Source organism: Pedobacter rhizosphaerae (assembly GCF_900111155.1).
Classification (GTDB): Bacteria; Bacteroidota; Bacteroidia; order Sphingobacteriales; family Sphingobacteriaceae; genus Pedobacter; species Pedobacter rhizosphaerae.
Genome location: NZ_FOGG01000002.1, coordinates 89,697 through 147,367 on the forward strand (window position 1 = coordinate 89,697; position 57,671 = coordinate 147,367).

The 57,671-nt window shown below is 37.5% G+C and carries 60 protein-coding genes and 1 tRNA gene (2 of these 61 cut by a window edge); 30 read left to right on the forward strand and 31 right to left on the reverse strand.

Going from position 1 to position 57,671, the window contains the following annotated elements:
* Together BMX11_RS01945 and BMX11_RS01950 are read left to right on the forward strand one after the other, a co-directional pair.
* Positions 1-888, forward strand: the end of a protein-coding gene (locus BMX11_RS01945; RefSeq protein ID WP_090880582.1) for a hypothetical protein. The gene continues 1,908 nt to the left of window position 1, outside the view; 888 of the gene's 2,796 nt are visible here — the last part of the coding sequence; the start codon falls outside the window, past its left edge; it ends in the stop codon at positions 886-888.
* Between the two features lie 3 nt (positions 889-891).
* Positions 892-1,170, forward strand: coding sequence for a lipopolysaccharide assembly protein LapA domain-containing protein (locus BMX11_RS01950; RefSeq protein ID WP_090880585.1), 279 nt, complete (start codon positions 892-894; stop codon positions 1,168-1,170).
* 169 nt (positions 1,171-1,339) lie between these two features.
* Here the strand turns inward: BMX11_RS01950 and BMX11_RS01955 are convergent, their stop codons facing one another.
* From BMX11_RS01955 to ispE, 6 genes are all read right to left on the reverse strand, one after another.
* On the reverse strand, positions 1,340-1,645 hold the full coding sequence (locus BMX11_RS01955) for a hypothetical protein (protein ID WP_090880588.1): 306 nt from the start codon (positions 1,643-1,645) through the stop codon (positions 1,340-1,342).
* Between the two features lie 82 nt (positions 1,646-1,727).
* Positions 1,728-2,450 (reverse strand): pirin family protein, encoded by a 723-nt coding sequence (locus BMX11_RS01960; RefSeq protein ID WP_090880591.1) that lies wholly within the window; start codon positions 2,448-2,450, stop codon positions 1,728-1,730.
* A 75-nt stretch (positions 2,451-2,525) separates the two neighbouring features.
* Positions 2,526-3,206: a DNA alkylation repair protein gene (locus tag BMX11_RS01965; protein ID WP_090880594.1), complete on the reverse strand. Its 681-nt coding sequence runs from the start codon at positions 3,204-3,206 to the stop codon at positions 2,526-2,528.
* Positions 3,207-3,587: 381 nt separating this feature from the next.
* Positions 3,588-4,754, reverse strand: a complete 1,167-nt coding sequence (locus tag BMX11_RS01970) for a trans-sulfuration enzyme family protein (RefSeq protein ID WP_090880598.1) — start codon at positions 4,752-4,754, stop codon at positions 3,588-3,590.
* Between the two features lie 117 nt (positions 4,755-4,871).
* Complete coding sequence (locus BMX11_RS01975) at positions 4,872-5,288, reverse strand: OsmC family protein (protein WP_090880602.1); 417 nt, start codon at positions 5,286-5,288, stop codon at positions 4,872-4,874.
* 54 nt (positions 5,289-5,342) lie between these two features.
* On the reverse strand, positions 5,343-6,146 hold the full coding sequence (ispE, locus tag BMX11_RS01980; RefSeq protein ID WP_090880605.1) for a 4-(cytidine 5'-diphospho)-2-C-methyl-D-erythritol kinase: 804 nt from the start codon (positions 6,144-6,146) through the stop codon (positions 5,343-5,345).
* Between the two features lie 164 nt (positions 6,147-6,310).
* On the opposite strand from ispE, the gene BMX11_RS01985 reads away from it, so the two are divergent.
* From BMX11_RS01985 to BMX11_RS02015, 7 genes are all read left to right on the forward strand, one after another.
* A complete protein-coding gene (locus BMX11_RS01985; protein WP_090880608.1) occupies positions 6,311-7,105 on the forward strand; it encodes a thymidylate synthase in 795 nt (264 codons plus the stop codon).
* A gap of 109 nt (positions 7,106-7,214) precedes the next feature.
* A complete protein-coding gene (locus tag BMX11_RS01990; protein WP_090880611.1) occupies positions 7,215-7,418 on the forward strand; it encodes a hypothetical protein in 204 nt (67 codons plus the stop codon).
* Between the two features lies 1 nt (position 7,419).
* The gene (locus BMX11_RS24785) at positions 7,420-7,692 is read left to right on the forward strand and encodes a type II toxin-antitoxin system YafQ family toxin (RefSeq protein ID WP_090880615.1); all 273 of its coding nucleotides are present in this window, start codon (positions 7,420-7,422) and stop codon (positions 7,690-7,692) included.
* 12 nt (positions 7,693-7,704) lie between these two features.
* On the forward strand, positions 7,705-8,193 hold the full coding sequence (locus tag BMX11_RS02000) for a dihydrofolate reductase (RefSeq protein ID WP_090880618.1): 489 nt from the start codon (positions 7,705-7,707) through the stop codon (positions 8,191-8,193).
* Between the two features lie 192 nt (positions 8,194-8,385).
* A complete protein-coding gene (secDF, locus tag BMX11_RS02005) occupies positions 8,386-11,370 on the forward strand; it encodes a protein translocase subunit SecDF (protein WP_090881193.1) in 2,985 nt (994 codons plus the stop codon).
* Between the two features lie 441 nt (positions 11,371-11,811).
* Positions 11,812-13,143: an NAD(P)/FAD-dependent oxidoreductase gene (locus BMX11_RS02010; protein WP_090880621.1), complete on the forward strand. Its 1,332-nt coding sequence runs from the start codon at positions 11,812-11,814 to the stop codon at positions 13,141-13,143.
* A gap of 60 nt (positions 13,144-13,203) precedes the next feature.
* The gene (locus BMX11_RS02015) at positions 13,204-14,064 is read left to right on the forward strand and encodes a hydroxymethylglutaryl-CoA lyase (protein ID WP_090880624.1); all 861 of its coding nucleotides are present in this window, start codon (positions 13,204-13,206) and stop codon (positions 14,062-14,064) included.
* 18 nt (positions 14,065-14,082) lie between these two features.
* Here BMX11_RS02015 and BMX11_RS02020 read toward each other — a convergent pair whose 3' ends face one another.
* From BMX11_RS02020 to fbaA, 3 genes are all read right to left on the reverse strand, one after another.
* Positions 14,083-14,505, reverse strand: a complete 423-nt coding sequence (locus tag BMX11_RS02020; RefSeq protein ID WP_090880626.1) for a GNAT family N-acetyltransferase — start codon at positions 14,503-14,505, stop codon at positions 14,083-14,085.
* Positions 14,505-14,984, reverse strand: coding sequence for a low affinity iron permease family protein (locus BMX11_RS02025; RefSeq protein ID WP_090880628.1), 480 nt, complete (start codon positions 14,982-14,984; stop codon positions 14,505-14,507). The genes BMX11_RS02020 and BMX11_RS02025 overlap by 1 nt, the downstream gene beginning before the upstream one ends.
* A gap of 100 nt (positions 14,985-15,084) precedes the next feature.
* Positions 15,085-16,164: a class II fructose-bisphosphate aldolase gene (gene fbaA, locus BMX11_RS02030; RefSeq protein WP_090880632.1), complete on the reverse strand. Its 1,080-nt coding sequence runs from the start codon at positions 16,162-16,164 to the stop codon at positions 15,085-15,087.
* Positions 16,165-16,370: 206 nt separating this feature from the next.
* Here fbaA and accD point away from each other — a divergent pair, with 206 nt between their 5' ends.
* The 3 genes from accD to BMX11_RS02045 all read left to right on the forward strand — a co-directional run bounded on the left by accD (position 16,371) and on the right by BMX11_RS02045 (position 18,870).
* The gene (accD, locus tag BMX11_RS02035; RefSeq protein ID WP_090880636.1) at positions 16,371-17,216 is read left to right on the forward strand and encodes an acetyl-CoA carboxylase, carboxyltransferase subunit beta; all 846 of its coding nucleotides are present in this window, start codon (positions 16,371-16,373) and stop codon (positions 17,214-17,216) included.
* Positions 17,217-17,761: 545 nt separating this feature from the next.
* Complete coding sequence (locus BMX11_RS02040; protein WP_090880639.1) at positions 17,762-18,226, forward strand: YciI family protein; 465 nt, start codon at positions 17,762-17,764, stop codon at positions 18,224-18,226.
* A gap of 62 nt (positions 18,227-18,288) precedes the next feature.
* Complete coding sequence (locus BMX11_RS02045) at positions 18,289-18,870, forward strand: LOG family protein (protein ID WP_090880642.1); 582 nt, start codon at positions 18,289-18,291, stop codon at positions 18,868-18,870.
* Between the two features lie 206 nt (positions 18,871-19,076).
* On the opposite strand, the gene BMX11_RS02050 is transcribed toward BMX11_RS02045, so the two are convergent.
* From BMX11_RS02050 to glmM, 7 genes are all read right to left on the reverse strand, one after another.
* Complete coding sequence (locus BMX11_RS02050) at positions 19,077-20,081, reverse strand: cytochrome d ubiquinol oxidase subunit II (RefSeq protein WP_090880645.1); 1,005 nt, start codon at positions 20,079-20,081, stop codon at positions 19,077-19,079.
* Positions 20,082-20,083: 2 nt separating this feature from the next.
* On the reverse strand, positions 20,084-21,409 hold the full coding sequence (locus BMX11_RS02055) for a cytochrome ubiquinol oxidase subunit I (protein WP_090880648.1): 1,326 nt from the start codon (positions 21,407-21,409) through the stop codon (positions 20,084-20,086).
* Positions 21,410-21,603: 194 nt separating this feature from the next.
* On the reverse strand, positions 21,604-22,503 hold the full coding sequence (locus BMX11_RS02060) for an MBL fold metallo-hydrolase (RefSeq protein ID WP_090880651.1): 900 nt from the start codon (positions 22,501-22,503) through the stop codon (positions 21,604-21,606).
* A gap of 47 nt (positions 22,504-22,550) precedes the next feature.
* Positions 22,551-22,784: a hypothetical protein gene (locus tag BMX11_RS02065; RefSeq protein WP_090880654.1), complete on the reverse strand. Its 234-nt coding sequence runs from the start codon at positions 22,782-22,784 to the stop codon at positions 22,551-22,553.
* Between the two features lie 131 nt (positions 22,785-22,915).
* Positions 22,916-23,125 carry a hypothetical protein gene (locus BMX11_RS24060; protein WP_139180110.1) on the reverse strand — a complete coding sequence of 70 codons (210 nt, stop codon included), beginning with the start codon at positions 23,123-23,125 and terminating at the stop codon, positions 22,916-22,918.
* 240 nt (positions 23,126-23,365) lie between these two features.
* A complete protein-coding gene (locus BMX11_RS02070; protein ID WP_090880657.1) occupies positions 23,366-24,514 on the reverse strand; it encodes a cysteine desulfurase family protein in 1,149 nt (382 codons plus the stop codon).
* A gap of 99 nt (positions 24,515-24,613) precedes the next feature.
* Complete coding sequence (gene glmM, locus BMX11_RS02075) at positions 24,614-25,999, reverse strand: phosphoglucosamine mutase (RefSeq protein ID WP_090880660.1); 1,386 nt, start codon at positions 25,997-25,999, stop codon at positions 24,614-24,616.
* Between the two features lie 353 nt (positions 26,000-26,352).
* On the opposite strand from glmM, the gene BMX11_RS02080 reads away from it, so the two are divergent.
* From BMX11_RS02080 to BMX11_RS02095, 4 genes are read left to right on the forward strand one after another with little or no spacing between them, the layout of a single operon-like run.
* Positions 26,353-27,084 carry a class I SAM-dependent methyltransferase gene (locus BMX11_RS02080; protein ID WP_090880663.1) on the forward strand — a complete coding sequence of 244 codons (732 nt, stop codon included), beginning with the start codon at positions 26,353-26,355 and terminating at the stop codon, positions 27,082-27,084.
* Entirely contained in the window at positions 27,081-27,644 is a 564-nt protein-coding gene (locus BMX11_RS02085; RefSeq protein WP_090880666.1) for a phosphatase PAP2 family protein, read from the forward strand. The genes BMX11_RS02080 and BMX11_RS02085 overlap by 4 nt, the downstream gene beginning before the upstream one ends.
* The gene (locus BMX11_RS02090; RefSeq protein WP_090880669.1) at positions 27,644-28,366 is read left to right on the forward strand and encodes a ZIP family metal transporter; all 723 of its coding nucleotides are present in this window, start codon (positions 27,644-27,646) and stop codon (positions 28,364-28,366) included. Before BMX11_RS02085 ends, BMX11_RS02090 begins: the two co-directional genes overlap by 1 nt.
* Positions 28,367-28,391: 25 nt before the next feature.
* Complete coding sequence (locus tag BMX11_RS02095) at positions 28,392-29,012, forward strand: Uma2 family endonuclease (RefSeq protein WP_175474447.1); 621 nt, start codon at positions 28,392-28,394, stop codon at positions 29,010-29,012.
* Positions 29,013-29,024: 12 nt separating this feature from the next.
* Here BMX11_RS02095 and BMX11_RS24205 read toward each other — a convergent pair whose 3' ends face one another.
* From BMX11_RS24205 to BMX11_RS02110, 4 genes are all read right to left on the reverse strand, one after another.
* Entirely contained in the window at positions 29,025-29,168 is a 144-nt protein-coding gene (locus tag BMX11_RS24205; RefSeq protein WP_175474448.1) for a C1orf53 family protein, read from the reverse strand.
* 117 nt (positions 29,169-29,285) lie between these two features.
* A complete protein-coding gene (locus tag BMX11_RS02100; RefSeq protein ID WP_090880676.1) occupies positions 29,286-30,227 on the reverse strand; it encodes an exonuclease in 942 nt (313 codons plus the stop codon).
* A gap of 26 nt (positions 30,228-30,253) precedes the next feature.
* Entirely contained in the window at positions 30,254-30,856 is a 603-nt protein-coding gene (coaE, locus tag BMX11_RS02105; protein ID WP_175474449.1) for a dephospho-CoA kinase, read from the reverse strand.
* Positions 30,856-31,803: a CdaR family protein gene (locus BMX11_RS02110; protein WP_090880682.1), complete on the reverse strand. Its 948-nt coding sequence runs from the start codon at positions 31,801-31,803 to the stop codon at positions 30,856-30,858. The genes coaE and BMX11_RS02110 overlap by 1 nt, the downstream gene beginning before the upstream one ends.
* 161 nt (positions 31,804-31,964) lie before the next feature.
* On the opposite strand from BMX11_RS02110, the gene BMX11_RS02115 reads away from it, so the two are divergent.
* Positions 31,965-32,915 carry an energy transducer TonB gene (locus tag BMX11_RS02115; protein WP_090880685.1) on the forward strand — a complete coding sequence of 317 codons (951 nt, stop codon included), beginning with the start codon at positions 31,965-31,967 and terminating at the stop codon, positions 32,913-32,915.
* A gap of 54 nt (positions 32,916-32,969) precedes the next feature.
* On the opposite strand, the gene yajC is transcribed toward BMX11_RS02115, so the two are convergent.
* From yajC to BMX11_RS02135, 4 genes are read right to left on the reverse strand one after another with little or no spacing between them, the layout of a single operon-like run.
* On the reverse strand, positions 32,970-33,281 hold the full coding sequence (yajC, locus tag BMX11_RS02120; protein ID WP_090880688.1) for a preprotein translocase subunit YajC: 312 nt from the start codon (positions 33,279-33,281) through the stop codon (positions 32,970-32,972).
* Between the two features lie 23 nt (positions 33,282-33,304).
* Positions 33,305-33,745: a DUF1573 domain-containing protein gene (locus BMX11_RS02125; protein ID WP_090880690.1), complete on the reverse strand. Its 441-nt coding sequence runs from the start codon at positions 33,743-33,745 to the stop codon at positions 33,305-33,307.
* Positions 33,746-33,787: 42 nt separating this feature from the next.
* Entirely contained in the window at positions 33,788-34,738 is a 951-nt protein-coding gene (gene nusB, locus BMX11_RS02130) for a transcription antitermination factor NusB (protein ID WP_090880693.1), read from the reverse strand.
* Positions 34,739-34,784: 46 nt separating this feature from the next.
* Positions 34,785-35,873 (reverse strand): Glu/Leu/Phe/Val family dehydrogenase, encoded by a 1,089-nt coding sequence (locus BMX11_RS02135; RefSeq protein ID WP_090880696.1) that lies wholly within the window; start codon positions 35,871-35,873, stop codon positions 34,785-34,787.
* A 131-nt stretch (positions 35,874-36,004) separates the two neighbouring features.
* Here BMX11_RS02135 and BMX11_RS02140 point away from each other — a divergent pair, with 131 nt between their 5' ends.
* Positions 36,005-37,795, forward strand: a complete 1,791-nt coding sequence (locus BMX11_RS02140) for an ABC transporter ATP-binding protein (RefSeq protein ID WP_090880699.1) — start codon at positions 36,005-36,007, stop codon at positions 37,793-37,795.
* Between the two features lie 79 nt (positions 37,796-37,874).
* The gene (locus tag BMX11_RS02145) at positions 37,875-38,198 is read left to right on the forward strand and encodes a DUF3276 family protein (protein ID WP_090880702.1); all 324 of its coding nucleotides are present in this window, start codon (positions 37,875-37,877) and stop codon (positions 38,196-38,198) included.
* 79 nt (positions 38,199-38,277) lie between these two features.
* On the opposite strand, the gene BMX11_RS02150 is transcribed toward BMX11_RS02145, so the two are convergent.
* Positions 38,278-38,736: a hypothetical protein gene (locus BMX11_RS02150; protein WP_090880705.1), complete on the reverse strand. Its 459-nt coding sequence runs from the start codon at positions 38,734-38,736 to the stop codon at positions 38,278-38,280.
* A 255-nt stretch (positions 38,737-38,991) separates the two neighbouring features.
* Here BMX11_RS02150 and ychF point away from each other — a divergent pair, with 255 nt between their 5' ends.
* The 3 genes from ychF (at position 38,992) to BMX11_RS02165 (ending at position 41,267) form a co-directional block, all read left to right on the forward strand.
* Positions 38,992-40,092 (forward strand): redox-regulated ATPase YchF, encoded by a 1,101-nt coding sequence (gene ychF / locus BMX11_RS02155; RefSeq protein ID WP_090880707.1) that lies wholly within the window; start codon positions 38,992-38,994, stop codon positions 40,090-40,092.
* A 193-nt stretch (positions 40,093-40,285) separates the two neighbouring features.
* Complete coding sequence (locus tag BMX11_RS02160; RefSeq protein WP_090880710.1) at positions 40,286-40,777, forward strand: GNAT family N-acetyltransferase; 492 nt, start codon at positions 40,286-40,288, stop codon at positions 40,775-40,777.
* A gap of 4 nt (positions 40,778-40,781) precedes the next feature.
* Positions 40,782-41,267: a MarR family winged helix-turn-helix transcriptional regulator gene (locus BMX11_RS02165; RefSeq protein WP_090880713.1), complete on the forward strand. Its 486-nt coding sequence runs from the start codon at positions 40,782-40,784 to the stop codon at positions 41,265-41,267.
* Here the strand turns inward: BMX11_RS02165 and BMX11_RS02170 are convergent.
* On the reverse strand, positions 41,264-41,878 hold the full coding sequence (locus tag BMX11_RS02170) for an HAD hydrolase-like protein (protein ID WP_090880715.1): 615 nt from the start codon (positions 41,876-41,878) through the stop codon (positions 41,264-41,266). The two genes, BMX11_RS02165 and BMX11_RS02170, sit on opposite strands and share 4 nt — an antisense overlap.
* A gap of 10 nt (positions 41,879-41,888) precedes the next feature.
* The gene (gene mgtE, locus BMX11_RS02175) at positions 41,889-43,262 is read right to left on the reverse strand and encodes a magnesium transporter (RefSeq protein WP_090880717.1); all 1,374 of its coding nucleotides are present in this window, start codon (positions 43,260-43,262) and stop codon (positions 41,889-41,891) included.
* 585 nt (positions 43,263-43,847) lie between these two features.
* Between mgtE and BMX11_RS02180 the strand changes: the two genes are divergently transcribed.
* Entirely contained in the window at positions 43,848-44,540 is a 693-nt protein-coding gene (locus BMX11_RS02180) for a DUF4397 domain-containing protein (RefSeq protein WP_139180111.1), read from the forward strand.
* Between the two features lie 232 nt (positions 44,541-44,772).
* Here BMX11_RS02180 and BMX11_RS02185 read toward each other — a convergent pair whose 3' ends face one another.
* Both BMX11_RS02185 and BMX11_RS02190 read right to left on the reverse strand, forming a co-directional pair.
* Positions 44,773-46,596 carry a M60 family metallopeptidase gene (locus BMX11_RS02185; protein WP_090880723.1) on the reverse strand — a complete coding sequence of 608 codons (1,824 nt, stop codon included), beginning with the start codon at positions 46,594-46,596 and terminating at the stop codon, positions 44,773-44,775.
* Between the two features lie 394 nt (positions 46,597-46,990).
* Positions 46,991-47,065: transfer RNA gene (locus BMX11_RS02190), tRNA-Arg, on the reverse strand.
* 236 nt (positions 47,066-47,301) lie between these two features.
* Here BMX11_RS02190 and BMX11_RS02195 point away from each other — a divergent pair.
* The 7 genes from BMX11_RS02195 to BMX11_RS02225 all read left to right on the forward strand — a co-directional run bounded on the left by BMX11_RS02195 (position 47,302) and on the right by BMX11_RS02225 (position 55,815).
* Complete coding sequence (locus BMX11_RS02195; protein ID WP_090880726.1) at positions 47,302-48,747, forward strand: fibronectin type III domain-containing protein; 1,446 nt, start codon at positions 47,302-47,304, stop codon at positions 48,745-48,747.
* Positions 48,734-50,317: a hypothetical protein gene (locus BMX11_RS02200; protein ID WP_090880729.1), complete on the forward strand. Its 1,584-nt coding sequence runs from the start codon at positions 48,734-48,736 to the stop codon at positions 50,315-50,317. The genes BMX11_RS02195 and BMX11_RS02200 overlap by 14 nt, the downstream gene beginning before the upstream one ends.
* Positions 50,271-50,699: a hypothetical protein gene (locus tag BMX11_RS02205; protein ID WP_139180112.1), complete on the forward strand. Its 429-nt coding sequence runs from the start codon at positions 50,271-50,273 to the stop codon at positions 50,697-50,699. The genes BMX11_RS02200 and BMX11_RS02205 overlap by 47 nt, the downstream gene beginning before the upstream one ends.
* Positions 50,700-50,706: 7 nt before the next feature.
* Complete coding sequence (locus BMX11_RS02210; RefSeq protein ID WP_090880735.1) at positions 50,707-52,671, forward strand: leucine-rich repeat domain-containing protein; 1,965 nt, start codon at positions 50,707-50,709, stop codon at positions 52,669-52,671.
* 247 nt (positions 52,672-52,918) lie between these two features.
* Complete coding sequence (locus BMX11_RS02215) at positions 52,919-54,547, forward strand: sulfatase family protein (protein WP_090880738.1); 1,629 nt, start codon at positions 52,919-52,921, stop codon at positions 54,545-54,547.
* 268 nt (positions 54,548-54,815) lie between these two features.
* On the forward strand, positions 54,816-55,100 hold the full coding sequence (locus tag BMX11_RS02220) for a hypothetical protein (RefSeq protein WP_139180113.1): 285 nt from the start codon (positions 54,816-54,818) through the stop codon (positions 55,098-55,100).
* Between the two features lie 97 nt (positions 55,101-55,197).
* Complete coding sequence (locus BMX11_RS02225) at positions 55,198-55,815, forward strand: Crp/Fnr family transcriptional regulator (RefSeq protein ID WP_090880744.1); 618 nt, start codon at positions 55,198-55,200, stop codon at positions 55,813-55,815.
* Between the two features lie 390 nt (positions 55,816-56,205).
* Here BMX11_RS02225 and BMX11_RS02230 read toward each other — a convergent pair whose 3' ends face one another.
* Entirely contained in the window at positions 56,206-57,021 is an 816-nt protein-coding gene (locus BMX11_RS02230; protein ID WP_090880747.1) for an endonuclease/exonuclease/phosphatase family protein, read from the reverse strand.
* A 238-nt stretch (positions 57,022-57,259) separates the two neighbouring features.
* Positions 57,260-57,671 carry the 3' portion of a metallophosphoesterase gene (locus BMX11_RS02235; protein WP_090880750.1) on the reverse strand. It continues 590 nt past the right edge of the window, so 412 of the gene's 1,002 nt are visible here — the last part of the coding sequence; its start codon lies off the right edge, out of view — the gene reads right to left on this strand; its stop codon occupies positions 57,260-57,262.

Consider the following 57,671-nt stretch of genomic DNA (forward strand, 5'->3'; position numbering starts at 1 on the left):
TTTTACACCGGGGCAAAATACCACCGTGACCTTAAACGCTTCGAGTATACCGCAGACATCAGCTATAAGGCACTCTATCCGGTTCTGAGCGTTGTTTACCGCAACAGACCTAAAAGAACGTTCTATCGCGCTAATAATGCCGTTAAACAAGGCGACTGGAGAGAGCACTACATCAAGCTGAATGCATCACTCCCATTATCCTTTAATTCCAGAAATGAAAACTTTGCTTTCAGCCTGAATGCTGCCACCAGTTACACGCAGAGATACCTGCCAGAGAATATGCCTAATGGCTTTATCAGGGAACTGAAATTCCCGATGGAATATAGCTTTGCTTTCAACCACAGTGTGCGTACAACGGAACGAGATATTGCACCTAGATGGGCACAGGTTTTTAGAGCAAGTTACAACCACCAACCTTTTGATCCCAACCTAAAGGGAGAAATTTTAGCGCTTGGAAGTTTCCTTTATTTTCCCGGATTTCTCCACAACCACTCTTTCCTGGCGAGCTTCAATTATCAAAAAGCCACAGGGGTGAATCAGTATGCAACAGACATCTCTACCGTTTATGGTTACAATAATATTTTAGCCAAAAGCAAACTGGAAAACACCTTGCTTTTTAATTACCGTTTTCCGTTTGCCTTCCCCGACTGGGAGATTGGTCCGCTGGCTTATGTTAGAAATTTTAGGGCAGGTTTATTTTGCCATTATGAGAACATTGGAAAAGACACCAATTTTGGAGAACCCAAAACTTTTGGCGTAGAATTGAATAGTAGTTTAAACATTTTGCGCTATCAACCTGTTGTTGATGTTGGAACAAGATTGGTATTCGTTAACAAAATTTACAATCAAAATCCGATATTAGAGTTTTCATTTAATTATAGCTTTTAACCCATGAGCGGAAAAACCATTTTCATTATTATCCTCACAGCAATGTTAACTGTTTTTTTAATGGTAAATACAGAACCTGTTGATTTTGATTTCCTCGTTGCTACCGTTCCAGTCTCTAAACTTCTGGTTATTGGAATTTGTATAGTGATCGGTTTTATAATCGGATTCATTGTTGGCCGCCCAAGAAAAACGGTGAGCAGCTATGATGATGAGATTGCAAGAAACCAGACCAACGGAAATAAAAAAGAGTTGAGCGAGGAGGATAGAGATTATATTAGTTAGGATCAGGATTTTTAGAAGATTTACAGGATTTGCAAGATCAAGCTGCAAAATAAAAGCTGACACCATCTTGCACCGAACATGTTCTAGTTAGCAAGATTTCATAAAGCGAACTACAAAATAATTGAAGGGATCAGTATGAGAATTGATCCCTTTAATCGTAGAAATCAATTTAATTCTGTTCCCGTAGGGCAGACATAATCTCTCCGTAAAGTAACCCACTCCCACCTCCATAATGCTGAACAATTTTAAGTTCTGGTCTCAAGGCCAATAGTTTTTCGCGAAGTTTTTGTTCTGCCTCCTGATTGATTCCATTACCCAGCAACACTAAATCCAGTTGCTTTTCCAGACATATCGAGATCGCTTCTTCATCTGAACACACACAAATGCCAATCCATTCTACTCTGGCGTTTAGCAATCGGTTCATGACTGCTGTAATATCGGCATCTCTTCCGATGTAAAGTATAGTTACCGGCATATTCTCTAATTTAAACTAAAATCATGTGAGCCTGCCAAAATTATTTTCAGCAAGCTCAGTATGAACATTATAATTATCCAATTTAATTCAATTCCATGGGCACATCCATTAACAACACTTCTGCACCTTCACAATCTGCCTGAAAGTTGATGGTATCAGTATCCCAAACACCAATAGCATCTCTTGTTCCTAATTTTTGACCATTAATGGTTACCTCTCCACTGATTACGAAAGCATAAACACCATTTCCTGTTTTCTTGATTTTATAATCGGTTTTAAAGCCATTATCAAATTTACCTAAAGAAAACCAGGCATCCTGATGAATCCAAACACCCTCATCATCCGCGTTGGGCGATAAAATCTGTTGAAAGTTATTATGGCGTGCCTCAACATTTAGAGTTTGTTGATCATAACGCGGTGTAACATTTTTCTGTTTGGGGAACAACCAGATTTGCAACAGATTCAATTGTTCATCGGCATTAGCATTAAATTCACTGTGGCTTACTCCTGTACCGGCGCTCATCACCTGAATTTCACCGCTTTTGATTACTGCCGAGTTACCCATACTGTCTTTATGTGCAATTGCTCCGGCTAATGGAATCGTAATGATTTCCATATTATCGTGTGGATGTGCTCCGAAACCCATTCCACCATCAATTAAGTCATCATTTAAAACCCTTAGCACCCCAAAATGCATACGATCTGGGTTATAGTAGTTAGCAAAACTGAATGAGTGGTGTGCATTTAACCAACCATGATTAGCGTGACCTCGGGTATTTGCTGGATGCAAAATAAACTGTGACATAAATTTCCTTTCTTGTTTATGATACAAATTTACCTCAGTCTGTACGCCAAAACATTGATGTAGGATAAGTAATCATCACAGCTTAAGTTTTTCTAACACTTTTTCACTCTGTAACTCCCTGAGCGCATCTAATGCCACCCAATTTGCATTTTTATTGTTTTGCGCAAGGATATTATTGGCAGTTTGTACTGCATGGGCATGCAGGGCTGCATTTCGCTTACCCATTTGTCTTAAAGCCCAGTTAATGGCCTTCTTCACAAAATTTCGGTTATCGTAGGCTTCTCTTTCTATAATGGGCAGAAAAGACAAAAAAGTTTCGTTGGGTTCCTTTTTAAGGTGTACTGCAGCTTCGGCCATCAGTACAAAACCTGTCCGTTTTACAAAAACGGCTTCAGCCTGGCTAAACTCAAAAACCTTCGACTTAAAATAAGGCGTTTTAACAAACAGATTTCCGCAAGCCTGATCACATATATCCCAGGAGTTAAAATCATTCGTCCAGGCGTTTATTTGAGTCTCATTTACTTGTTTGTAATCACCTATGAAGGAGGCTAAAAGTCGGGCCTCATGGATTCCGGTTTCCCAAAGCATTAATGAGAGCTCCTGATTTTTGCCAACCTGCCTGGCTAATGCTCGAATATTTGGAACCCGAATGCCCAATGCTTTAGATACATCTATTCCAAAATGAGCCATTTTCTCCAGATAAGCCGGCTCGCTAATGGATTTGAGTTCGCTGAGGATAAAATCTACATCATTCATGAAAGCTAATTTAGGGTTTTATTGGGGAGGTGGTTAGCTGGTTAATTGTTTAACTGTTGAATTGCTTAACTGAAAACTGGTGAGGTGGCTAGTTGGTGAGGTGGTTAGTTGGCTAACTGACTAATTGTTTAACTGTTGAATTGTTTAATTGCTTAACTGAAAACTGGTGAGGCGGCTAGTTGGTGAGGTGGTTAGTTGGCTAATTGATTAATTGTTTAACTGATTGACTGTTGAATTGCTTAACTGAAAACTGCCAACTGAAAACTGTTAACTGGTGAGATGTTGCACCTTCCGCTTTGATCTTAGAGATTCTAACTAAAAAAAACGGGGCTATCGTACCCGACGCCCCGCTTAATTTGCTTTTCCTAAATTATGGAAGGATTATGCCAAAGCCTGATCAATATCTGCAAGAATATCATTAATATGCTCTAATCCGATAGATAAACGGATCGATCCCTGCTCAATACCCACCTCGTTGCGCTGCTCTTCGGTTAGTTTACTGTGCGTGCTGGTGGCCGGATGTGTTGCAATCGAACGGGTATCAGCCAAATTCGCAGAAATAGAGAACATTTTTAAACTGTCCATAAATTTACTTGCACCTTCCACTCCCCCTTCTACCACAATGGTTACAATTCCACCGCCTTGCTTCATTTGCTTTTTAGCAATTTTATACTGTGGATGCGAAGGCAGGAAAGGATATTTTACCAATTTAATTTTAGGGTGTTTTTCTAAATACTCGGCCACTTTCAATGCATTACCACAATGACGATCCATACGGATAGCCAATGTTTCCAGGCTTTTAGATAAGATCCAGGCACTAAAAGGTGACAGTGCTGGTCCGCTGTGACGGGCGAAACCTACTACCTCGGCAATCAGTTCTTTGGTACCTAAAATAATCCCTCCCAAAACACGACCTTGCCCATCGATATATTTAGTAGCCGAATGGATAGAAATATGTGCACCAAATTTGATGGGCTGTTGCAAATATGGTGTAGCGAAACAATTATCAACCACTAAAAGAAGATTATGCTTTTTAGCCAGGTCACCCAAAAATTCCAGATCAATAATATCGATACCAGGGTTAGATGGCGTTTCTACAAAGATCATTTTGGTATTAGGCTTAATTAGGCCTTCCCAATCCTGTGGCTTATCCAAATCAGCGTAATCAAATGTGATTCCCCATTTAGAAAAAACATTGGTTAACAACTGATGTGTAGAACCGAAAACAGAACGACTGGAAACTATATGATCGCCATTCTTTAAGAAAGCTCCAAAGGTGGTAAAAATGGCTGCCATTCCTGTTGCAGTAGCAAAACCATCTTCTGCGCCCTCCAACAGGCACATTTTATCTATAAATTCAGAGGTATTAGGATTTGAATAACGGCTATATACGTTGCCTTCCTTCTCATTGGCAAACAAGGCACGCATTTCTTCGGCATCGTCAAACTTATAACTGGAAGTAAGATAAATGGGTGAAGAATGCTCTTTGTGAAGACTACGCTCGGTTTGGGTGCGTATCGCTATGGTTTCAAAATTTTCTGATTTCATTGTATTCTATTAGTATCAAGATTGGGGTATCAAGTATCAAGATATTAGTATCAAGATTAGATAGAAAATCACGCTTGCTACTTCATACTCACTACTTTATACTTGTTATTCTCTATATTATTTATTGATTTTATATGTAAAGTTGATGGTTGCTGAACGGCCCAAAATATTGGATACAGAGCAATATTTATCGAAAGTCATGGCCAAGGCGCGTTCTACCTTTGGCACACTCAAATCACCCGATAAATCAAAGTGAATATCAATTACATCAAAAATTGGCGGCATTTCTTCATCCTTTCTGCTGGCATTAATTGAAATTTTGATATCCTCCAGTGGTTCTTTCTGCTTTGTTAACACGTTTACCATATCAATTCCACTACACCCCCCTAAGCCTACTAAAAGCATTTCCATGGGCCTAAACCCCTTGCCTTCACCACCAATGGCAGCCTTTGCATCCAATTCTACAGTAAAACCGCTTTCATTTTCGGCTTCAAAATTAAATTTACCGCTTTTGCGGATGAGATTTATATTCATTTTGTTAGTATAAAGTAGCCAGATCAAGTATTAATACATTGAATCCAGCTTATATTAAATATCGTAATAAACTAAGTTAGGTTGTTCCAGTTCTGGTAATTTTACCGCTTGATTAAAAAGGGCAAAAACAGATGAACCGCTACCACTCATAAGAGCGAATATTGCGCCTGCATCATATAGACTGGTTTTTATTTGACGAATTTGGGGATATTTAACGAAAACAGAATCTTCGAAATCGTTTATTACCTTATTTTTCCATGTTGTTGGATGCAAATGTATGATTTCTTTTAGGGATTGCAAAGGCCTTTGGGGTTTTATATGCGCATAAGCATCGGCTGTACTTACATGTACGGGTGGTTTTACTAAAACCTTATAATAGGCTGACAAATCGATTTCACAAGTTTCAAACTCATCTCCCTTGTTAAAAGCATAAACGGGTTTGTTTTCTATAAAGAAAGCACAATCAGCTCCTAACTTACGGGCATAATCTTGCATGGCCGCTATCGAAAGGCCCAGATTGAATTTTTCATTCAGCAATTTAATAACAAAAGCACAGTCGGCAGAACCACCCCCTAAACCTGCACCCACGGGAATATGTTTTAACAAATTAATCTGTTGGGACGGCAATCCGAAATCAGCATTCAATAACTGATAGGCTTTCAAACACAGATTGTCCTGTGCATCTCCTGGAATATTAATACCCTGAATTTTACAGGAGGTAACTTCAGCATCTATAATCTCTACAGCATCCTTTATTCCTATCGGATAAAAAATGGTCTCCAGATTATGATAGCCATCGGCACGTTTCTCCGTTATATTTAAGCCCAGGTTTATTTTCGCGTTTGGGAAAGATAGCATTTTAGTTGAGTCTGAAATTGTAATGACGAGTCTACGCAGAAGCAAGCGAACCACTCAGGCTGCAAACATACAAAAGTCAAGCTTGTTTAAAAATTACATTTTGTCGAAAACTAAAAAGCCCAACACCTGATAAATTTTAGATATTTGTAAATTATCAGATTTGTATGAAACAATATTTAGATTTAATGCAGCATGTGCTGGATAACGGCACTCAAAAACATGATCGGACAGGTACGGGAACGATTAGTGTTTTTGGACATCAAATGCGTTTCAACCTACAGGAAGGCTTTCCGATGGTGACGACAAAGAAACTCCACCTTAAATCTATCATTCATGAATTAATCTGGTTCTTATCTGGCGACACCAATATTAAATACCTAAAAGATAATGGGGTTAGGATTTGGGATGAATGGGCAGATGAAAATGGCAATCTGGGACCTGTTTATGGCTCTCAATGGAGAAGCTGGCCAACGCCTGATGGGCAACATATTGATCAGATTACGAACATCATCAATACCATTAAAAACAATCCGGATTCTCGCAGAATTATTGTTTCGGCCTGGAATGTGGCAGAAATAGAAAATATGGCCCTACCTCCATGCCATGCTTTCTTTCAGTTTTATGTAGCCGATGGAAAACTCAGTTGCCAATTGTATCAGCGCAGTGCAGACATATTTCTAGGGGTACCTTTTAATATTGCATCTTATGCCCTGCTTACCATGATGGTTGCTCAGGTTTGCGGTTTGGAGGCTGGCGACTTTATTCATACACTAGGTGATGCTCATTTATACAACAACCACATTGAGCAGGCACAACTTCAGTTGAGCAGAGATCCGAAGCCACTGCCACAAATGAAGATCAACCCTGATGTGAAAAGCATATTTGATTTCAAATTTGAAGATTTTACTTTAGAGAACTATGAAGCACACCCGCACATTAAAGGGATTGTTGCAGTATAACCCTCACCCCTAAAGGTGAGCTAAAACAGACGAAAAAATATTTTTTATTAATCCGACACCCACAACTAGCGGGGCAATTAACTAAATAGTAATTTGTATATTTGTATTTATGGAAACATTTATAATTAGTGTACCTGAGCAAAAAACGAATTTGGTAAAGCAATTGCTTAAAGAATTGGGGGTCGTTATTAATCCAAGTATTGATAAACAGCCGAATAAAAAGACGCTTGATTCCATGACTAAAACAGCTAAGGGTAAAGATTTAACCAAAACCTCAAGTCACGAGGATTTAATGAATAAATTAAACGCTTAAAATGTACAGTATATCTTTTTCTACTCAGTTTAAAAAAGATTACAAACGCTGTTTAAAACGAAAGTATGATATCTCACTTCTGGAATCTATACTTCAAACTCTTCGAGAAGCCGGAACATTACCTCCCAAATATAAACCGCACCTATTGAGCGGAAATTATGCTGGATTCTGGGAATGCCATATCAAAAGCGACTGGTTAATGATTTGGTTTCAGAACCATGAAACTAGAGAAATCTATCTCGATAGATTGGGAACACACTCAGATTTATTTTAAAAACATTATTACATGTCTATTAGTATCGCAGTCGCCGTAGGCGAAAACTATGCCATTGGCAAAAACAATCAGCTTTTGTGGCATATGCCGGCTGACCTCAAATTTTTCAAGCAGACTACCACTGGTCACACAGTTATTATGGGACGTAAAACTTTCGACTCTGTTGGCAGGCCGCTACCGAATCGCAGGAATATTGTGATTACACGCGATACTCAACTTAAGATTGATGGTGTTGAGGTAGTTAATAGCCTGGAAGCAGCCTTAGAAATTACTAAGGAAGAAGAAAAACCCGTATTTATAGTTGGCGGAGCAGAAATCTATAAACAAGCGCTCCCCCTTACACATACATTATATTTAACTACTATCCATCATCATTTTGATGCAGATACATTTTTCCCTGCTATCAACAAATCGGAATGGAAAGTTATCAAATCCGAAAGGCATTCTGCCGATGAAAAAAACCCATATGATTATACTTTCGAGGTTTTAGAGAGAATTTAATCTGCTTTGTGTCCTTTTGCCTTTATAATTAGGAATACATTATTGAGTTTAAGGGGGCAAACACGACAATTATTAAGGATTAAAAATTAATCTTAATAAATTATCAATAAGGAGGTTCTATAATTTAAAAATTTAATTAGATTTGCCGACTTGTTAAAAAACAGCGAAAGACAAAATTATTTTAAACAAAAAATGCAAGGAAAAGGTTTTATTAAGTTTATAGCGATAGTTTTAGCTATCGTTTGTGCGTACGGCCTCTCTTTTACCCTGGTTTCTTCTAAGGTAGAAAAAGACGCAAAAAACTATGCGAAAGGTGATTTAGCTAAAGAAAAGGCTTACTTAGACTCGATGAGTGGTGAGAAAGTTTACCCTTTATTGGGTTTTACTTATCAGAACGTAAAATCGAAAGAGATTAATTTAGGTCTGGACTTAAAAGGCGGGATGAACGTAACGATGGAAATATCGTTAGCAGAATTGGTAAAATCATTAGCAGGCAATCCTACTGATGCTAATTTCAACCAAGCTGTACAAAATGCGCAAACCCAATTAAATGCTGGCGGTAAAGATTACATCAAATTATTTGTGAATGAATTTGAGAAATTAAGCCCTGGTGTAAAACTTGCAGATTTCTTTTCTAACCAAGACAATGCCTCTCAATTAAAAGCTAACGCTAGCAACTCAGAAGTTCAATCTTTTTTATCTAAAGAAGCTTCAAGTGCAATTGATCGCTCATTTATCATCTTACGTTCACGTATTGATGGTTTTGGTGTGGTAAGTCCTAACATGCAAAAGCAAGAAGGCAGTAACCGGATCTTAATCGAGATGCCGGGTGTTCAAGACAAAGAGCGTATTTCTAAACTTTTACAAGGTTCTGCCGAATTACAATTCTGGCAAGTATACCAGGTTCAAGAGGTTTATCCTTTGTTAGAAAACATCAACAAAACTTTAGCTGCTACTTTAAAAACAACTGCTCCTACTGCAGATACCACAGCGAAAAAAGCTGAAGGTGGTAAATTAGCAGGTTTAGAAAAAGCTGCTACCAAAGATAGCACTGATGCTAAAGGTGGTAAACTTGCTGGCCTAGGTAAAAAAGACTCGACAGCATTAAAAGCTGAGTTCACTAAAACTAACCCTTTGTATACTGTTTTAAGCTTACCTATTTACCAAGGTGAAAACGGTCAGCAACAGCTAATGCCTGGTGCAGTTGTTGGTTTAGCTTTACAAAAAGATACTGCTAAAGTTAACTCGTATTTTAAAATCCCTGAGGTTGCTGCAGCTATCCCTTCAACTATGAAGTTTATGTGGAGCGTTAAACCTAGAGAAGGTTCTAAAGTGTTCGAACTTTATGCAATCAAAGCAACAAATGCAGATGGCAAGCCAGATTTAGGTGGCGAAGCAATCAGCGATTCCCGTAATGACTTTGATCAAAAAGGAAAACCAGAAGTGACCATGTACATGACCAGCGAAGGTGCTGCAAAATGGAAGAAAATCACTGCTGAAGCTTCTGCTGATCCTCAGAATAAAAAAGCTATCGCAATTGTACTTGATAACCAGGTATACTCAGCTCCTACAGTACAAAATGAAATTCCTAATGGTATTTCTTCTATCACAGGAAGCTTTACACAAGATGATACTAAAGATTTAGCCAACATCTTAAAAGCTGGTAAATTACCTGCTCCTGCACGTATTGCAGGAAGCTTCGTAGTTGGTCCAACTTTAGGTGCACAAGCTATCCACGATGGTTTAATCTCATTTGTAATTGCATTTATTGTGATCTTAATCTTCATGGCGTTATATTATCACCGTGCAGGCTGGATTGCTAACCTTGCGTTGTTAATTAACTTATTCTTCATCATCGGTATCTTGGTATCTTTTGGTGCAGTATTAACCCTTCCTGGTATTGCAGGTATCGTATTAACCATCGGTTTATCGGTAGATGCGAATATTCTAATTTTCGAACGTGTACGTGAAGAATTAGCGCACGGAAAAAGTACGCCACAAGCAATTAAAGAAGGATTTAAGCATGCGATGCCGTCAATCATTGACTCAAACGTTACTGTTTTTATTTTAGGTGCTATTCTTTATGCCTTCGGTAGTGGTCCGGTAAGAGGTTTTGCTACTACTTTATGTATTGGTATTCTTTCTTCTCTATTTGCTGCAGTTGCAATCTCTAGAGTAGTATTTGAATCTTTACTCAATCGTAAAGTTGAAATTAGCTTTGATAACAGTGTAACCAGAAATGCATTTAAAAATATTTCATTCAACTTTGTTGGACGTCGTAAAATTTATTATGCCATTTCATCAATTATCATTGTTTTAGGTATCGTTTTCTACTTCAAAAATGGTGGTTTAAACTTAGGTGTTGATTTTAAAGGTGGTAGAACTTACTTAGTACATTTCGATCAACCTGTAAATACTGAAGATTTAAAATCTAAATTAAGTCCTGTATTTGGTAACGAAACTCCAGAGGTTAAAACTGCCGGAGAGGATAGTCAGGTTAAAATTACAACGACTTTCCATATCGAAGACCAAGATGTTAAAACTGACAAGGTTGTAGAGGATGCTTTAAATAAAGGATTAGCAGGTTCAAAATATGAAATTGTAAGTTCACAGAAAGTAACTCCAATTATCGCCAGTGATATCGTAAATGGTGCTTTATATGCAGTATTGATTTCATGCTTGTTCATGTTTATCTATATCGTTATCCAGTTTAAAAAATGGCAGTATGGTTTAGGTGCGGTAATCGCATTATTCCATGACGTGTTAATGGTTCTTTCTTTCTACACTATTTTAGATGGTATTTTACCATTCTCATTAGAAATTGGTCAGGATTTCATTGCAGCAATCTTAACGGTTATGGGTTACACCATGACAGAAACAGTTGTCGTATTCGACCGTATCCGTGAGCGCCTAAAAGAAGCTGGAAAAGCAGATTTACATGGTGAAGAGCGTAACAACTTAATCAACTTTGCATTAAACAGTACCTTAAGCCGTACCATTTTAACTTCATTAACCGTATTCTTCGTGTTATTGGTTATCTTCATTTTCGGTGGTGATAGTATCCGTGGATTTATCTTCGCCTTATTGATTGGTCGTATCATCGGTACTTACTCATCTCTATGTATCTCTACTCCTATTGTAATCGATTTGGGTAGCTCAGAAGAGAAGAAAAAATAGATTACTAAAAATCTTAAATATTGAAAGCGTCTTGGTCTAGTATCAAGACGCTTTTTTTTAAGGAGTATCAAGTATCGAGTATCAAGAATCGAGATGTATGCTACGTTGCTTAATTGTCTAACTGTTTAATTGCTTAACTGAAACTGCAAACTGCTAACTGGAAACAGTTTAATCTCTTAACTGGAAACTGAAAACTGTCAATTGAAAACTGCCTGCTGCTAAGCAGCTTAATTGTCTAACTGTTTAATTGCTTAACTGAAACTGCAAATTGCTAACTGAAAACTGTTTAATCTCTTAACTGGAAACTGAAAACTGCCAATTGAAAACTGCAAACCGCAAACTGAAACGGTCATCATTAAGTGAATTTATGGAGGAGCTGGTGCGAATTAAACCTTTTGGCCATCTTTTTGTTAGATTCGTGTAGATAAAAACCGGTAAAACATGGATTTACAACTTCCTAAAAGTGAATACCCTAGAGTAGTAATTGTTGGTGGTGGCTTTGGTGGTATTGAATTAGCCAAAAGATTAAAAAACAAGCCTTTCCAGGTGGTTATGCTCGATAAACATAATTATCATACTTTCCAACCTCTCCTTTATCAGGTAGCTACCGGAGGTTTAGAGCCTGATTCTATAGCCTTTCCACTGAGAAAGATATTTAAAGGACAGCAAAATTTTATTTTTAGGGTAACCAAAGTCACAGAAGTGGTTTCAGCAGAGAATTATGTGATAACCGATATTGGTAAAGTTAGTTATGACTATCTGGTTATTGCCACAGGATCTACGAGCAATTTCTTTGGCAACACCGAAATAGAAACCAATGCCATGCCCATGAAATCTATTCCTGAGGCACTGGATCTAAGGAGCTTGATTTTACAGAACTTCGAGAAATCGCTCATTGAAAAAGACCTGAACAAAAAAGCTGCCCTGCTCAATTTCGTAGTTGTTGGTGGCGGACCAACAGGTGTAGAAACTGCAGGGGCTATTGCTGAGCTTAAAAAGCATGTAATTCCAAATGATTATTCAGAATTGGATATCAGCAAAGTTAATATTTACCTGATCGAAAATTCACCCGAACTTTTAGGCGTTATGTCGCCACAGGCACAACAGAAAGCAAAAGATTTCCTAACCAAAATGGGTGTGGAAGTGATGAATACCACACGGGTATTGGGGTATGATGGCCACACTTTAACCTTGCAGGATAAGGCACCTATCCTCACCTCTTCCGTAATCTGGAGTGCAGGTGTAAAAGGAGAATTGATCCCAGGATTGGATAAAGCAGAAGTAGTGCGAGGCGGAAGGCTAAAAACTGATACTCAAAATCTAATTGCTGGCTATCCAAATATCTATGCTATTGGAGATGTAGCTGCAATTATCGACGAAGAAACGCCTAATGGCCATCCTGGTGTAGCTCCGGCAGCTATCCAACAGGGACATCAACTGGCTAAAAATTTAATTAATATCAGTCAGAATAGACCTTTAGAAAAATTCAAATACTTTGATAAAGGTTCTATGGCCACCGTAGGAAGAAACAAAGCAGTTGTAGATATTGGCAAAATACGTTTTCAAGGTGTTTTCGCCTGGTTTACCTGGATGTTTGTACATTTGATGACGCTGGTTGGTTTTAGAAACAAGATTATCGTCTTTGTAAACTGGGTTTGGAGCTATTTTAGTTATGACCGTGGTACAAGGCTAATTATCAGAACCTTTGCAAAAGACAGGAGTATCGATTATCGTTCTGAAGTAAGCAGTGTAAAAGAAGTAAAAATACCTTAGTCGTTAGTTGAATTTGGAATAGCTGCATAATGTTCTAAACATCTTTATCATGAAATCAAAATGAGTAAAAATCCTTTCAAATTAGTAGAATGCCCGCGTGATGCCATGCAGGGATTGCATGATTTTGTGCCAACAGCACTCAAATCTGCGTATCTCAATCTATTACTTCAGGTTGGATTTGACACTTTAGATTTCGGGAGCTTTGTATCTCCAAAGGCTATCCCTCAAATGGCCGATACCGAAGCAGTTTTAGACAATTTAGATTTGAGTAATACAGACACTAAGCTATTGGCCATTGTAGCCAATTTAAGGGGGGTAGAAGAAGCGATTAAACATGATCAGATCCACTACCTGGGTTTTCCGTTTTCTATCTCAGAAACCTTTCAACAGCGAAATACCAATTCGAGCATTAAAGAATCACTAAACACAGTAGAAGAAATGCTTTCACTATGTGAAAAGAGTGGTAAAACTGCCGTAGTTTATTTATCTATGGGTTTTGGTAACCCTTACGGGGATGAGTGGAATTATGAGATTGTAGAACGCTGGGCAGATACCTTAGTGGAGAAAGGTGTAAGAATTCTTTCCCTGGCGGATACTGTTGGGATATCTACACCAGAAAAGATCAAAACTATTCTCCCCCAGCTCATTTCCCATTTTAGCGAGATAGAAATTGGCGTTCATTTGCATTCCACACCCAAGGAGCGATTAGAAAAGATCGAAGCCGCTTATCAGGCCGGTGTAATGCGAATTGATTCTGCCTTAAAAGGCTTTGGAGGCTGTCCAATGGCAGCCGATGATCTAACCGGGAATATTGCTACCGAAGATGTAATTCAGTTTTTAAATGCTAAGGGAGCTGACTTAAATTTGAATATGAAGAAATGGAATGAGGCAATGGAGCTATCTACCCAAATATTTAGCTGATTGCCCTTTCCTGCAAAATTATACTTTTTTAACCATCTTAAAATGCTCAATACCCGCCTCTTCAAACTGATCTCCTTCCGCTACAAAACCAAATTTGGCGTATAAACTCATTGCATCCAGTTGCGAATTAAGATAAATATAATGTGCATCTTCTGGCAAATCAGATAAAGCTTCGGCAATTAATGCCCGTCCAACACCTTGTCCTCTAAACTCTTTTAACACAGCAAAGCGTTCTAATTTATATCCCGCATCAGTTTTACGCCATCTACACGCACCACATGGCTGTCCGTTGTTGCTCGCTAAAAAATGAACAGATTCATTCTCATGCTCCCACTCCAGCTCTGGCGGGCAATTCTGTTCTTCCACAAATACGATTTTACGGATAGCAAAAACCTTATCTAAGTCTTCGGTATGATTAACTTTTTGAACAAGTAAGCTCATTATTTATCGGTTTTAAAATGTTTATTCTTTTGTAATTTTATTTCATTTAACTGTTTAGCCACATCTATAGAGTGTGAGCAATGAATATCGGCCTCTTTTTTGGCAAGTGAGGCAATCGTAACGTAAAATTTATGCAGTTGATCCAATTCCTTCTCACTCAGATCTTCAATATCTACCATTCTGTTGCTGGCTCCTTGTTGTGCGGCAATGAGTTCATTTAATTTTAACTGAATGGCCTTACCATCCTTATTTTGTGCTTTCTGGATCAGGAAGACCATCAAAAAGGTAATAATGGTAGTACCGGTATTAATAACCAACTGCCAGGTTTCCGAATAGTTAAATATGGGCCCGGTAACTGCCCAAGCAATTACAATAGCCGTAGCAGCTATAAAGGCAACTGAACTTCCTGTAAACTTTGTTGCTGCATTGGCAAACCGCTCAAAAAAGTTATTTTCACTAGTCTTTTTAGATTTTCTCATCACCTATTGTTTTGCTTAAATATAGCCATAAAACAAACAAAAACGCCATAGGTTTGCTACCCATGGCGTTTTCTTATCATTGTAATGTTAAATAAAAACCTTACAGTTTATCATTTACATTAATACAGTTTAAATCTTCGAAAGCCACTGTTAAACGCTTAACGAAAGCCTCTTCAGCCTTGCGTAACCAAACACGTGGATCATAGTATTTTTTATTTGGCTTATCATCCCCTTCAGGGTTACCAATCTGACCTTGTAAATAAGCCTCGTTCTTTTTGTAGTATTCTAAAATACCATCCCAAAAAGCCCATTGCATATCAGTATCAATGTTCATTTTGATTGCACCATAAGAAATTGCTTCTCTGATTTCTTCCTGTGAAGAACCAGAACCACCGTGGAATACAAAGTTAATTGGCTTCTCAGCAGTTAAGCTAAACTTCTCTTTAATGAAATCCTGAGAATTTTTTAAGATCACCGGTTGCAATTTAACATTACCTGGCTTATAAACACCGTGAACATTACCAAAAGCAGCAGCAACTGTAAAACGAGGAGAAACTTTACTTAATTCTTCGTAAGCATAAGCTACTTCACTAGGTTGAGTATATAGTTTTGAACTATCAACATCACTGTTGTCTACGCCATCTTCTTCTCCACCGGTAACACCAAGTTCGATTTCGATAGTCATGTTCATTTTAGCCATACGTGCTAAATATTTAGCAGAAATTTCCATGTTCTCTTCGATAGATTCTTCAGATAAATCTAGCATATGTGAAGAAAATAATGGTTTTCCAGTTTCAGCGAAGAATTTTTCACCGTGGTCTAAAAGGCCATCAATCCAAGGCAATAACTTTTTAGCAGCGTGGTCTGTATGTAAAACCACAGCAACGCCATAATGCTCTGCCAATAAATGTACATGTTTAGCTGCCGATACAGCACCTAAAATACATGCTTGTAATTTCTCATTATCTAAAGATTTACCCGCATAAAACTGCGCACCACCATTAGATAATTGAATCATAACAGGCGAATTTACTGCCTTTGCAGTTTCCATTACTGCGTTAACCGTATTGGTTCCGGTTACGTTTACTGCAGGTAATGCAAACTGATGTTTTTTTGCCTGTTCAAATAATTCTTGAACGGCATCTCCATAAATTACGCCTTTGTAGCCTTTTAAACTCATCTCTTGTTAATTTTATTAAGTCCGAAGTTATAAAAAAAAATAACATTTCAAGCTTTTCTGAGCATAGAATTATTTGCCTACAAGCAAAACAAGGCCTATTTAGTGTAAAAACTACATTATCCATAGTGTAACATTTACACTAAATAGAAATACTTGAGTTAAAATAATTTTTCGTTTCTTTGCAATCCAATTCTTTAAAAAATTATATGGCTTGGTTTAAGAGAGAAAAAAAAGGTATCATTACCACAACCGAAGAGAAAAAAGAAGCACCTGATGGTCTGTGGAATAAATGTCCAAACTGCAAAAAACCCCTACATCAGGCAGAACTGCAAGAGAACAAATATGTTTGTCATTACTGCGACTATCACCTAAGGGTAGGTTCTAAAGAATATTTTGAGGTTTTATTTGACAATAACGAATTTAAAGAGCTTTTTGCCAATTTAACTTCTGGCGATCCGTTGAGCTTTAACGACAACAAACCTTATACAGACAGGATTGTAGAAAGCCAGGCTAAAACAGGCTTGAAAGACGCTATTCGTGCTGCTACAGGAAAAATTGAAGGACAAGATCTGGTTATCGCCTGTATGGACTTCTCCTTTATCGGTGGTTCTATGGGTTCGGTAGTGGGCGAAAAAATTGCCCGTTCAATCGATTACAGCATCAAACACAAAATTCCATTCTTAATGATTTCCAAATCTGGTGGAGCACGTATGATGGAAGCTGCGTTTTCTTTAATGCAAATGGCAAAAACTTCGGCAAAACTGGCCTTATTGAGCCAGGCTAAAATCCCGTATATCTCATTATTAACCGATCCAACAACAGGTGGGGTTACTGCATCTTATGCAATGCTGGGCGACATCAACATCGCCGAGCCAGGCGCATTAATTGGCTTTGCCGGACCGCGCGTGATTAAAGAAACCATTAAAAAAGATTTACCTAAAGGTTTCCAAACTTCAGAATTCGTTTTGGAGCATGGCTTCCTTGATTTTATCGTTGATAGAAGAGCCATGAAATCGAAACTTGGTGCCTTTATTAAAATGATGAATAACTAGTAAGGTTATTGTTTAATTGTTGAAGTGTTTAATTGTTAAATTGTTTAACTGAAAACTGCTAACTGTTAACTGAAAAGCAGGGCTTGTAATACTTTGGTATGGCAGCCCTGCTTTTTGCTTTACTCCGTTACTCTCCGTGCTCGCGTCAATCAGGTTTATTGTACGCAGGCCAGTGATGCAATTGTTTAATTGCTAAACTGAAAACTGAAAGTTGGTGAGGTGGTTAGTTGTTGATTTGGTCAGCTGTCCAACTGGTTAATTGTTGAATTGTTGAATTGCTAAACTGAAAACTGAAAATTGGTGAACTGTCCAACTGCTTAATTGCTTAACCGTTTTACTGAAAGCTGCTAACTGAAAGTTGGTGAGGTGGTTAGTTGTTGATTTGGTGAGCTTTTCAACTGTTTAATTGTTTAACTGTTGAACTGAAAACTGGTAACTGAGAACTGGTAACTGAGAACTGGTAACTGAGAACTGAAAACTGAAAATCTACCTATTTAATATTCCCCAAAAATTGAGTATTTTTAATCTAACCAAACTACTAAAACATGAAAAAACTCTTTTTAATGACCTGCATACTTTGTTCATTACTCCATGTCAAAGCGCAGGATAAAAAGCCTAAAGTTGCCTTTGATGAGGCTTTGGCAAAGAAATTGGGAGCAGATAATTACGGGATGAAAATGTATGTCCTGGTGATTTTAAAAACAGGAAGCAATACCACAGAAACAAAAGCCAAAACAGATAGTCTTTTTGCCGGCCACATGGCCAATATGGGAAAGCTGGTAGAAATGAACAAACTCATTGTCGCTGGTCCGATGGGAAAAAATGATAAAAGCTACCGTGGAATCTTTATCCTCAACACCAAATCTATCGATGAGGCAAAACAGCTTTTAGAAACAGATCCAGCTGTAAAAAGTAGAGTGCTTGATGCCGAACTTTACAACTGGTATGGCTCTGCAGCACTACCAGAATACCTCCCCTTTCATGATAAGATACAGAAAAGTAGTTTCTAAATGATTTGGGGCTGTTAAAAAATCTCAAAGCTTATATTTGCAGCCAATAACTTTTGGGATATATGAAAAGAATAACTGTTTTCTGTGGATCGAGCTTTGGAACCGACCAAATATTTGAAGAGCAAGCCTATTTATTAGGTAAAACTTTAACCAATAAAAAAATTGGATTAGTATATGGCGGTGCTAAAGTAGGTTTAATGGGTCGTGTTGCTGATGGAGCAATGGATAACGGAGGTGAAGTAATTGGTGTACTGCCCCATTTTTTGGGAAGTAAAGAGATCGCTCACGAAAATTTAACTGAGCTCATATGGGTAGAGAGTATGCATGAGCGTAAAACCAAAATGAACGACCTTTGTGATGGTGTTATTGCGCTACCAGGCGGTTTCGGAACACTTGAGGAGGTTTTCGAAATGCTCACCTGGGCTCAGTTGGGTTTGCATCAAAAACCAATCGCCTTTTTAAACATCAATGGCTTTTACAACGAACTTTTCGCCTTACTTAGGACGATGGTTACCAAAGGCTTCTTAAAAGAAGTTAATGAAAGTATGGTACTATCGGGTAGCCATATTGACGATTTACTACAAAAAATGGAAAGCTATCAGGCCCCTGCTGTAGGCAAGTGGATAAAGAAAGAGGAAGTTTAATCATTTGTTATTTCCAATCGGAGTTTATAGATCAATTTATCACTACCGCAGAAAGCTAAGACACCTCAGCAGGAGTACACAATCTTTGGTGAGGTGCCTCGCGACTCCAAACTCCCAACTAAAAACTCCAAACTTATCATCATGATTCATGGTTAGGCACCAGGCGACCCCAAACTCCCAACACATAACTCCAAACTATCCACCACTTACTCTTCTTTTTTCTGAAACTTATAAAACAAGTAGCCTAAGAAAGGTAATATCAAGATACTACCCAGTAATAAGGCTAAGCCTAAGCTGTAAATGGTCTTCTCTGGGCCTATGGCTTCCACAAGGGAAATGGCATTACCGCTCTTTAAACGGATAAAATTAGGGAAGTGAGCATAACTGATTGCCAGCAAAATCATCGTAACCTGAAAGCCTGCCAAAAGCCTTAAAACCTTGGTTTTACCTTTAATGAGTAAATACCAGAGCAAAATCAACGATAAGCTTGCTAAAATGATGGCCGAAAGACCTATGGTATTTTTGAAAACCCAATCGATTAACGGAATACCATCACGCTGTGCAGCAATGAAAACCATGGCCCCAAAAACAACGGCCGCAACATTCATGAATTCCGCCTTTTTAATGAACCTTCTTTTATCGTGTGCATCATTTGTTTCTCCAATCAGATAGATTGCGGCCAGGAAACCACACAATGCAACTGTAAACAGTCCAACAGCAATAGAAAACCAGTTTAACCAGCTGTAAACATAGGCTGATAAAAAATCAGTAGCCTGAGTATCGATGTGCCCGGATATTACGCTACCTGCAATGATCCCCAAAAACAGTGGTGTTATAAAGCTGGAATACCTGAATATCCGGTTGTATAACCACTGCATATCATCTTTTATTGCATCATAATGACGAAATACAAAAGCTGTTCCGCGAGCAATAATACCAATAAGCATAATAAGAAGTGGAATATGCAGATAAACTGACATGGTGGTATAGATGTGCGGGAAGCCTACAAAAAGTATTACTATCGCAATGATCAGCCACATATGATTGGCTTCCCATACCGGACCAATGGCCTGATACATCGTTTTACGGGTTTTACTTCTATTTTTTGATGAAGTGAACATTTCAATAATTCCGGCACCAAAATCAGCTCCACCAAGCAAAAAGTAAAGCAAAATACCTAAACATAAATAAGTAATAACAACGTATTGCATGGCTAAGATCTAGAGGTTTCAGATTGATTATAAAGTACAGGCACCATTTTAATTTGTCGATACAGTAGGAATACCACGATTATGCTGAGTGAAACATAAATAGCAGAAAAAATATAAAATGAATAAACCACGCCCGGCATGGGAGTAACTGCATCTTTTGTGCGCATAATACCATAAATAATCCAGGGTTGTCTACCTACTTCTGTTACCACCCAACCGGCCTCCAATGCAACATACCCCAAAGGGATAGCCCAAACAAAAAGCCTTAACAGCCAGGGTTTATCCTGCAAAGGCTTTTTTCTAAACACCAATATAAAATAGACAATGGAAATCAGCATCAGCAATGTTCCAATCCCTACCATAATCTGAAAAGCATAATGCGTGATGGCTACAGGAGGCTGGTCGGCTTCCGGAATCTGATCTAAGCCCTTTACTTCCGCTTTGAAATCGCCATGCGCCAGGAAACTTAGCGCACCAGGCACTTTTATCGCCCCCTTAACCGTTTTATCCTTTTCATTTACAATACCGCCAATAAGTAAAGGTGCGGGTTGTTCTGTTTGATACAGCGCCTCCATAGCAGCGAGTTTGGCAGGTTGTCTTTTGGCAACATCTTTTGCTGAAATATCGCCACTTAAAGGCTGTAGCAAAGCCCCAATACAAGCGAATGTAGCTGCAATTTTAAATGCCTTGAGGTGAAATTCTTTATTTCTATTCCTTAAAATCATTAAAGCATGAACACCGGCTACCGCAAAGCCTGTTGCAGTAAAGGCTGCTAAACACATATGCAAGGCCTGTGTAAACCAAGCCTTATTAAACATGGCTTGAATAGGATCTATATTTAAGTACTGTCCATTTACAAAGTCAAAGCCGGCAGGGCTGTTCATCCAGGCATTTGCTGCAACCACCAAAATACCAGATGCCAACCCACTTACGCCCACAACCATTCCGGTAAACCAATGGAACCACTTATTGAGTTTGTTCCAACCATACAGGAAGAAACCTAAAGCAATTGCTTCGATAAAAAAAGCTGTTCCTTCTAATGAAAATGGCATACCGAAAATTGGCCCTGCATGTTCCATAAATTTTGGCCAAAGTAGCCCCAGTTCAAATGAAAGCATAGTTCCGGAAACTGCACCCGTAGCAAAAAAAATGGCTACTCCCTTACTCCAGGCTTTCGTTAAGTCTTTGTAAATCTCTTTATTAGTTTTTAACCATTTGTAATGTGATACCGCCATAAAAAATGGCATCACCATACCGATGCAAGAAAAAATAATGTGAAAGCCTAATGATAAGGCCATCTGGGAACGAGCTGCAATAAAATCATCCATATCTGAGGGGATTAGCTATTGTCACAAATATAATAGATAAGGATGTAGTTATAAGGGCTTTGGGCGAGTAATTTAGAACTATTTTAAATATAGAACGTTTATAAATTGGAAAAATATTTGGCGGCTGGTCACCCAATGGCCTAAAACAAAAAAACCTCGCCTTAGATAAAGCGAGGCTTAAAAATGAAGGGCTCTTATACCCCTTTTAATTCATCGTATGCAGCTCCCAAACTTCTTTGAATGCCTTCACCCTGCCATTCTGAAGCATTTGGAATGCTTGTTGACTTTAATATATCTTCTTTACTTTTCCCTGCCTTAATTTCTCCTCCAACAAAACTAAGCAGGTTTTGCAGGTAATTCTGATAAGCTTTAACATCTGCTTTATTCCCTGTTACCTTTTCAGGATCAAAACTATGTCCCCATACAAATTGGGTATCATTATCAAACTGATTAATTATTTTATCAAGGGCAGAAATCCAGTTACCTATATGAGCTCCATTTTCTCTATCGATGTAAGGAAATTTCCTGTTGAATACTAAATCGCCAAGGTGGGCGATATTGGCATTTTCGAAGTGATAAACAGCATCCCCGTTAGTATGCCCAGATCCATAGTAATAAGCACTGATCCTCTCATCACCTATTTTGGCTTTCCAACCTGTACCAAAAGTGGTATCGGGTAACAGTTGTTTATCCAGGTTAGTGGCCTTTTCAGCCCCACGTTTTTGATTCACTAACGAATTTTGATGGGCCACTACTTTTTGAGCGAGGCCTTTAAAGGCGATATTGCCTCCAGTGTGATCTCCATGGTGATGCGTATTTAACAAATACTTAAATGGTTTCTCGCCTAATTTTTTCAACTCTTCAATTACATGAGGTGCTGTATTGGGAAATTGGGCATCTACTACTACAAATCCATTGGAAGAATTTAGCCAGGCAATGGTGCCACCCTGCTCTGTAAAAATACCTACATTATTTCTAAGCGGCTTAAAATTATATGCCCTGAGCATTTCCTGCTGTGCAAATACATCTGATTTGTATATAGATAGCATGGCCATCGCCAAAGCCGAATTTTTAATAAAGGATCTTCTTTCCATTTTTAGGGATTAATTTAAAAAACCACAGCAAATGCCGTGGTTTAAATTTAATGATTTTGCCGGAAATATAATATCCTTTTTATATGGACAATTGGAAGTGAACCTGGTTCGTGGCCGGGACCTAATGGGTTATTTTTACGCTTATCGTCTTTATTGAAGAGATTGGTCGTTATTTTCGATGATTTATTTTCCTCTAAACCATCATGCTCTCTGGCATCTTCGGCTTTTTTATCCAGTAATTCATTCTCAATTACCTTGCCTTTTTCCTTATTTGTTTCCATAGTCTTTGTAAATTGATGTACTAATGGAACATAGCGATTTAGCTTTTTGTTTAGAAAAAAACAAAATCTGGTCAGTGCATAAAATATCCATTCTCTTGGAAAAAGAGCCCTTAAATCGATGTTGCTAGCTTTTAAAAGCCGGCACCAGGTATATTGCCTATTTCATGGATACATCCGAAAGAATGAAACCTCCTTTTATGAATCTTATTGAAATGATCGGAGGTAGCTATTGAGGAAGTACTCAAGATGAAGGTATGAGGATGTTTTTTGTTCTGAATTGGTGTCGTGTTTTTCAACGGAGCACTTCCGGTGCCGGCGTTGAGGTTTCTATTTGTTTCCATAACGATATGAATATGACCCATGATTTCAGCATCAAGGTTTTGGGTTAAAATATTTAGATGTGTTGCTTAACCTTATGCTTAGCGGAAATAGATAAGGTTTCGTTGAGGAATTACAGATAAATAACTATAAATCAAATAATTGTTATATAAATATAATATATTTTTCAGATTTTCGAGAATATTTTGAATAAAAAAAGCCTTAACTTTTCAGCTAAGGCTTTCTTGTTCGGTTTCAACTTCTTACGCCAGCGCATTTTGCTTTACTACCATTTTGACTTTTTCAATCACATAATCCAATTCTTCTTTCGTAGTATATTTACTAAACGAGAAGCGAACAGAAGGGCGATTGGGATCTGCTTTGATGCCGGTTAATACATGAGAACCAATATTTGAACCTGATGAGCAAGCGCTACCACCAGAAGCGCAGATTCCATTGATATCCAGATTAAACAAGAGCATATCGGCCATATCCATCTCCGGGAAAGAGACGTTCAACACCGTATAAAGGCTCTTATCAGCAGCTGTTTCCCCATTAAAAGCAATTCCAGGAATTTCTGCAATCAATTGCACCTTTAAATAATCTTTAAGTTCTTGAATATAGTTTTGATGCTGCTCCATCTCCGCGTAGGCAATTTCTAAAGCCTTAGCCAAGCCTACAATACCATACACATTTTCAGTACCCCCACGCATATTCCGCTCCTGAGCACCACCGTAAATCATTGGCGGGATCTTTATATTGCTATTTACATATAAAAACCCTACTCCTTTAGGTCCGTGCAACTTATGCGCTGCACAAACAATGAAATGGGCTTTTAGTTCTCTAACATTATGCGGATAATGCCCCATGGTTTGCACCGTATCTGCATGATAGATCGCATTATACTGTTCACAGATGTCTCCTATGCGCTTCATATCACTTAAGGTACCCAATTCGTTATTGGCGTGCATGATGGAAACAAATGAACGCTCATTATGCTGAAGAAGCTCTTCCAAATGTGCATAATCTACATTCCCTTTTTCATCAATATTGACGAAACTAAGCTTGTCAATTTCACCATTTTTAAGCATCATGTTTAATGTATGCTCAACCGCATGGTGCTCTATTTTTGAAGTAATGGCGTGTTTTATTCCATAAGCAGCAATACCGCAACGGATGGCTGTATTATCAGCTTCTGTACCACCTGAGGTAAAAAATATCTCTGAAGGGGACGCACTTAGTAAATTGGCAACCGTTTTACGGGCTTTCTCCACCAAAGTTCTAACCTCACGGCCCAGTGCATGAATAGCCGAAGGATTACCAAAGTAGTTCTCCATCACGTTAGTCATTTCTGCTATTACGTTAGGATCCAATGGCGTTGTTGCGGCATTATCTAAATAAACCCTTTTCATTTTTAAGAATAATTGTAGTTAGTGCATTATGCTCAAGAAGATACTTGAGTTTGAAAATGAACCATTGCTGATTCAGTTCCGTTATATTTTAAATTCTGATTATAAGTGAAGTATTTCCTTAATATCAGAGATAATTTTATTGGCCAAACTTTCGGCAATAGTTTCGTTTTCTGCTTCGCTGTAAATACGAATAATTGGTTCCGTGTTAGAACGACGCAAATGTACCCAAGTTTTATCAAATTCTATCTTTAAACCATCAATAGTACTGTATGGTTGGTTTTTATATTTTTCTTCAACTTGTTTCAATAAATTATCAATATCCATTTCTGGAGTAAGGGTAATTTTGTTTTTAGAAATATGGTATGCCGGATAGCTGCTTCTCAATACGGATATTGATTTGCCGAACTTAGCCAAGTGCGTTAGAAACAAGGCAATACCAACCAGTGCATCTCTACCATAGTGAGATTCCGGATAGATAATTCCTCCATTTCCCTCTCCACCGATAATGGCATTGGTAGCTTTCATCAGGTTTACCACGTTCACCTCACCTACTGCTGAAGCATTATAGGTTGTTCCTGCTTTTTCGGTAACATCCCTCAATGCACGTGTTGATGACAAGTTAGAAACGGTATTTCCAGGTGTGTTTTTCAAAACATAATCTGCAACCGCTACCAAAGTATACTCTTCACCAAACATGCTGCCGTCTTCGTTTACAAAGCAAAGTCTGTCTACATCAGGATCTACCACAATCCCTAAATCAGCATTTTGTTTCTGTACTTCTTTAGAGATTTCTGTTAAATTTTCTGGAAGAGGCTCCGGGTTATGCGGGAAATGCCCATTAGGCTCACAAAATAATTCTACTACCTTGGTTACACCCAGTGCTTTCAACAAAGCTGGAATAAAAATCCCTCCTGTAGAGTTAACGCAATCAATAACTACTTTAAAATCTGCTTTTTTAATGGCTTCAACATCTACCAATGGTAATGCTAACACTTTATCGATATGTTTTTGCAGGTAAGTATCATTTTTAATCACCTTACCCAATTTATCTACGTCAGCAAAATCAAAATCTGCCGACTCCGCAAGATCTAAAACTTCTTTACCATCTTCATCACTAATAAATTCTCCCTTTCCATTCAATAGTTTAAGGGCATTCCATTGCTTTGGATTATGGCTTGCGGTTAAAATGATTCCGCCACCAGCCTGTTCATCAGGTACTGCCACCTCAACAGTTGGGGTAGTTGATAGTCCTAAATCGATCACTTCAATACCCAAACCTTGTAATGTACCGATAACCAGGTTGTTCACCATTTCACCAGAGATACGCGCATCTCTACCCAAAACAATTCTTTTATTACCTGTTTTCTGTACTACCCAGCTTCCGAAAGCGGCTGTAAATTTTACGATATCAATGGGTGTCAGGCCGTCTCCAGCTCTTCCACCAATGGTTCCTCTAATTCCTGAAATTGATTTTATTAAACTCACTGTGTGTATTTTATATGGTGTTCAAAAATAACAAAAAAAACAAGACAGCGGGCACGTGTTCAAGGTTTAGTACTTTAATTTACATTCTATTTATACGACAAAATATACAGAACATATCTTGTGTAATAAATCAAACGTATGTTTGATTTTGAGCTTTTTTTCAAAATAATGTAAACACTCCCTTCCCTTAACATCCTGATCAGAACATTGCTAATGAAAAAAAACCTGAACATATCCTACACACAAGCGCTTTCTTTCTCCATATTCTTGCAACAATATTGCATAAAACTCAATATAGACTTTTGATGAAGCTTGAAAACCCTATATTTGCAACTTAAATAAAACAGCTAAATATGCAGCGCAAATGGTTTCAATATTGGTTTAATTCGCCATATTATCACATCCTCTATCAACAAAGAAACGATGCTGAAGCCGAATTTTTTATTGATAACTTAACTGCATATCTTAAACCTTCTTCTGATGCTAAAATGCTGGATATTGCCTGTGGCAAGGGAAGACATTCTATTTACCTCAACAAGAAGGGCTTTGATGTTACCGGAATAGATTTGTCTGAGCAAAGCATTAAGTATGCTAAACAATTTGAAAATGATAAGCTACATTTCCTTGTGCACGACATGCGCAGGCTTTTTTACATTAATTATTTCGATGTTGCCTTAAACTTATTTACCAGTTTTGGCTATTTTGAAACAGAGAAAGATCATGTTAATGCTTTAAAAACCTTTAGAAAGTGCTTAACTGCTAAGGGTATTCTGGTTATTGATTACTTCAATACCGAAAAAATAATCAGAAACCTGAATTCTTGCGAAACTAAATCACTGGATGGAATTACTTTCAACATCACTAAAAATGTTGTCGATGGAAAAATCATCAAGAAAATCAATTTCGAAGACAAGCAAAAGGTTTACAACTTTGAAGAACGAGTTCAGGCTTTCAGTTTGGAAGATTTTCAACAGATGATTACCAAGGCAGGAATGGTGATCCATCAATCGTTTGGCAGCTATTCTTTGGAAGATTTTGACCAAAACAATTCAGATCGATTAATTTTAATCTGCAAAAAGGCATGATAGAGCAGGTATTGCAATTTGATACAGAGCTATTTCTTAAAATCCACCTCGGACTTTCCAATGGTTTTTTCGACTGGCTGATGCCATTAATGAGAAACCGTTTTTTTTGGTCGCCCTTATATCTTTTTATCATTATTTTCTGTATTAAACAATACAAAAAGCAAGGATATTATATCATCGGCATGATTCTTTTCACCTTTGCCATGGGTGATTTAATTGCTTCGAGGCTAATTAAACCTTTTATTGCCCGGGTAAGGCCATGTAATGATATTGATTTGCAAAATTATATTATCCACCGAGTGCCATGCGGGAGTGGCTTAAGTTTTCCATCTGCCCATGCAACAAATCACTTTGCTATCGCCGTATTTTTAATCTGTGTATTTTACAGCAGATGGAAACCAATTTTACCCATAGGCTTGTTCTGGGCCACTATTATTAGCTTTGCCCAAGTTTATGTTGGTGTTCATTATCCCATAGATGTTACCGTAGGCGCATTATTAGGTACTACAATCGGCCTGCTTTGTGCTAAATTATTTAAAACCTTACAACCTGATTTTTAATGGAAGCCTGGAAATTTTGTGTTCTTTTTTTCTGTGCTTTTTTAGGAGGCTCAACTATCTTCCTGGTGAAGAGTGATAAATCTAAACTGCTAAAATTAATTTTATCCTTCAGTGGGGCTTATCTCTTTGCTATAACGGTTTTGCACCTTATTCCTGATGCTTACAGCGGCCCGGATAGTAAAGAAATAGGCATTTTTATCCTTATTGGTTTTTTGCTTCAGGTATTTCTGGAACAATTTTCTGAAGGCGTTGAGCACGGACACATCCATAAACATCACGATGGACATGTTTTTCCCTTCGGAATCATGATTAGTTTGTGTTTACATGCCTTTTTAGAAGGAATGCCTTTGGCTAAAGACCAACATAACGAGCTTATTTTCGGAATTTCCCTCCATCATATACCAGCAGCATTTGCCCTCGCCAGCATTTTAATGCAAAATCATTTTAAAAAGGGGAGCATTATTTTATACCTGGTTATTTTCGCCTTAATGGCACCATTTGGCTATTATGTGAGCCTGGGTTTAAGCAATGGCTCTATTGGCGGCGTTGAAGCTTATTTCAATAAAATTATGGGTATTGTAATTGGTATTTTCCTTCACATTTCTACTACCATACTCTTCGAATCGAGCGCTGATCATAAAATTAATACCCGTAAAATGATTGCTGTTTTGTTGGGGATTAGTGTTGCTTTAATTGGTTTCTTTTTGGGGCATAATCACTAATATTGTTTCAAAGCACCCAATATCTTTGTATATTAGATGCACGGAAGATATTGTAAATGAACCTACTGCAGGGTACAACAAACATTATTTTAGCGCTGAGGAATATTTAGAGCAAGAACGTACAAGCACCGAAAAACACGAATATTTTGATGGGGAAATCTTTGCCATGTCTGGAGCGGGTCTTGCTCACAATAAAATATTTAGCAACTTATTCATAGAGTTAGGAATCAAACTAAAAGGAAGCAAATGCACGCCTTATGGTAGTGATATGCGGATGCACATTCCAGAGAACACACTCTTCACCTATCCGGATATTTCTATTTACTGTAACGGAAACTCTACCAGTAATATCGATAAAGAAAGCCTTATTTTGCCCAGTGTTGTCATTGAAATACTGTCACCTTCTACAAAAGCATACCATAGAGGTAACAAGTTTAAACTCTATAGGGATATCCCTTCACTAAAAGCATACCTATTGATCGATTCACAAACTGTTTCAATAGAGGCTTTTCACATTAACGAAAATCAGAACTGGGAGCTGAAAGAATATAAAACGATGAACGATCAGCTTAAACTTGTTTCATTGGGTTTTGATGTTCCTGTGGCTGAAATTTATCGGAATGTTTCTTTGATTATAGAAAAATAACTTCGTCATTGCCTATTTTTTGTCTTTTTTCTTCCCAAACCCCCAAGGGCAATGCTTGCACTTATTTTTGCAACAGTAACCTCTTTTCAAATGATAGGCCTCAGTAAAAACCATCAGCCCCTGCTCGTTAAAATAAAAATCTTCGCCTTCTTTCATGGGTTAATTTTCAATGACTGAATGAGTGAATTAGAGAATTAGTGAATGATTGGATTATTGAATAGGGGGCCTAAACCCCTCTTGCTACTTGGCTCTCGATACTTGCGGCTCTTTATCCTAATTCAAAATCTTCACGGCCAATTTACCATCAAAGTATTCCTTTAATTGTTTTCCGTCGCCATGAAGTGTCCAAACTTGTTGTGGCTTCACCTTTTCGATCGTTTCCAGAATGGCATTCCAATCGGCATGGTCTGAAATGTACAGGGAAATTCCATTTTGTTGTTGTAATTTTTTCCATCCGGAGGCAAACACCCGCACTACATTGATGGCTTTGTGGTAACTATGAAAAACCATTGGTGGTACGATATAAACCTGAGATTCCGGATTGTTTTTCATCACTTTCCGATCATACATCTTATAATTACCCAATTTCACGCCATAATCTTCATAGATTTTAACAAAGGGCATAATACTGTGATGCACCATTACGTTCTTTCCGGGGCAATATTGATGCATTAGCTGAATTAACCGCTGACTTTTACCTAAAGCATAAGCACCTAACATAATATTGCTTTTTGTGCCATTTAGTTTTTCAATCTCTTCTATGGATGAAGGATGAATAGTTTCCGGATTGGCAAATGTACTTTCTGTTATCAACACATCTGCCTTTACAAATTCAAACGGCTCACAGCTAGCATCAGGTTCTATTTTATAATCTCCCGTATAAAGGTATTTTACGCCTTCGTATTCCATAAAAACCTGTGCAGAGCCCAGTATATGTCCGGCAGAATAGAAACTGATGAAAACCTCTCCTATTTTAAACTGCTCATGGTATGCTTTAATATGGAAATCTACTGCTGCAAACTTACGGTACCGATGCTTCATAAAGCTTTCGGTTGGTGCCGTACAATAAACGTTTTGGCTTCCGCCAATGGCATGGTCGCCATGAGCATGAGAAACCACAGCTTCTTTTACGGGTTGTTGCGGGTCGAGATAAAAATCTCCATATCTACAATACAATCCCGTTGGAGTAATGACAATAAAATCTTCTTTAATCATTTATGATTTATTACGATAGGCTGGAATTAATATCTTACAGCCTTTTCTAAAAATTGTTTGTGGAGGCCTAGTACTTGCTCAATTAAGGAATTTTTCTCATCATTAATGATCAAGTAATCTGCAAGTCGCATTTTTTCCTCATCAGGTAATTGCTTATCCATCCGGGCTTTTACCTGCTCTTCAGAAATACCATCACGCTGTATCACTCTGGCTATTTTAACTTCGGGTGGTGCCGTTACCAGGATATTGATATCGCACATTTTATAAGATCCACTTTCAAAAAGTAGTGCGGCTTCTTTAAGGGTGTATGATGTGTTGGAAGGAATCTGTTTCTCCCAGTTATCAAAGCCTCTAAAAACTGCCGGATGTACCAAAGCATTTAACTTTTTTAGTTCCGCTTCATTATTAAAAACAATACCCGCAAGGTGTTTATTATTAAGAGTTCCATCACTGAAATAGCTTTCTTCTCCGAAAGTTTCCTTTATTCCCGCAATAAGCACTTCATCTTTAATCATGATGTTTTTAGCTTCGGGATCGGCATAGAAAACAGGAATGCCTAACACTTCAAATATCTTACAAACAGTAGTTTTACCACTTCCTATCCCACCTGTTATGCCTACTTTCAACATTATTTTACTATTACAAAATCTACTTTTGACGGACTAATACTTATTAATTTACAATAATCAGGAAAGGCCGTGATTTTCACTTTAAACTGACTATGATGCAAATCTAACCATTCTTCGGCATTTACAGTGGCCTGGATAAAACTATCATCCACCTGATTAAAATTGCTCAAAGCGACCAAAAAGGTTACTTTAATCTTTTTAGGATAAAGCTTAATGCTGTTATAGTTTCGGTTGTTAATAATTTTTAAAGGAACCTCAACCGTCTTTTCTGTAAATTCATCAACAGGAAGCTTTACCTCTACCGAAGACGGAAAGATACTCACATTTTTATGGGTACTGTGCTGCATGGCAATTCTGGCCGTACTGCTACTTTGAACATTTTCCAGCTTTAAAGTGTCCGTTCCCCAGAAACTAATTTTATCCAACTCTTCAATTGGACCAGTAACAGTTACGTATTTTGGATTGAGTTTTACCTCGTTTGAAATGTTATACTGCTTAACAAAGCTGATCTCTTTTACCAATTTTATAGGAACCTTTTTAACTGTTCTCTTGGTAAAATCAAAGTACAAGGTATCAGGCTTAACCGATATCACCTTTTGCGAGCTTTCCAGTTGCTTATTTACATTGTATAACTGATCAGAAAAAACCACAAAATCTTTTGAGTTTAAGGAATTAAGGCTAACAGCAATAGATTGGGGATTTATTCTCAGCCTGGCAAAAAGCAGTTGCCAGCCCGTACCTTCCACCTGCAAATCTACTGTATCCGATTGCAAAGGATGGAAAGCTCTTTTTTGAGGGAAATTCTTGTAGATGAGTACTGTTTTCGCAGTGTAAACATATTTGTTATTTAATGCCATGAAGAGCCATGCTGCAACAGCCAGAAATAAACAGGCGATTAAGCTCAATACACGTCTCTGCTCTATTTTGGTTAACTTAATAAATGGCATAAATCATATTATGTTTCTCTAATGGTTAAATCTTCACTGAAACAACAATTTAGCCAAATGTACCAAAACTTAACTACTCGCTCAAATAAGATATACCTTTATAATTTATTAATAAATGCTTTTGTGTAAATAATTATATTGCGTATCAAATAACTATAGAAATGTATAAAAAAGTTTTAACGCTCTGTTTACTCCTTTTCTCCATTAACTCATTTGCCCAAAAAAGACAAAATATTTACTACTTTAAAAACGGGATGCTCACTTCAAATAAAGAAACGGCTGACTACAGAAGAGTAGTTCAGGAACCGGATTCAGGCTCCAGTTTATTTCCTGTTTTCGAATTCTACAGTGATAATACAGACAAAACAATCGGATTAGTTTCCAAATATGAACCGAACTTAGTGTTTGAGGGCCTGGTAAAACGCTTTAACAAAAAGGGGATTTTAACTGAAGAACTGAACTATAAAAATGGTAAGTTAAGTGGTAAAGCCATTTATTATTACGACAATGGTAAAGTAAAAAGGGAGTTAGACTATAACGAGAACGTTAAGGTTACCGGAGTAAGCGATCATGTTTTTAGTCGCCTGATCAATGAATACGATTCTTTAGGAAATCAAAACATTAAGGATGGAAATGGAAGTTATATTTGCTCAGGCAAGGAACTTACTGAACAGGGAAATTACAAAAATGGCTACAAGGATGGGGTGTGGAAAGGATTGGTTAATGGAAACGCCTTTGAAGAAAACTATCAGGATGGGAGGCTAATTGCTGGAACTGCACACACTAAAGAAGGTAAAACTATTGAATATACTGTTGCAGAAGAATATCCAAACTATCCTGGTGGCATTGGAGACTTTTATAAATATTTAGGGAGAAATTATCGTTTTCCATCTGAAGCTCAAAAAAATGGTGTTCGTGGCAGGCTTTATATCTCCTTTGTGGTAGAGAAAGATGGTAAGCTTACTGATTACTCCTTTAAAAACGATTTGGGTTACGGTACAAGAGAGGAAGCCATTCGGGTTCTAGATCGCTCGCCTAAATGGAATCCCGGTAAACAGCATGGTATACCTGTTCGGGTAAAATACAACATCAATATTAATCTGGCGTATTAACAACAAAAGCCAATCAAATTGACTGGCCTTTGTTTGTTTCTTATTGAATGAAGACTATGCTTTTGGAGCACTAGCCTTAGTTGCATCAAGTGAGATGGCAGATTTTTCGAAACGGATTTTAGTACCGCCTTCTACTTCAATTAAGAAAGTAGTATCGTTCATATCAATAATACGACCGTGAATACCAGCAGTTGTAATTACTTTATCACCTTTTTTCAACTCTTCTACCAATTTTTTATGGTCTTTTGCTTTTTTTAGTTGTGGTCTTACCATGAAAAAGTAAAATACTAATCCGATAGCTGCCATTACGAACAATTGCTTGTAATCGAATCCACCTGCTGCTTGCAAAATTACTGTTAATGTCATTTCTTATTTATTTGTGTTAGTTATTATTTCTTTTCTAATACTTCGCCTACCAAGTGTACGGTTGTTACTTTTTCACTGGCATTCGATGTTACTGTTATTACTTTATCCTGCATCCCCATCTTACCCTCGCTATTAAATATCACCTTAATTACCCCCTCTTTACCAGGTAAAATAGGCTCGCCTGGAACCTGAGGCACAGTACAACCACAAGTAGCCGTAGCATTACTTATAATGAGTGGACTTCTACCTGTATTCTTTAGTTTAAACTCATGCTGAACACTTTCTCCTTGTACGATTTTACCGAAATCGAAGATATCTCTTTCGAAAACAATTACAGGGGCATCTGCTGCAGGTACAGCTGCATTTTTAGAAGTATCGTTTGTGGTACTGGCCGATGAAGTATTTGCATTACGACAAGCAGCAAAAGAACAAACAGTTAAAGCAAGTATGAATATCTTTTTCATTGGGTAACATATTAGTGGTTAGGACGGTAATCCTATTACCAATTACTCTTCAATTAATCCGCGGCCAATCTTTTTAATGGTATTTGATTTTTTAAGATCGCCTAAAATTTTGTCCAAAATACCGTTAATAAATGAATTACTTTTCGGAGTACTGTAATCTTTTGATAACTCTAGATACTCATTGATAGTAACTTTAACTGGAATTGAAGGAAAGTTTAAAAGCTCACAGATGGCCATTTTCATCAAAATAGTATCCATTAGGGCAATACGCTCAGATTCCCAGTTTTTTGTTCTATCAGCAATCATATCCTGATATTTTGCATTGTTTTGCAAAGTATGAACGAATAAATCCTGAACGAATTTGCTATCCTCTACCCAATCGGCACTGATTTCTGTTAATTTATTTTTGAATGGATCGTCGTAAACAAAGTTTTTTAGTGTTTTGGCCACCATCCCCTTCATTACTTCATGATCTACCTGCCAGTTAATAAACTTCTCTTCAAAAACCTGGATAATAGCCTGATTTTTAAGAATAATCTTCCTGAAAATGTATTTGATGATATCTTTAGATGATTCTAAGGTTTCATTTGGATCTGCAAGATATTCTGCATACTCTTTTGAGGCTTTTAAAGAGTTGAAAACTGTTTTACGGATTTCCGGATCAAAGCCCCAATCTACTTTATACTTCTTAATTGCAGAAATATACTCTGGATTTTGCTGAAGCAGTACACTGAATTTATTGTGCAGTAACTTCATGTTCGGGTTAATGTCTTCGGCTGTTTTGATGTATTTGTTGGCCCGTTCAGCAGCGTCATTAGCTGTAAACTCGGTTACTTCCACCATAAGAGAAAGCATCCAGATATACATTTCATAAACGCTATCGATGCTTTGCATTAAAGTTTTAAGATCTCCTTTAATGTCTTTCTTGTCTGCCATGTGCCAAGCAAAAATATTTTGCAAAGCTTTAATTCTTAAGTGCCTTCTATTTAACATGAATGTAAGAACGATGTGGTTTTTTAAACCGATTGATAATTATTGATTAATATGATGATTTAATTTTTTTAACATCAGCAATACGCTTTTCGGCGATGCGATTTGCAGCGATATTGGTTGATATTTTTTCTGATTTACTTAATTTGATTACGTTACGGGTAGCGTCGTAGATATTTTCGGTAAGCTGAACAGTGCGTTTTTTACCAAAACCAGTAAGTTCGGAATAGCAAGATATCAATCCACCAGCATTGATTAAGTAATCTGGTGCAAATAAAATACCCTTCTGAAGTAATAGTTCACTATCTAAAACCTCATCTTTAAGCTGATTATTGGCAGAGCCTGCAATAATTGCAAACTTCATACGCTCAATAGTTTTACTATTTACGGTTGCTCCCATGGCACATGGTGCATAGACATCGGCATCTATACCAAAAATTTTATCTGCTTCTATTGGCTTTGCTTTATATTTACGGGCTACATATGTTAATTGTTCCTGGTTGATATCGCTAATTAGCACTTCAGCATTTTCCTTTCTCAGTAAGGCCACTAAGTGCTCGCCAACGTTTCCAATTCCCTGAACTACAACTGTTCTTCCCGCAAGCATATCCGTACCAAAAACCTCTTTAACACTGGCCTTGATACCCAAATAAACACCTTGAGCAGTAAACGGGGCAGGATTTCCGGCACCCCCTATAGATTCGGGCACCCCCGTAACATAACTGGTTTCCATACGGATATATTCCATATCACGTGTGTTGGTTCCCATTTCCTCGGCGGTGATAAACTCTCCGTTTAGGTTTTTTATAAACCTGCCGTAGCTACGCATAAGGGTTTCAGTCTTATCTTTTCGAGAATCTCCAATGATTACCCCTTTTCCACCGCCAAGATTTAATCCGGTGATGGCAGATTTATAAGTCATTCCCCGTGATAAACGAAGGGCATCTTCCAAAGCTTCACCTTCAGTGGCATAACTCCACATGCGGGTTCCACCCAAAGCAGGCCCTAAAGTGGTATCATGAATGGCGATGATTGCTTTTAAACCTGTGTCAGCATCATTACAGAAAACTAGTTTTTTGTGCCCATAAGCACTAAGTTGCTCTAAAATGGATGTATCTAAAGAAGAATTTGCTGGCATAATGTACGTACGGCTAAACCTGCTGCAAAATTAAAATAAAAAACCATTATTACACGTTTTTAACGAAACTATAACAAATTTACTTCAGCTTTAATTAAAATTCCTATCATAAATATCTAAGTTTGCCCTGCATGAAACATCTAAGGCATTTAAACAAATACTTCTATAAATATAAGTGGTGGATTATTCCGGGTATTTTCTTCGTTGTTATTTCTAACATTTTTGGGGTAGTTCCGGCACAGGTTATTGGTTATGCCTTCGATATCATTACAGAGAACATCCAGATCTACAGAATGTTTAATGGCTTTGATCGCCAACAAGTTATCTACGATATCTTTAGCAACTGTCTTTTGTATTTTGGTTTCCTGGTTATCGCCTTGTACTTACTGCGTGGATTGTTTTTATTCTTCATGCGTCAAACCATCATCCTCATGTCGAGGCACATAGAATTTGACATGAAGAACGACATTTACCAGCATTACCAAGACTTAAGTTTAGGTTTTTATCGCAAAAACAATACTGGCGATTTAATGAACAGGGCAACTGAAGATGTCAATAGAGTGCGGATGTATGTTGGTCCGGCCATTATGTATACGGCCAACACCTTCGTGCTTTCTGTTTTAATCATCTGGTCTATGTTTGATGTAAACACCAAGCTGGCATTATACTGTCTTCTCCCCTTACCTATTCTCGTAGTTATTATATATTATGTAAATACGCTCATTTTTAAGAAGAGTGGAAAAATTCAGGAGCGCCTTTCTGAGTTGTCGAGTTTTGTGCAGGAAAGATTTTCCGGAATCAGGATTATTAAATCTTATGTACGGGAAGATTACACCAGAGATCAGTTCGCTATACAAAGTAACGCTTATAAAAAAGATTCGATGAGTTTGGTAAAAGTATCGGCACTTTTTTACCCTACCATGCTTCTTTTAATTGGTTTGAGTACAATTCTCACTATTTATGTTGGTGGTATCCAGGTTATTAATGGCAGCATTACTGCGGGCAATATTGCTGAATTTATCATTTATATCAACCAATTAACCTTCCCTGTTACCATGTTGGGATGGGTAACTTCATTAATACAAAGAGCTGCTGCCTCACAAAAAAGGATCAATGAATTTTTAGACATCCCTTCAGATATTCAATCGAAAACTACAGATGAAAAAGTGTTGGAAGGGAATATCAGTTTTAATGATGTTAGTTTTACCTACCCCGATACAGGCATACAAGCCTTGAAAAATATTAATTTTGAGATTAAAAGCGGCGAGTTTGTAGCGATTATAGGCAAAACGGGTTCGGGAAAATCTACTCTGGCCAATTTAATTATGCGAATGTATGATGTTGAGCAGGGTGAAATAAAAATTGATCAGGCTCCGTTAAAATCGCTTCACTTAAAAAACTATCGCAGTCAAATTGGCTTTGTACCTCAGGAAGTTTTCCTTTTCTCAGATACTATTAAAAATAATATAGCCTTTGGGCTCGATCAAACAACAGATGAAGAAGTACATCAGGCAGCCAAAAATGCGTCGGTTTATAATAACATTATTGAATTTGATGAGCAGTTTGAAACCATGCTTGGTGAACGTGGTATAACGCTATCTGGCGGGCAAAAACAGCGTGTATCTATTGCGAGGGCATTGATTAAATCGCCAAAGATTTTAATATTCGACGACTGTCTTTCGGCTGTTGACACTAAAACGGAGGAAGAGATTTTACAAAATCTGAGCAAAATCATGAACGGGAAGACCAGTATTTTAATTGCGCATCGAATTTCTACGATTAAAAATGCAGACAAGATTTTAGTGCTTGATGATGGCAAAATCATTGAACAGGGCACACACAGCGAGCTACTTAGCTTAAATGGCACTTATACTACCCTTTATAACAACCAACTTTTGGAAGAAGAAAGCAGAACTATTTAAATTGTATTAAAATTGTATTTTGAACTTTAAATATTTGCTTTATATTTACCGAAACCAAAAACCACAATCAATACCAACCATGGGAGAATTCGACAACAAGGAAAGAGAAGAAGTTTTTTCAAAGAAAGTAAGAGCAGGTAAGAGAACTTATTTCTTCGATGTGAAGGCTACTCGCTCGGGTGATTATTATTTAACTGTAACCGAGAGCAAGAAAAGATTAGAAGACGGCGTGTTTGTAAAGCATAAAATCTTTTTATACAAAGAAGATTTCGAAAAATTTGCAGAAGGACTTAACGAAACTGTTGATTACATCAAATCTCACCAGGATGTTGTAGAAAAACGTTACGAATATTCAGAAAATGGTGAGCATGTTACAAAATCATCTGACGATTTTTCTTTTTAAATTATATAATTCATAAAAAAAGCCTTTGTTCATCACAAAGGCTTTTTTTATGAATCGGTTAGAATAGCCGATTGGCTAATTATCTCACCATGCTTGCGGCAAAAATCATCACAAATGATAAGTAACCCACAATCATCACTATGGTTGCTATGCCCCAAAATTTAAATAAAGACTTTAAATTTTGCATGGCCTCATTTAAACTTCCCTGCTCGCCATATAAAATACCGTGGCTTCCCTTATTGGAAAAGCGAAACAGTAATAGGCTAGGATAAAAATATAAAAGGGCTAATATGAGATAGAAAACAGTTATCCCAATGGCACCAATGCCAGCCAGTGGCCCTAATTGAGCTAACATAGCAGGATTAGCGGTTATTGCAGCCCCTATTCCGAAAGACCCAATAATTAAAAATGCAGATACAATGAATCCAATAATGGCCAATAACCTGGTCCACTTTGTTGTTTCATAAATATAACTGCGCATTTCTTCTGTTACCACCAATTTGACCTCTTGCACCTGTTGTTCTTCAAATTCTTCCATGTTTAATACGCTAAATTTTGGTTAAACTTAGATAAAATATACCTCTGCTGCAAGCGGATGAGTTTAAATAAAGATTTTAAAAGCTTATCTTTGCCCGATTTTTAAGTGGAAAGTGGAAAGTGGAAAGTGGAAAGTGGAAAGTGGAAAGTGGAAAGTGGAAAGACTAAAGCTAAAAGGCAAAAGCTGATGAGGGTGGACGTGCGGTAGAGGAAAAACGAGCAAAGAATTAAAAAATAGACAAAGAATTATATATAGATGGCATTACAATGTGGTATTGTTGGCTTACCTAATGTTGGTAAATCGACGCTTTTTAACTGTTTATCAAACGCAAAGGCTCAGGCAGCTAACTTTCCGTTTTGTACAATAGAACCTAACGTAGGTGTAATTACTGTACCTGATGACAGATTGACTAAACTAGCTGAATTGGTGAAACCAAACAAGGTACAGCCAAACACTATTGAGATTGTAGATATTGCAGGTTTAGTGAAAGGGGCATCGAAAGGTGAAGGTTTGGGTAATCAGTTTTTAGGAAACATTCGTGCTACTAACGCCATTATTCACGTGCTACGCTGCTTTGATGACGGAAATGTAATCCACGTTGATGGTTCTGTAGATCCGATTCGCGACCGTGAGATTATTGATACTGAATTGCAGTTGAAAGATTTAGATACTGTTGATAAACGTATTCAAAAAGTAGAAAAAATGGCTAAAACCGGAGGTGATAAAGACGCAAAACGTACTTTTGAAATCCTTTCTGTTGTAAAGCCACATTTAGAAAGCGGTAAATCTGTAAGAACAGCTCCTCTTTCTGATGAGGATTTCGAATTCATCGTTGATTTGGGTTTGCTCACTCAAAAACCTGTGATGTATGTTTGTAATGTAGATGAGGCTTCTGTTGTTACAGGCAATAAATATGTAGATTTGGTTAAGGCTAGCGTAGCGGATGAAAAAGCTGAAGTTTTAGTTATCTCTGCGAAGATTGAGTCGGAAATTGCTGAACTGGAAAGCTATGAAGAACGTCAGGAATTTTTAGCTGATTTAGGCTTAGATGAATCGGGGGTTAATAAACTTATCCGTGCGGCGTATAAATTATTGAACTTATATACTTATTTCACTGCTGGTGTGCAAGAAGTTAGAGCATGGACCATTACTAAGGGCTTCACTGCTCCTCAGGCGGCAGGTGTAATCCATACCGATTTTGAAAAGGGTTTCATCCGAGCAGAAGTAATTAAATACAATGATTTCGTAACATTAGGCTCAGAAAATGCTTGTAAAGATGCTGGAAAACTGGGCGTAGAGGGAAAAACATACGTAGTGGAAGATGGAGACATCATGCACTTCAGATTTAACGTTTAATTAAATCTAACGATTAACAAAGCCGCTTCCTCAAAAAAGCGGCTTTGTTATTTAAGGTATGAAGCGGTGGATTCAACATGGTCCGTGAGTCACGAACCATGGGTCCTCTGTCGTAAAAAAGTCAATTCAATGATTTGTATTGTTTTTATGTAGCTAACTACGTAGTTTTGTTTTGTATTAAATTTTCATTTATATGACTTTGCAAATTAATCCGATCGGGAATGAGCGTGCCATGGAGGTTATAGATATCATTCTACCTATACAGCAAAAAGAATTTAATGTTCCCGTTACTTTAAATGACCAGCCGGATTTATTGAATATTAAGGAAAACTATTACGAGGGTGGTGGTTCTTTTTGGGGTGCTGAGCTTAATGGCGAGCTGGTAGGTACGATAGCGCTAATCAAGTTTGATACACATGAAGCTGCTATTAGAAAAATGTTCGTTAAAAAAGAATTTAGAGGTAAAGAATTCGGTATTGCCCAAAAGCTTTTAAACACCTTAATGGCATACTGCGAGGAGCATAAAATCTGGAATCTCTATTTAGGCACTGTTCCAATCTTACAGGCTGCCATCAGATTTTATGAGCGAAATGGCTTTACTGCTATTGAAAAGAAAGACCTTCCTGCTAAATTCCCATTAATGAGTGTGGATACTGAATTTTTCACTTTAACATTGATCAGGTAAGCTAATGAATATTATTGAAGAATCAGGCATTTTAGCCCTATCTACTCGTTTACAGCGATTGAGTGAGCAACTTAGAAAAGATGGCGCAATGCTTTACCAGGTTTTTGATATTGATTTTGAACCCAAATGGTTTCCTGTTATTTATACTTTGCACCATAAACCGCTTCTGAGCGTGGTGGAAATTGCATCCGAAATTGGTTATACTCATCCATCTACCATCAGCTTGTTGAAAGAACTGGAGCAGAAACAGCTTATCCAATCGCAGAAGGACAAAGTAGATGAACGAAAACGACTTTTAGCGCTTACAGCTCAAGGAACAGCCTTAATTGTTAAGATGAAGCCCGTTTGGGGGCTTATGATCCAGATATTAACAGAAATTGTGAGCAATGAGCATAACCTTTTTACCGCTATTAACCAAGCGGAAGAAAAGCTGAGACATCAGGGCTTCTTACAACGTGCTTTACAACTCAAAAGCGAGCAAGGTTTTTAAATTGATAAACCGAAAGCAGCTAGCTGAGCTTTAGTATCTTCATAATCTACATGATGGATGCCTGTTAAGCCTAAACTTTCGGCAATTTGTACAAAAAGCATCCTATCGTCTATATATAAACTGGTAGCTAGGTCACTTTGTGAAATATCTATGGCTACCTTAAAAATATCTGCATCCGGTTTACGGAAATGTACAAAGCTTGATGAGATGAAGAAATCGATAAAATCATTTAGCTTGAAGGTGTTGATCCGGTATTGATTAAGCTCCCGACCTTCATTGCTAATTACAGCCACTTTAAGGTTATATTTTTTCTTCAGTTCACAAATCAGTTGAATCATTTCGGGATAGGCCTGTGATTTACTAAACATAAATGCCTTGAAATCCTCATAGCTGAAGGAACGTTCTTCAAAGAAGACAATTCTCTCTAAATACTCGTCCAATGTTAATTTGCCCACCTCGTAAGTATCAAATGTTAAGTGGTGGCGTTCTTCTAAATCTACCGAATCGAGGTTAAACAATACCGCAGCTTCTCCCCGGGCCTTTCTATCCCATCCATTGGTTAATAATACTCCTCCGATGTCGGTAAAGAGTGTTGTAATTTTCTTTTCCATTGCTAAAATTTTAAAGTAGAACGCCTTTCAAAAACATCATGGCGACTGAGAAATAAATAACTAAACCGGTTACATCTACAAGCGTTGCCACAAACGGCGCTGAAGAAGATGCAGGGTCGGCACCAAGGCGCTTTAATAAAATAGGCAGCATTGAGCCAGCCAGGGAGCCCCAAAGCACAATGCCTACGAGCGCTACGCCAACAGTACAGCCAATTAAAAACCAATGTGGCCCATACATGTCGGAAAATAAGGTCCATGCGTAAATACGGAAAAAACCTATAGAACCTAGCGCCAGGCCTAGCAAGAGTCCTGAGATCAATTCACGGCGCATTACCTTCCACCAATCTGAAAGGGTAATTTCCCCTAAAGCCATCGCCTGAATAATTAATGTTGAAGCTTGCGAGCCACTATTACCCCCACTGGAAATAATTAATGGAACAAACAGAGCTAAAATCACTGCTTTCTCTATTTCGCCTTCAAAATAGCCCATGGCTGTTGCGGTAAACATTTCACCAAAGAAGAGAATGATTAGCCAACCTACACGTTTCTTTACCAACTTTAAGATCGGCATATCCAGATAGGGCTCATCAAGGGCCTCAGTACCCCCAATCTTATGCATATCTTCGGTATATTCTTCATTAGCGATCCAAAGGATATCATCTACGGTTACAATACCGAGCAGAATATTATTTTCATCTACCACGGGCAAAGCCACGCGGTTATTCATTCTGAAAATATTAATGGCATCTTCCTGTGGGTCGTTAGCCTTGAGAGAGATAAAGCGTTTATCGGTTAGCTCCCCTATTTTAGATTCGGGATCGGCCAATAAAATTTCACGGATTCGAATATCATCCAATAAAACTCCTTCCTTATCTATCACATAGACTACATCGATGGTCTCAGAGTTTTTGCCGTATCTTCTAATGTGCGCTAACACCCTGGACACAGTCCACTCGGGCTTTACGGCCACATAATCTGGGGTCATTAAACGGCCAACGCTATCTTCTTTATAACCCAGTAAGGCAAGCGATTCAGTACGTTCTTCAGCAGGCAGCAGGGTAATCATTTTCTTTACCACATCGCCTTTTAATTCACTAAATAAAGCGGTACGATCATCAGGAGGTAAATCCTTAATAATCTGATTTAATTTGTTGCCTGAAAGTTTTTTAATAATTCTCTCCTGTGTAGGGAAATCGAGAATACGAAACACATTAACTGCCCGATTGAGCGAAATGGTTTCTATAAATTTGGCAGCGTATTGAGGCAATTCATCGATAAGTTCTTCTACATCTGAAATATTCAGTTGATCGAGATACTTTTTCAATGCTTTATCATTCTCTTTTTCAAGCAGTTCCTGAATCTCTTCTACAACCAATTCTTCCATAACAAAAAACTATAATGATTACATGCCTAAACCTTTATTTCTCGGTTCGCAAAGGTGCGTTTTTATTTTCAAAAATGCCAATCATTGGGTAGCAATAGTGTATTAGTCATTGGTTCATTAGTGATTGGTTCACTAGTCATTAGTTCATTAGCCAGTGGCTCATTTGTCATTGGTTCATTGGGCAGGGCTTCTATTTGGTCGAATCACAGTCCTTCTCCCCGCCTAATTTAGAGGGGCTGGAGGGTGATTGTTAGCATTGCTTATTTTCTCTGCTATAGCTTGATAGTGTTGTGGGTTATGTGTTGAGAGTTTCGGGTCAATATGCCTAATCCCCTCAGTTGTTGTAAGCTAGCCTTACTCTGTGTGCTTCGTTTTTATCTCGGTGTTCTTCGTGGTTAAAGGCGTTATGGGTTACGAGTTCACTATCACTAATCCGTCATTCTCGCGCAGGCGCATCTTTAAAGGTATGGTTCTTTAGTGCGATTGGGAATTGGTTCATTAGTGAATATAGGAAGTGATTTTTATTGATGCTGTAGCGTAGTGCAGGAAGTTTTCGTTTTAGGGGTTAAACATGATCCTTATTTTATGATGAGAAAAACTATCCCCTTCGTTAAAAGCCTTACAGCCATGCTTTTAATTACTACAGCATTGCTTTCCTGCAAAAAAGAGGAAGAAGAAATTCAACAGGTTCCGGCCAGAAGCACTGCTTCGGTTTCCTTTAACAATGGTTTGCTGGCATTCAATAAACTTGATTTTTATGTAAATGGCACAAAAAAAGCCAGTTTAACCGATGCCTTACACAGCGGCTACAATGAGGTTCAACCTGGAAAAATGGAAATTAAAGTGGTGAACCCAATTTCCGGGGCTACCATTGGCACGGGTTCTTTCGAGTTTTTAGCCAGAGACTATTCTGTATTTCTCTGTGGAAGTACAGCAGAACCCATCTTATTATTTTCTGAAGATAACCTGAACAGCCCCGCTACTGACAATGCAAAAATCCGCTTTGTAAATCTTAGTCCGGGATTAAAAAACCTCAGCTTAAATGAAAGAGGTAAACCTGCTTTATTTAACAACCGTCCATACAAAACATCTACAAGCTTTGAAAACCTACTGGCTGTTAGTGAGATCAGTTTTGATCTTAAGGAAACAGGGAGCGAGGCTACTGTTGCAACATTGGAAAAAGTTAAAATTGAGAAAGACAAGATCTATACGATTATTGCTACCGGTGAGCGCGCAGAAAATTTTAACATCAAGCTATCGTTAATAGTAAATAAATAAAGGAAGGTGGAATTTTTCTGATTTCACAGAACCATTAGTCTCCTGAGAAAGAAATTGAATTCCTAAACCGGCTAAAACAAACACTGCGCAATCGTTTGATAAACAAGCAATAACTTAAATCAGAAACAACAATATTTTTCAACTCTGGTAAAGCCGGTGAAGCGAAGTGAGCTTCCATCATGAATACTAAACAAAAAGAGGGGCTCATATCTCCCCTCTTTTTGTTATCTGATTAGTTGTATAAACCGAGTTCTGCTAAAGAAGCAAATTGCAAGCCATCTTGTGCTGAATTAGCGATTACTTTCAAATACCTTAATGTTTTGGTACTACCGAAAGCAAAGTGCTGTACCCCGGCAGCATTTTGAGCTACATAATTGTTTACTGCGGTGAAATTCACATTATCGGTACTCGTTAAAACCTGAAAGTCTTTAATCGCTCTGCTTAATCCGCTTCTTTGAACTAAACTTAAACCCTTGGCTGATTTTGATGAGCCGAGGTCGATTACAATCTGATGCGGATAACTGGTTGCGGTGGTGGTCCATCTTGAATGCCAATAGGTACTTTCACTTCCATCGATTAATCTAACCGCCCTACCATTTGTTGCCCCCTCGCCACTGGTTTCCTCAGAGCTAAAGGAATTGATACTCCATCCGGTTTTACTTAGCTCTGCTATTGGGGTAACATTATCCTGTAAAGTTGAGGGATCTGTGGTTGGTGCCGATAAACCTAAGGCGGCCATATCCGAATATATTTGAGCGGTAGCCGCAGCAGTTGATAAATTCAATCCCCATTTTTGGAAGAAATTGCTCAAATTTTTGCCCGATATATTGCAAGCCTTAAGCATGAACCAGCGCATTTTGGCATCGTCGTTTGCAAATGTTGGATTTTCAACACGCATATCTTTGGCTAGGGTGCGATAAAAGTTATCTCCATAAGCCAGGGTTAGTTGCTGAAACATACATAGCCTTACAAAAAGATCAGTTAAAGGATTAGCATAACTTGTTGATCCATTATAATCTTTAGTTCCGGCAGTTTTTCCTAAATAGGTAAAAGCTTTAGTCCACACACCATCGTTTACCAGCCTGTTAATTGATGGCGTAAGTGTACGTTGCACATGCAAACTGTAAAGATTTACGGTAACCTCACCTAATGTTCCCCATCTCCACATCATTTGGTGCTGGTGTCCTAGTTCATGCCACAATCCCCATCCATTGGTGCCTACACCGCCTAAAGTTAAAATGGCATTTACGTCGGAAGTGATATAAGCCGTACGGTAATCGTAAGCGAAAAAATAATAAGCGGGATCTTCATGCTGGGCTAAAAGATAAGTATGTACATTTTTCGCATGTACGGGTAATGAATTATCTAAACCATTTAAATCATCCTCCAGCGCAATAACCTGTGTGATTTTGTTTAAAATGGCGCTCTGATCCTCCGTTTGGTATTGTATTGCTTTTGTACGTGATACAACAATAAAACAATTAGAGCCTTCTAAAACCACATCTGGAGTAGTGTAAGTCTGCAATTGATTAATCCAGTCTGAGTTGGTGGTTACACCAAGCTTGAAATATGGAGCATATTGGTAGCCCGAATTAAAGGTTACTTTAGCTGTAGAGCCGTTGGTAGAATTGGTATATCTGATCCAGAGTAGTCCGCCAACAGCATTTGTAATTGTATTGGTGCCAGCGGTTAATTGAACCACTGTAGGCTGTGTATTCCAGGTACCATATCTGGAATATGTACCAATGAGTAATTTTGGTAAGCGGGTACCGGTTGTTTGCTGCACGGTGATGTTTAAGGTGTCGCCACCCGCCATATATAAACCTGTAGCGGTAAAATCGGTTAAATAGTATCCATTTTTTAAGCGATCCCTCTCATTTGATGCATTAATTTTTTCTACCACATCAAACACATTGGTTTGGGTTGCAGAAAGTGCAATTGCAGTGTTCATTTTTTTTTCAATCTTGAGCGTTTCTTCTGATAAAACGGCAGATTTTTTACAGGCAGAAAAGCCTACAATTGCCAAAGTGGTCAGGAGTACTAGTTTCTTTTTCATGTTTAGGATTAGTAAATTATTTGGTTAAGAGATCCAAACTTCTACTTTTAGAAATTTGGAGTTATTTGCTTGGTAACCAACACTTAGCGCAACACGATTCGAAGTGTTAAAACACGACATTATTAGATTGACACAACAGGTCATCTTAATATGTAATAAAATTTAAACTACAAATTTGTAGTTTAAAATATCATTCTAATGTATTCGTATTTCTATTAAAAGAAAAATAAAAACTACGCGCAAACGTTTGTCTTATTTTTTTAAGCCATAGAGAAAGGCATTTAGCAGGGGATACCCATTACTTGTGTATTACTAACGCTATAAAAAACTTATGGGACAGAATATATGGCATAAAAAAAACGAGACAGCCAGTGATTGTACTGAATGTCTCGTTTGGTGCTCCCGACGAGATTCGAACTCATATCGATGGTACCGGAAACCATAATTCTATCCATTGAACTACGGGAGCAAGAAGCGGCAAATATAGTTATCCTATTTTAATTTTTAGGTTTTTTGATTAATCTTGTTAATTATTTCAACAAATACAAATCTACCGGTTGTATAAAACTACTTTTTGCTAAAACAAATGGTGTGAGTGGTTATCGATTGTCGCCATCGCTATTTGAGAAATGAGATTAATTTATATTTTTGCTCATCAAACCAAACATTTATAGTTAACGCTTACTTATGCTCAGTTCTTGCCGAATGCCATTCTTTTGCCTGATTGTGGCTGTTTTATTATCTGCTTGTAAAAAGGAATCTGTTTTTTCCGAGGAGGACAAATTCATTGAACATATTGAAGAATTTTCTGAGTTGAAACCAGAAGTATCTGCAGCAGGATACGAATTTATTGAGATTCAGTGGAAACCTATACAAAACACTCACTACAAACCGGTTACCTACACTATTTATCTAAATGATAAAAAAATTATTGAGTCTCTGACTGCCAATAAATACAGTTTAATTAATTTAAGTGCAGGGCAAAAATACGAGATTAAGGTTGTGGCCTCAACAACTGAAGGTAAGCAAACATCAAATGCATTATCAGCCAGCACCCTATCACCTTCCAACGCTGGTTTAAGTGTTTATCAGGAGTACCGTATCCATCAATTTTCAGTAATTGGAGGCAATACGAGTGTTCAGAAATTGCCAGACGGTGGGCATTTGTTGGTAAAGCTTCTTCAGCATGAGGGATATTTTGATGATGATCCTTTTAAAATTGTGATTTTCAGAACAGATGTTCATGGTAATATGGTGTGGTATAAATTACTTCGTCAGAAAGTTTCTAATACAACAATTGGCGGTGTTATGCCTTTAGCATTGCACAACAATGGCCAGGAAGGTTTGATGTTCTTACAAAACTATGTGATTAAATTCTCTATTGCTAACGGTGAAATTATTTTGGAAAAGGCATATGGTGATGACCTGAGCAAACCCTCTTTCCAATCAATCTATTACGCATCCAATCAGCAGGTTATTATTGGAACGCAACAAGGGTCTCTAATGGCTATTAATCCAGAAGACTTGTCTCTCCTTTGGAATAGAATGAATATCGATCGTCCTGGCGCAATCGGAGATATTAAAATCGATTCGAAACGAAATATTTATTACATTTTTAGAGATCGAAACGATAGTTATGCAAACATAAGGGTTCATAAATGCAATCCTGAAGGCGAATTCATCAAAAGTTTTCTATTTGATGGAACGCTACCTGGCGAATATAATTATGGATTCAATATGTCTGCCCTTCTTATTGACAATCAAGATAAATTATACTTATTTGGTAAAAACTATAGCTATAATTTTCTACGATTCTTCAAATTCGATACGGAAGGGAATGTAATCAAGAAAAATCAAACTTCAGATTATCTTTTAGCGGATCAGGCCTTTTTTAACACCAATGGTGATATTGTATTACTCGGACAGGTTGATGGAGGTGGATTTGCTACCTATTCAGGGCTATACGTATTTGATAAAGATATGAACATCAAATCGAAATTGTTTTACAAAGATATCCCCTATCATCGTGTAAGCGGAATCACAAGCAATATTGATGGCACATATAATCTTTTCTTAGCTTATGTTCAAACCTACACCTACTCAAACAAAAATTTTATTTTCATTAAAACTGGCTTAGATGGAAAGATATAAATGGCTTATTGTTTTGTTGCTTTTTTGTTCAGCACTCGCCTGTAAAAAACAAACTACATCAATTGAACAAAAAACCGCTGTAGAAAATTTATTCATAGAACTAATTACATCGCGGCAAATAGACATCAATTATAACCTATCCCATCTTGGATATGAATCAACAGGTATTACCTACTATAAAAAAGCTGATCCGGCGTCACAAACTACAATTCTTGCTATAAGAGAAAAGGATCGTTTGGCGCTATCACTCCAAAGTTTAACACCTAACTCTGAGTATGTTTTCAAGATTTTTTATAAAATTAATGGAAAACAAATAACCGATGTTAAGGAATATACTTTAAAAACTTTGACAGAAGAAGCAGAGAAATATGCAATGGTGATTAAAAGTCCAAGCATCAATTACGATGAAAAAGGGAACTTTACGATCGATATAGAAGGTGAAAACTTACAGAATATTAATCTATCTCAGCTTGAAATTAAGGTTAACCTGAGAACCGCAGTTTTAAATTATCCAACACAAATTTCCGGGGCTAAGTACAAACTGACGATAAAGGGCATTATTCCTGCAAACAATATGAATTATGCAGTTCAAGGCTATTACCAGGGCAAAGAAATATTTTTTCAATCAGTTCCATTCATTTACGATGGTGATCGCTATTGGATGAGTCTTCAGCTTACAAGCCTACGTGGCTATGCTCCATCAGTATTTAATAATGAACTATATTACTTTTTTAATAAACAGGTTACAAAATGGAATGATCCTGAACAAAGACTGGTAGAGCTAGAGGGTATCCCAGATGGAACTATAAATCCTGCTCTTGCGCAACCAACAGCGCTAGAATTTGATGGAAAACTCTTTTTTAGTCCATTGCCCGCTGGATATTTGCCCGATCCGGAAAAATATTCAGAATATTACAGTTATCCCCAAGGTTATGCATACCAGCCAGGAAATAGCAAATGGAGTATCTTTGCGTTTAAGGATCAACATTACCCTAACAGCAGCCGTATCATAACAAATAGTAATTATTTTGTTCACAAAGGAGAATTATATCTAACATACAGCATAGTTAATGATCGTGCACCTAGCCCCATGACTCCCAGCAAAATAGATAATTATCTATATCACTATAATAAATCTAACAACAATTTTGAGCGAAGAAACTTCTTTTCTCAAGAGATAAAAAACTATCATTTTATTTCCATCAATAATCAGTTGTATTTATTAGGGTTGGTTCCTGTTTTTGATCAGGGATTTAAAGTAAGTGCCACTTTTGCAATTTTTAGGGTTACTGATAATTTCAGCTTAGAGGAGTATTATAAGGGAGGAACTCTAGTTTCTCCAGAAAGCTTTACAGCTCGCTACATAACTATATATGACCAGAAAATTCTGATGTCCGTAGCCGAAAATGATTTTAGAATATTTGACCTAAATGAGCGAAAGCTTTATCCGGTGTATTTTAAAAATAATATTTCAAATGTACATATCGGTAACTTTTTCCTTTACAACAATAAACATCACCTCTTTGCAGATCAAAAAAATTATGAAATTTCAATCCAAAAAGGGCGTTAAGCCACTGATTTTTTTCTTGTTTTTTGCCTTCATTTTAAGTCTGAGCTCCTGTAAAAAAGATGGCAAAGAGGTTATAATTGATGCCTTTGCTCAACTTAATCCAGAAGTAAAGCATAATCAGGGCGTTTATAACATACAATTTACGCTACAGCAATATCCATATCAGGAAGTAATTGTAAGACTTGCTGAAAGTAAAACACAGTTATTCCAAAATTCAAAACTAGTAATTATACAGGCTAATCAAATGAGCCTCAACAGATACGGAGTCTTTATAAATAATTTAATTGGTAACAAAAATTATTACTACCAAATCCTGGTAAAAGATTCAGCAACCTCAAAAGAAGTATATTCCGACGTATTCTCATTTAGTACTAATCCATAGCACGCTCATGAATTATAAACACCTCCTATACTGCATATTTACATTCTTTCTCATAGCATTGAGTTCTTGCTCAAAGGACGATGATCTTTTAGTACTTCAAGATAAATATACTCCCGAAATTAAAGAAGCTGAATCAGCTATTGAAGATTTTAGTATTAACCTTAATGCTAAACCATTGCAAACAGGTGAACGGGGCGAATGGAAGGTAATTAGTGGAGCCTTTGTCGAATCCTTTGTTGTGTTTGAAAACAAAAACAACCCCTTTAGTAAATTTAAGGGTATCCCTGGCGAGTCTTATATTTTGGAATGGAAACACTGGAACAAAGACGGTGAAATTAGTTCGAATCAAACTAAAGTCAAAATTCCTGAACCAGCAATCGAAATAATAGATGAAACGCCTGTTGCCTTTGAAACCATCAGAACATTATCTGTTAATGCTAAATACAGGGGCACCTGGTCATTTTCAGCCCCTTATGGAATGCTTATGTCCAGATATCATGACGGTACTGCAGAATTGCCTGAAAAGAAACCGAGTATTGAACTACATGGATATGCAAATACCGATTACGTTGCCACCTATTCTTATACTTACGCTGGCAAAACATTCAAATATCAAAAAGCAATTAAAACAGGCAATTACACTCAGGATGAAGCCCTTTTTGAACTCCAGCTTTCACGCGGAGATGGCAGAATTGTAGAGGATAATTTGGGCAACATTTTAGAATTGTATTTACAAGCTTCCGGTATCGCATGGATATTTGCTGAACCAAAGACCTATCCCTCACTTGCCGCCTTTACAAAACTTAGAAAGCTGACTTTAGGAGGATCGAGTTTAAAGGAAATACCCGTTATATTTGGAGCACACTATCACGATCTGGAAGAGCTTAGTATGGATGGAATGGGACAAAGTAGCGTATTTCCAGAGAATTTTGGTAATCTTACTAAACTTAAAACTCTAATCTTTTCTCCAAGAAATACACTATCACCATATAATGAAATACTACTCCCTAAATCATTTGCCAATTTAAAAGCATTACAGACTTTTTCAGTGCTACATGCTGGATTTGTCAATTTTAATGGAACACTTGGGAGTCTAAAGAGCTTAAAAACTATAAAAACTACCATTAACAGCCTGACAGCTGATATTGGAGAACTAAAGGAACTTCAGCACATTGAGCTAACCTGTAGAAGTTCTGCTTTTCCTCAACAATTTAGTGAGTGTAAATCTATTAGCTTTGTTAGATTAAATTTTGATGATTCGGCTAGCGGTGATGTGATACTATCATCCCGTATTGGTGATCTAAAAAAGTTACAGACATTTGAGATAACAAGCAATAAACTCCGAGGCTTGCCAGACTCATTTTCTGGTTTATCTGCATTAAAAACATTAATTATAAATAGCACAAGTTTACAGACGATACCTGAAAATTTTGGTGATCTTCCCAACCTTGAGTCTTTAACAATTCACGGCATTTTTACAAAGCTCCCTAATAGCATTGGAAATCTGGATAAATTATCAAGTTTATTTCTTGGGGGTAAAGTTGAAACTCTTCCAGAAACTTTTGGGAACTTATCTTCTTTAAGCTATTTCAATGCTCAATACTCCACTATTCGTGCATTACCTAACAGTATTGGAAAACTGAAAAAACTCAAGGAAATCAATTTGAGCAATACTAAATTGGAAGGCTTACCAGATTCATTTGGAGAATTGGATGCACTCGAAACACTCAACTTAGCAGTTACCCAACTTAAAACTTTTCCGAAAGCAGTTATACCATTGAAACGTATAACCACAATTAACTTTAACAGTACCAATGTAGGCGATATTCCTGATGAAATAGCAAAAATGAAGATAGGTGTAATTTTTAATCTATACAGTATACCTAATCTTACTCTTGATCACTTGAAGTATATCATGAGTATTGCGAAAGGAAAAGTATATTATACCAATTTTGGTTATTTTACGTCCTGATAGCCCATTAGCTTTACTCCTATTACAAGGATATATTTTTGAAGAAACAGCATTTATATAAGGGCTAAATCCATCATACATTGAACTATTATTAAATTGGTGTTACAGTCTGCTAAAAAAAGTGCTTAATTTTGAGCATAGTTTAGTCTATCAAGGATATGAAAATATTTTAGCTATAAAAATCAAATTTCTCAGCTGGTATCATTAGCTTTAAGGTAACTCATACAAACCTAAGATATGTATATAAATGCTTGAAAAACTTTATGCCTCAAAATCAATAGCTAATAAATATTTTGACGTTGCCCCAAACTGCGTAAAATATAAACCATTGCTAAATTTGAGATTAATTTCTCTATTAGTTTTTAGCTTAACACATGTTATTTTTAATAAAGGAATTGCTCAAGAAACCACACCTTCAAAACCCAACATAGTGATCATCATCTCTGATGATCATGCTTTTCAAGCTATAGGCGCTTACGGCAACAAACTGATACCAACTCCGAATATTGATAGGCTGGCCAATGAGGGGGTAAGGTTTGATCGGGCTTATGTTACCAATTCGATTTGCGGCCCAAGCCGAGCCGTTATACTTACCGGAAAATACAGTCACGTAAATGGCTTTAAAGACAATGTAACCTCTACTTTTGACCATAATCAGGATAATTTTGCCAAACACCTTCAGGCAGATGGTTACCAGACTGCCTGGATAGGAAAGTTACACCTCAATGGAAGCCTGCAGGGATTTTCCTTTTATAATGTATTGCCCAGTCAAGGACAATATTATAACCCGGAATTTATCGGAATGGACGGGAAATCAATCAAGAAAGAGGGCTATGTAACCAATGTAATTGAAGACATTTCAGAACAGTGGCTGGATAACAGAGATACATCCAAGCCCTTTTGCTTAGTTATCGGACATAAAGCAACACACAGGACATGGCTTCCTGATACAGCTGATATGGGCAGGTATGATGGTATAAACTTTCCTTTACCTGACAACTTTTATGATGATTATAACAATCGGAAAGCCGCCACTGTACAAGATATAAGCATTGATAAAACTATGGTAATGGCTTACGATCTTAAAATGCTTTCATTTGGTAATAAAGATCAAGGGTCGATAGATCGGATGAACCCTGCGCAAAGAGCAAAATTTGATGCTTATTACGGCCCTATAGAAGCAGATCTAAAATCAAGAAACCTCTCCGGCAAAGCGTTGGTGGAATGGAAATATCAACGATATATGAAGGATTACTACAATACAGCAGCCTCATTAGACAGGAATATCGGTAGGAAACTTGATTATCTGGACCAGCACAATTTGAGTCGAAATACCATCGTTATTTATATGTCTGACCAAGGATTTTACCTAGGGGAACACGGTTGGTTTGATAAAAGATTTATGTATGAAGAATCTTTTAGAACGCCTATGCTTATGCGTTATCCCGGTGTGTTAAAGGCTGGAATACAATCTAAAGAGCTGGTGATGAATTTAGATATTGCACCTACCCTGCTCGATGCTGCGAAATTGAAAGTGTCGTCAGATATGCAGGGAAAGTCTATGCTGCCTCTATTTAAAGAAAAGAAAGCCCGTGGTCGTGAGGCCATGTTTTATCACTATTATGAAAATGGCGAACATGCGGTTTCCCCTCATTTTGGGATAAGTACCAAAAGATATAAACTGATTCGTTTTTACAAGCGGGTAGATTCATGGGAGCTTTACGATCTTCAAAAAGACCCTACTGAGGAAAATAATATTTTCGGAAAAAAGGGCTATGAAAAAATAACCGTGCAACTTAAAATCAAGCTTAATCAACTCATTGCAGAATATAAGGATGAGGATGCCAGGAAAATATTAGCTGATGACCACAAGTAGGGGCGTTTTTAACAAATGAGGTTAATACTTCGTGTTTTACTACAAAGGGCACTAAGTGAGGGCGAAGAGCACACAAAGTAAGGAAATCACTGTTATGTTTGAACGGATTAGGCACTCTGCCCCGTAACTCACAGCACGCAACCCAATTAACCATATTCTTTCTAAATATGAGATTCCTTACCAGTGAATCTCATATTTATTTATTTTTGACGCTATGTTGTCTGACGTCAAGATTATTCGTTTTTTCGATAGCCCCAGCCTAGCTATTATGGAACTTAAGCATACTGGATTTCCAGATACTACACCAGCTCCCCAAATCCTTCAGTGGTTCCTTTTCGATAAGAAGAGCGATTGTTTTTCTCAGATAGAATTACGATCTGTTGATTCATCCGGAGAGGTAGAGGAACGTTTTTTTGATCAGGGTTTTCTTAAATGCAATCACTCAGAAGCTACATTTATTGAGAAATTTAACTCTGCACAACACCGTCTCACCCTTCAAAATACTAGCGACCTTCCTTTTGAAATGCTCGTTAAGATAAAGGATCTTTTTTAAGAAGATAAGACAGACCATACCATTTGGCTGTCATTTGATACTTATATTATTTTTGTTACATTTATAATTATTATCTTAAACTAACTTCTGGCAAGGTATGGCGATCGCATTAAATGAACGCAAGTGGGGAGATTTTAATGGCTCATCTCCTTTAATAGCTGTATACAATAGTTTCCATCCGCTCACTCCGGAAATGGAAGCGCTAATTGATGCACATACCTTTCCCATCAGTTTTAGAAAAAACAGATATATTATCTCCCCAATAGATCGTAACCGGTATTTATACCTAATACTAAAAGGTGTTGTGAGGGGCTTTTACAAAGATGATGGCACTGAGATTACGACCTGGATATCCCGGGAGAATGAGATTGTGGGCACCATACGCAACCTTTGGACAAATGAAGAATCTGATGAATACCTCCAAGCCATAGAAGATGTAGATCTTATTGCCATTCCGCACGACCTCACCACTGCCCTTTACGAAAATTTCTATGAGGCTAATATTATTGGTCGTAAAATTATGGAATTGCATTACAAGGCTGCCTGTGATCGGGCATTGATTTGTCAACTACCCACTGTAAAAAGCCGTTATCGACACCTACTTACTGCTTTCCCGGGAATGGTAGACCGTGTACCGCTAAAATATATTGCTTCTTTTTTAGGCGTACGTATTGAAACGTTGAGCAGGGTTAGAACGAGTGAAAAGAATATTTAATACCCAGCGCAGGCACCTCATTTAACCGCAAAGGTTATAAAGAATTACACGAAGAACACAAAGTAAAGTTTGAATACATTAGACAAACAAGTCTTATAGAATCCAATTCGTTCCAAAAAACTCAATTAACCACTAAATGAACCAGATATTTCTAAAAAGAATGGAGAGATAAACCAGAATGTACTGCTTACACTCTACCAGCCAAGACATACAAAAACATCAGGCTGATTATGGTAAATTTATAGCAAAAGGAATTTACGCACTAAAAAGCCACAGAGAAAGTTAACGGTTAGAGATAACAACTACTTCTCTTTCTGTGTATTCCTTGTTTCCGTGGCAAATTAATTTTATCACAAAGAAAGTTTAAATTTCATTCTGTTTGGCTATTACCTATTTCCTCAACTCCAAAACTGCCAAAACCGGCAAATGATCTGATGCATATCTTTCAGGGATTACCTCATGGGAGATTACATTGAAAGGATTTCCAATTTTAAAACCAATGTGATCAATCGTCTTGCTTGGATTAATTACGGGAATCGTGAAGCCACAATCCTGACAGGTTCTGGTGAAGGCTGAATCGAATATTGAAATACTTTCGCTACCAGGTACAGCATTTAGATCACCTGCCACTACCAGAGGCAGAGTTTCATTCGCCGTTAATTTAACTATTTCTTTGGCTTGCATCATGCGATTCTCTTCTGCTCGTTGGGCATCAAGATGCGTAGATGCAAAACGGATGAATACGTTTTTAGCAATTTCTACAGTCGTAATAGCAAAAACCCTTTGTTCTGCCTTCGGATCAGCATTTTTAGGCAGTTTGTAGGTTTGTTGATCAGAAAGCGGAAACCTCGATAAGATGGCTACACCATAATCTCCACCATCATAATCAATGGCTTTACCAAAATAAAAGTTCATTTTTAGTTTTTGGGCCAGCCATACCGCCTGGTTAATATTTCCAGATCTTTTGGTATTAATATCGACTTCCTGAAGGGAAACCAAATCTGGTTTCTGCCTCGCAATCGCTTGTTCGATAGCATCCATATCAATTATGCCTTCCTTTTCCTTTGAAGGTGGGTTGCAATGATGAAGATTATAGGATAATACACGAAGTGTTTTAGTACCGGCAACTGAATTTTGCGGGTTAATTCTTGATGAGCAACCGGTGATCATTACCAAACCCAAAACAAAAAAAGAATATAATTTCATATGCTATAAAAAAAAACATAACCTTTCCGAAGTTACGGTAAACGCTTAACATTTTTACCATTCAGCATTTCTAACATCGTTTGAATTTCTTTATAATCGGGTAATTTAATCGCAGGCTTGTTCCAACAATTTTTACTAACCTTTTGAAGATTATTAAGAGCATCACACCAATTTCATATAAAAAACGAGATTATAGCCTCAACTATATCTCGTTTTTATACTAATTGCCAGAACCTAATTATTTTTTCAGTGTAGTTTCATAAATGATTTTTCCGGTATGGTTAATCATTTTAGCATTGAGGCGATCCTGATCTATAGAGAAATACATAAAACCATAATCTGCTGCTTCAAACTTGCTGTAAGCTATTCCTGCCGTAACTGGCGTTATTTCAGAACCTGATCCAGATATAAACTGTTGTGTATGCCCGCCTGTACTGAGGTGCTGCAAAGAATGATCGTGACCAGAAAGATAAACATCGACCTTGTTGCGTTCGAATATATCGGCAAGCGCCTTTCTTACCGCCAGCGTATCGTAGTTCTTTATTCGAGGCCCTACGGTATAAATGGGATGATGGCCCATAACCATTTTCCATTTTACATCTGGACCTGCATTTTTTAAAGTTTCATCCAGCCATTGCAGTTGCTTTTCT

Coding starts and splice junctions, on each gene's coding strand:
- BMX11_RS01950 (WP_090880585.1), top strand. CDS start 892: ATGAGCGGAAAAACCATTTTCATTATTATCCTCACAGCAATGTTAACT.
- BMX11_RS01955 (WP_090880588.1), bottom strand. CDS start 1,645: ATGCCGGTAACTATACTTTACATCGGAAGAGATGCCGATATTACAGCA.
- BMX11_RS01960 (WP_090880591.1), bottom strand. CDS start 2,450: ATGTCACAGTTTATTTTGCATCCAGCAAATACCCGAGGTCACGCTAAT.
- BMX11_RS01965 (WP_090880594.1), bottom strand. CDS start 3,206: ATGAATGATGTAGATTTTATCCTCAGCGAACTCAAATCCATTAGCGAG.
- BMX11_RS01970 (WP_090880598.1), bottom strand. CDS start 4,754: ATGAAATCAGAAAATTTTGAAACCATAGCGATACGCACCCAAACCGAG.
- BMX11_RS01975 (WP_090880602.1), bottom strand. CDS start 5,288: ATGAATATAAATCTCATCCGCAAAAGCGGTAAATTTAATTTTGAAGCC.
- ispE (WP_090880605.1), bottom strand. CDS start 6,146: ATGCTATCTTTCCCAAACGCGAAAATAAACCTGGGCTTAAATATAACG.
- BMX11_RS01985 (WP_090880608.1), top strand. CDS start 6,311: ATGAAACAATATTTAGATTTAATGCAGCATGTGCTGGATAACGGCACT.
- BMX11_RS01990 (WP_090880611.1), top strand. CDS start 7,215: ATGGAAACATTTATAATTAGTGTACCTGAGCAAAAAACGAATTTGGTA.
- BMX11_RS24785 (WP_090880615.1), top strand. CDS start 7,420: ATGTACAGTATATCTTTTTCTACTCAGTTTAAAAAAGATTACAAACGC.
- BMX11_RS02000 (WP_090880618.1), top strand. CDS start 7,705: ATGTCTATTAGTATCGCAGTCGCCGTAGGCGAAAACTATGCCATTGGC.
- secDF (WP_090881193.1), top strand. CDS start 8,386: ATGCAAGGAAAAGGTTTTATTAAGTTTATAGCGATAGTTTTAGCTATC.
- BMX11_RS02010 (WP_090880621.1), top strand. CDS start 11,812: ATGGATTTACAACTTCCTAAAAGTGAATACCCTAGAGTAGTAATTGTT.
- BMX11_RS02015 (WP_090880624.1), top strand. CDS start 13,204: ATGAGTAAAAATCCTTTCAAATTAGTAGAATGCCCGCGTGATGCCATG.
- BMX11_RS02020 (WP_090880626.1), bottom strand. CDS start 14,505: ATGAGCTTACTTGTTCAAAAAGTTAATCATACCGAAGACTTAGATAAG.
- BMX11_RS02025 (WP_090880628.1), bottom strand. CDS start 14,984: ATGAGAAAATCTAAAAAGACTAGTGAAAATAACTTTTTTGAGCGGTTT.
- fbaA (WP_090880632.1), bottom strand. CDS start 16,164: ATGAGTTTAAAAGGCTACAAAGGCGTAATTTATGGAGATGCCGTTCAA.
- accD (WP_090880636.1), top strand. CDS start 16,371: ATGGCTTGGTTTAAGAGAGAAAAAAAAGGTATCATTACCACAACCGAA.
- BMX11_RS02040 (WP_090880639.1), top strand. CDS start 17,762: ATGAAAAAACTCTTTTTAATGACCTGCATACTTTGTTCATTACTCCAT.
- BMX11_RS02045 (WP_090880642.1), top strand. CDS start 18,289: ATGAAAAGAATAACTGTTTTCTGTGGATCGAGCTTTGGAACCGACCAA.
- BMX11_RS02050 (WP_090880645.1), bottom strand. CDS start 20,081: ATGCAATACGTTGTTATTACTTATTTATGTTTAGGTATTTTGCTTTAC.
- BMX11_RS02055 (WP_090880648.1), bottom strand. CDS start 21,409: ATGGATGATTTTATTGCAGCTCGTTCCCAGATGGCCTTATCATTAGGC.
- BMX11_RS02060 (WP_090880651.1), bottom strand. CDS start 22,503: ATGGAAAGAAGATCCTTTATTAAAAATTCGGCTTTGGCGATGGCCATG.
- BMX11_RS02065 (WP_090880654.1), bottom strand. CDS start 22,784: ATGGAAACAAATAAGGAAAAAGGCAAGGTAATTGAGAATGAATTACTG.
- BMX11_RS24060 (WP_139180110.1), bottom strand. CDS start 23,125: ATGGAAACAAATAGAAACCTCAACGCCGGCACCGGAAGTGCTCCGTTG.
- BMX11_RS02070 (WP_090880657.1), bottom strand. CDS start 24,514: ATGAAAAGGGTTTATTTAGATAATGCCGCAACAACGCCATTGGATCCT.
- BMX11_RS02080 (WP_090880663.1), top strand. CDS start 26,353: ATGCAGCGCAAATGGTTTCAATATTGGTTTAATTCGCCATATTATCAC.
- BMX11_RS02085 (WP_090880666.1), top strand. CDS start 27,081: ATGATAGAGCAGGTATTGCAATTTGATACAGAGCTATTTCTTAAAATC.
- BMX11_RS02090 (WP_090880669.1), top strand. CDS start 27,644: ATGGAAGCCTGGAAATTTTGTGTTCTTTTTTTCTGTGCTTTTTTAGGA.
- BMX11_RS24205 (WP_175474448.1), bottom strand. CDS start 29,168: ATGAAAGAAGGCGAAGATTTTTATTTTAACGAGCAGGGGCTGATGGTT.
- BMX11_RS02100 (WP_090880676.1), bottom strand. CDS start 30,227: ATGATTAAAGAAGATTTTATTGTCATTACTCCAACGGGATTGTATTGT.
- coaE (WP_175474449.1), bottom strand. CDS start 30,856: ATGTTGAAAGTAGGCATAACAGGTGGGATAGGAAGTGGTAAAACTACT.
- BMX11_RS02110 (WP_090880682.1), bottom strand. CDS start 31,803: ATGCCATTTATTAAGTTAACCAAAATAGAGCAGAGACGTGTATTGAGC.
- BMX11_RS02115 (WP_090880685.1), top strand. CDS start 31,965: ATGTATAAAAAAGTTTTAACGCTCTGTTTACTCCTTTTCTCCATTAAC.
- yajC (WP_090880688.1), bottom strand. CDS start 33,281: ATGACATTAACAGTAATTTTGCAAGCAGCAGGTGGATTCGATTACAAG.
- BMX11_RS02125 (WP_090880690.1), bottom strand. CDS start 33,745: ATGAAAAAGATATTCATACTTGCTTTAACTGTTTGTTCTTTTGCTGCT.
- nusB (WP_090880693.1), bottom strand. CDS start 34,738: ATGTTAAATAGAAGGCACTTAAGAATTAAAGCTTTGCAAAATATTTTT.
- BMX11_RS02135 (WP_090880696.1), bottom strand. CDS start 35,873: ATGCCAGCAAATTCTTCTTTAGATACATCCATTTTAGAGCAACTTAGT.
- BMX11_RS02140 (WP_090880699.1), top strand. CDS start 36,005: ATGAAACATCTAAGGCATTTAAACAAATACTTCTATAAATATAAGTGG.
- BMX11_RS02145 (WP_090880702.1), top strand. CDS start 37,875: ATGGGAGAATTCGACAACAAGGAAAGAGAAGAAGTTTTTTCAAAGAAA.
- BMX11_RS02150 (WP_090880705.1), bottom strand. CDS start 38,736: ATGGAAGAATTTGAAGAACAACAGGTGCAAGAGGTCAAATTGGTGGTA.
- ychF (WP_090880707.1), top strand. CDS start 38,992: ATGGCATTACAATGTGGTATTGTTGGCTTACCTAATGTTGGTAAATCG.
- BMX11_RS02160 (WP_090880710.1), top strand. CDS start 40,286: ATGACTTTGCAAATTAATCCGATCGGGAATGAGCGTGCCATGGAGGTT.
- BMX11_RS02165 (WP_090880713.1), top strand. CDS start 40,782: ATGAATATTATTGAAGAATCAGGCATTTTAGCCCTATCTACTCGTTTA.
- BMX11_RS02170 (WP_090880715.1), bottom strand. CDS start 41,878: ATGGAAAAGAAAATTACAACACTCTTTACCGACATCGGAGGAGTATTA.
- mgtE (WP_090880717.1), bottom strand. CDS start 43,262: ATGGAAGAATTGGTTGTAGAAGAGATTCAGGAACTGCTTGAAAAAGAG.
- BMX11_RS02180 (WP_139180111.1), top strand. CDS start 43,848: ATGATGAGAAAAACTATCCCCTTCGTTAAAAGCCTTACAGCCATGCTT.
- BMX11_RS02185 (WP_090880723.1), bottom strand. CDS start 46,596: ATGAAAAAGAAACTAGTACTCCTGACCACTTTGGCAATTGTAGGCTTT.
- BMX11_RS02195 (WP_090880726.1), top strand. CDS start 47,302: ATGCCATTCTTTTGCCTGATTGTGGCTGTTTTATTATCTGCTTGTAAA.
- BMX11_RS02200 (WP_090880729.1), top strand. CDS start 48,734: ATGGAAAGATATAAATGGCTTATTGTTTTGTTGCTTTTTTGTTCAGCA.
- BMX11_RS02210 (WP_090880735.1), top strand. CDS start 50,707: ATGAATTATAAACACCTCCTATACTGCATATTTACATTCTTTCTCATA.
- BMX11_RS02215 (WP_090880738.1), top strand. CDS start 52,919: ATGCTTGAAAAACTTTATGCCTCAAAATCAATAGCTAATAAATATTTT.
- BMX11_RS02220 (WP_139180113.1), top strand. CDS start 54,816: ATGGAACTTAAGCATACTGGATTTCCAGATACTACACCAGCTCCCCAA.
- BMX11_RS02225 (WP_090880744.1), top strand. CDS start 55,198: ATGGCGATCGCATTAAATGAACGCAAGTGGGGAGATTTTAATGGCTCA.
- BMX11_RS02230 (WP_090880747.1), bottom strand. CDS start 57,021: ATGAAATTATATTCTTTTTTTGTTTTGGGTTTGGTAATGATCACCGGT.